This is a genomic window from Paenacidovorax caeni (assembly GCF_001298675.1).
GTDB classification, from domain to species: domain Bacteria; phylum Pseudomonadota; class Gammaproteobacteria; order Burkholderiales; family Burkholderiaceae_C; genus Paenacidovorax; species Paenacidovorax caeni.
In genome coordinates this window covers 1-42,734 of record NZ_CYIG01000032.1, presented here as the reverse complement: position 1 = coordinate 42,734, position 42,734 = coordinate 1, and the positions used below count along the sequence as shown (strand labels likewise).

Annotated in this window: 38 protein-coding genes and 1 pseudogene; 29 read left to right on the top strand and 10 right to left on the bottom strand. The window is 68.6% G+C overall.

Annotated elements, in window-relative coordinates; genetic code table 11:
* Nucleotides 1–130 (top strand): annotated as a pseudogene (locus tag BN2503_RS20100) (IS110 family transposase); the annotation flags it as partial.
* A 16-nt stretch (nt 131–146) separates the two neighbouring features.
* Here BN2503_RS20100 and BN2503_RS13510 read toward each other — a convergent pair.
* Nucleotides 147–1,118 (bottom strand): tyrosine-type recombinase/integrase, encoded by a 972-nt coding sequence (locus BN2503_RS13510; RefSeq protein ID WP_054257187.1) that lies wholly within the window; start codon nt 1,116–1,118, stop codon nt 147–149.
* 188 nt (nt 1,119–1,306) lie between these two features.
* On the opposite strand from BN2503_RS13510, the gene BN2503_RS13505 reads away from it, so the two are divergent.
* From BN2503_RS13505 to BN2503_RS13480, 6 genes are all read left to right on the top strand, one after another.
* Nucleotides 1,307–2,431: a flagellar basal body P-ring protein FlgI gene (locus BN2503_RS13505; protein WP_054257186.1), complete on the top strand. Its 1,125-nt coding sequence runs from the start codon at nt 1,307–1,309 to the stop codon at nt 2,429–2,431.
* A gap of 2 nt (nt 2,432–2,433) precedes the next feature.
* Nucleotides 2,434–3,333, top strand: coding sequence for a flagellar assembly peptidoglycan hydrolase FlgJ (gene flgJ, locus BN2503_RS13500; RefSeq protein WP_054257185.1), 900 nt, complete (start codon nt 2,434–2,436; stop codon nt 3,331–3,333).
* Nucleotides 3,334–3,352: 19 nt separating this feature from the next.
* Nucleotides 3,353–5,329 carry a flagellar hook-associated protein FlgK gene (flgK, locus tag BN2503_RS13495; RefSeq protein ID WP_054257184.1) on the top strand — a complete coding sequence of 659 codons (1,977 nt, stop codon included), beginning with the start codon at nt 3,353–3,355 and terminating at the stop codon, nt 5,327–5,329.
* Nucleotides 5,330–5,349: 20 nt separating this feature from the next.
* Nucleotides 5,350–6,693 carry a flagellar hook-associated protein FlgL gene (gene flgL / locus BN2503_RS13490; protein WP_054257183.1) on the top strand — a complete coding sequence of 448 codons (1,344 nt, stop codon included), beginning with the start codon at nt 5,350–5,352 and terminating at the stop codon, nt 6,691–6,693.
* A 21-nt stretch (nt 6,694–6,714) separates the two neighbouring features.
* A complete protein-coding gene (locus BN2503_RS13485) occupies nt 6,715–7,971 on the top strand; it encodes a YuxH family protein (RefSeq protein WP_054257182.1) in 1,257 nt (418 codons plus the stop codon).
* A 100-nt stretch (nt 7,972–8,071) separates the two neighbouring features.
* On the top strand, nt 8,072–9,034 hold the full coding sequence (locus tag BN2503_RS13480; protein ID WP_054257181.1) for an IS1595 family transposase: 963 nt from the start codon (nt 8,072–8,074) through the stop codon (nt 9,032–9,034).
* A gap of 45 nt (nt 9,035–9,079) precedes the next feature.
* Here the strand turns inward: BN2503_RS13480 and BN2503_RS13475 are convergent, their stop codons facing one another.
* Entirely contained in the window at nt 9,080–10,549 is a 1,470-nt protein-coding gene (locus BN2503_RS13475) for an aminotransferase-like domain-containing protein (RefSeq protein ID WP_054257180.1), read from the bottom strand.
* Between the two features lie 125 nt (nt 10,550–10,674).
* Between BN2503_RS13475 and BN2503_RS13470 the strand changes: the two genes are divergently transcribed.
* The 5 genes from BN2503_RS13470 (at nt 10,675) to BN2503_RS13450 (ending at nt 15,474) form a co-directional block, all read left to right on the top strand.
* Nucleotides 10,675–11,274 carry a LysE family translocator gene (locus BN2503_RS13470; RefSeq protein WP_054257179.1) on the top strand — a complete coding sequence of 200 codons (600 nt, stop codon included), beginning with the start codon at nt 10,675–10,677 and terminating at the stop codon, nt 11,272–11,274.
* On the top strand, nt 11,271–12,185 hold the full coding sequence (locus BN2503_RS13465; RefSeq protein ID WP_054257178.1) for a DMT family transporter: 915 nt from the start codon (nt 11,271–11,273) through the stop codon (nt 12,183–12,185). Before BN2503_RS13470 ends, BN2503_RS13465 begins: the two co-directional genes overlap by 4 nt.
* 119 nt (nt 12,186–12,304) lie before the next feature.
* On the top strand, nt 12,305–13,492 hold the full coding sequence (locus BN2503_RS13460; protein ID WP_054257177.1) for an aminotransferase-like domain-containing protein: 1,188 nt from the start codon (nt 12,305–12,307) through the stop codon (nt 13,490–13,492).
* Between the two features lie 87 nt (nt 13,493–13,579).
* Nucleotides 13,580–14,428, top strand: a complete 849-nt coding sequence (locus BN2503_RS13455) for a PhzF family phenazine biosynthesis protein (RefSeq protein ID WP_054257190.1) — start codon at nt 13,580–13,582, stop codon at nt 14,426–14,428.
* Nucleotides 14,429–14,490: 62 nt separating this feature from the next.
* Nucleotides 14,491–15,474 carry a threonine dehydratase gene (locus BN2503_RS13450; protein ID WP_054257176.1) on the top strand — a complete coding sequence of 328 codons (984 nt, stop codon included), beginning with the start codon at nt 14,491–14,493 and terminating at the stop codon, nt 15,472–15,474.
* A gap of 2 nt (nt 15,475–15,476) precedes the next feature.
* Here BN2503_RS13450 and BN2503_RS13445 read toward each other — a convergent pair whose 3' ends face one another.
* Nucleotides 15,477–15,794 carry an RcnB family protein gene (locus BN2503_RS13445; protein ID WP_411914288.1) on the bottom strand — a complete coding sequence of 106 codons (318 nt, stop codon included), beginning with the start codon at nt 15,792–15,794 and terminating at the stop codon, nt 15,477–15,479.
* Nucleotides 15,795–16,075: 281 nt separating this feature from the next.
* On the opposite strand from BN2503_RS13445, the gene BN2503_RS13440 reads away from it, so the two are divergent.
* Both BN2503_RS13440 and BN2503_RS13435 read left to right on the top strand, forming a co-directional pair.
* A complete protein-coding gene (locus tag BN2503_RS13440) occupies nt 16,076–16,747 on the top strand; it encodes a histidine phosphatase family protein (protein WP_054257175.1) in 672 nt (223 codons plus the stop codon).
* Nucleotides 16,748–16,795: 48 nt separating this feature from the next.
* A complete protein-coding gene (locus BN2503_RS13435; protein WP_054257174.1) occupies nt 16,796–17,275 on the top strand; it encodes a hypothetical protein in 480 nt (159 codons plus the stop codon).
* A 1-nt stretch (nt 17,276) separates the two neighbouring features.
* Here BN2503_RS13435 and BN2503_RS13430 read toward each other — a convergent pair whose 3' ends face one another.
* Complete coding sequence (locus BN2503_RS13430; RefSeq protein WP_054257173.1) at nt 17,277–18,128, bottom strand: creatininase family protein; 852 nt, start codon at nt 18,126–18,128, stop codon at nt 17,277–17,279.
* Between the two features lie 107 nt (nt 18,129–18,235).
* On the opposite strand from BN2503_RS13430, the gene BN2503_RS13425 reads away from it, so the two are divergent.
* The 5 genes from BN2503_RS13425 (at nt 18,236) to BN2503_RS13405 (ending at nt 24,419) form a co-directional block, all read left to right on the top strand.
* Nucleotides 18,236–19,228 carry a hypothetical protein gene (locus BN2503_RS13425; protein WP_054257172.1) on the top strand — a complete coding sequence of 331 codons (993 nt, stop codon included), beginning with the start codon at nt 18,236–18,238 and terminating at the stop codon, nt 19,226–19,228.
* Between the two features lie 94 nt (nt 19,229–19,322).
* Nucleotides 19,323–21,536, top strand: a complete 2,214-nt coding sequence (locus BN2503_RS13420; RefSeq protein ID WP_082366597.1) for a protein-disulfide reductase DsbD family protein — start codon at nt 19,323–19,325, stop codon at nt 21,534–21,536.
* Nucleotides 21,537–21,823: 287 nt separating this feature from the next.
* A complete protein-coding gene (locus BN2503_RS13415; RefSeq protein WP_054257171.1) occupies nt 21,824–22,447 on the top strand; it encodes a thioredoxin family protein in 624 nt (207 codons plus the stop codon).
* A gap of 46 nt (nt 22,448–22,493) precedes the next feature.
* Nucleotides 22,494–23,009, top strand: a complete 516-nt coding sequence (locus BN2503_RS13410; protein WP_054257170.1) for a CoA-binding protein — start codon at nt 22,494–22,496, stop codon at nt 23,007–23,009.
* Nucleotides 23,010–23,093: 84 nt separating this feature from the next.
* Nucleotides 23,094–24,419, top strand: a complete 1,326-nt coding sequence (locus BN2503_RS13405) for an O-acetylhomoserine aminocarboxypropyltransferase/cysteine synthase family protein (protein WP_054257169.1) — start codon at nt 23,094–23,096, stop codon at nt 24,417–24,419.
* Between the two features lie 77 nt (nt 24,420–24,496).
* Here the strand turns inward: BN2503_RS13405 and BN2503_RS13400 are convergent, their stop codons facing one another.
* Nucleotides 24,497–25,807, bottom strand: coding sequence for an amidase (locus tag BN2503_RS13400; RefSeq protein WP_054257168.1), 1,311 nt, complete (start codon nt 25,805–25,807; stop codon nt 24,497–24,499).
* A 94-nt stretch (nt 25,808–25,901) separates the two neighbouring features.
* On the opposite strand from BN2503_RS13400, the gene hemE reads away from it, so the two are divergent.
* The 5 genes from hemE (at nt 25,902) to BN2503_RS13375 (ending at nt 32,931) form a co-directional block, all read left to right on the top strand.
* The gene (gene hemE / locus BN2503_RS13395) at nt 25,902–27,014 is read left to right on the top strand and encodes a uroporphyrinogen decarboxylase (RefSeq protein WP_054257167.1); all 1,113 of its coding nucleotides are present in this window, start codon (nt 25,902–25,904) and stop codon (nt 27,012–27,014) included.
* A gap of 640 nt (nt 27,015–27,654) precedes the next feature.
* Nucleotides 27,655–29,769, top strand: a complete 2,115-nt coding sequence (gene priA / locus BN2503_RS13390; protein ID WP_054257166.1) for a replication restart helicase PriA — start codon at nt 27,655–27,657, stop codon at nt 29,767–29,769.
* Between the two features lie 64 nt (nt 29,770–29,833).
* Nucleotides 29,834–30,013, top strand: coding sequence for a hypothetical protein (locus tag BN2503_RS13385; protein ID WP_054257165.1), 180 nt, complete (start codon nt 29,834–29,836; stop codon nt 30,011–30,013).
* The gene (locus BN2503_RS13380; RefSeq protein WP_054257164.1) at nt 29,992–31,056 is read left to right on the top strand and encodes an asparaginase; all 1,065 of its coding nucleotides are present in this window, start codon (nt 29,992–29,994) and stop codon (nt 31,054–31,056) included. The genes BN2503_RS13385 and BN2503_RS13380 overlap by 22 nt, the downstream gene beginning before the upstream one ends.
* Before the next feature lie 99 nt (nt 31,057–31,155).
* Entirely contained in the window at nt 31,156–32,931 is a 1,776-nt protein-coding gene (locus BN2503_RS13375; protein WP_054257163.1) for an alkaline phosphatase D family protein, read from the top strand.
* Between the two features lie 18 nt (nt 32,932–32,949).
* On the opposite strand, the gene BN2503_RS13370 is transcribed toward BN2503_RS13375, so the two are convergent.
* On the bottom strand, nt 32,950–33,903 hold the full coding sequence (locus BN2503_RS13370; protein ID WP_054257162.1) for an AEC family transporter: 954 nt from the start codon (nt 33,901–33,903) through the stop codon (nt 32,950–32,952).
* Nucleotides 33,904–34,020: 117 nt separating this feature from the next.
* On the opposite strand from BN2503_RS13370, the gene BN2503_RS13365 reads away from it, so the two are divergent.
* From BN2503_RS13365 to BN2503_RS13355, 3 genes are all read left to right on the top strand, one after another.
* Nucleotides 34,021–36,084, top strand: a complete 2,064-nt coding sequence (locus BN2503_RS13365; protein ID WP_054257161.1) for an ATP-dependent helicase — start codon at nt 34,021–34,023, stop codon at nt 36,082–36,084.
* 107 nt (nt 36,085–36,191) lie between these two features.
* Nucleotides 36,192–36,533 (top strand): hypothetical protein, encoded by a 342-nt coding sequence (locus BN2503_RS13360; protein ID WP_233495075.1) that lies wholly within the window; start codon nt 36,192–36,194, stop codon nt 36,531–36,533.
* 391 nt (nt 36,534–36,924) lie between these two features.
* Nucleotides 36,925–37,311, top strand: a complete 387-nt coding sequence (locus tag BN2503_RS13355) for a hypothetical protein (RefSeq protein WP_054257159.1) — start codon at nt 36,925–36,927, stop codon at nt 37,309–37,311.
* Between the two features lie 43 nt (nt 37,312–37,354).
* Here BN2503_RS13355 and BN2503_RS13350 read toward each other — a convergent pair whose 3' ends face one another.
* Nucleotides 37,355–37,816 (bottom strand): universal stress protein, encoded by a 462-nt coding sequence (locus BN2503_RS13350; RefSeq protein WP_054257158.1) that lies wholly within the window; start codon nt 37,814–37,816, stop codon nt 37,355–37,357.
* Nucleotides 37,817–37,881: 65 nt separating this feature from the next.
* Between BN2503_RS13350 and tgt the strand changes: the two genes are divergently transcribed.
* Nucleotides 37,882–39,054, top strand: a complete 1,173-nt coding sequence (gene tgt / locus BN2503_RS13345; protein WP_054257157.1) for a tRNA guanosine(34) transglycosylase Tgt — start codon at nt 37,882–37,884, stop codon at nt 39,052–39,054.
* A 57-nt stretch (nt 39,055–39,111) separates the two neighbouring features.
* On the opposite strand, the gene argB is transcribed toward tgt, so the two are convergent.
* From argB to BN2503_RS13330, 3 genes are all read right to left on the bottom strand, one after another.
* The gene (argB, locus tag BN2503_RS13340; protein WP_054257156.1) at nt 39,112–40,002 is read right to left on the bottom strand and encodes an acetylglutamate kinase; all 891 of its coding nucleotides are present in this window, start codon (nt 40,000–40,002) and stop codon (nt 39,112–39,114) included.
* A gap of 213 nt (nt 40,003–40,215) precedes the next feature.
* Nucleotides 40,216–41,319: an MraY family glycosyltransferase gene (locus BN2503_RS13335; RefSeq protein ID WP_054257155.1), complete on the bottom strand. Its 1,104-nt coding sequence runs from the start codon at nt 41,317–41,319 to the stop codon at nt 40,216–40,218.
* A 14-nt stretch (nt 41,320–41,333) separates the two neighbouring features.
* Nucleotides 41,334–42,134, bottom strand: a complete 801-nt coding sequence (locus tag BN2503_RS13330; protein WP_175537920.1) for a glycosyltransferase family 2 protein — start codon at nt 42,132–42,134, stop codon at nt 41,334–41,336.
* 285 nt (nt 42,135–42,419) lie between these two features.
* On the opposite strand from BN2503_RS13330, the gene BN2503_RS13325 reads away from it, so the two are divergent.
* A partial coding sequence (locus BN2503_RS13325) for a hypothetical protein (RefSeq protein ID WP_148639754.1) occupies nt 42,420–42,734 on the top strand: 315 nt, incomplete at its 3' end.

Genomic DNA, 42,734 nt, shown 5'->3' with positions numbered 1-42,734 from the left:
CGAGCGTTTGAGGGCTGCGGGCAAACTGCCCAAGGTCGCCTTGGTGGCATGCATGCGCAAGCTGCTGACCACGCTCAACGCAATGGTCAGAACCGGCAAACCTTGGGACCCGTCGCTTCATCGTGCTTGACTTTGAAGACGGTTACTCAGAGGGGTGAGGGCTTCTTTTTTGCGCGGGGGTGCGCCTGGTCGTACACGCGGGCCAGGTGCTGAAAGTCGAGCCGCGTATAGGCCTGCGTGGTGGTGATGCTGGCGTGGCCCAGCAGCTCCTGCACGGCGCGCAGATCGCCACTGGACTGCAGCAGGTGGCTGGCAAACGAGTGGCGCAGCATGTGCGGGTGCACGGGCGTGCTCAGCCCCGCCTGCTGGCCGCGCTGGCGCAGGCGCGCCCACACCGACGCGGCTGACAGGCGCGCGCCGCGCCGCCCCACGAACAGCGCGCCGTCGGCCAGCCGCGCGCCGAAGGGCTGTTCGCGCAGCGCCAGCCAGGCACGCAGCGCCGCCAACGCAGCGCGGCCCACGGGCAGGCTGCGGCGCTTGCTGCCCTTGCCGAAGACATGGGCCTCGGCCGCGTCGAGGTCGATCCAGCCGCGCCCCTGCTGGTGCGCGGCGGGGCTGGCGGCCACATCCAGGCCCACCAGCTCGCCCACGCGCAGGCCGCAGCCGTACAGCAGCTCCACCATGGCGGCGTCGCGCGCCTCGACCCAGGGGTCGTCGCCGGGCTGCGCGAAGTCCGCCAGGCGTACGGCGTCGTCCACGGCCAGGGCCTTGGGCAAGGGCTTGGGCGCCTTGGGGGCGCGCAGGCCCTGCGCGGGGTTGTGCGCTGTCAGCCCTTGGCGCGCCGCCCAGCGGTAAAAGCCGCGCCAGCCCGAGAGGATGAGCACGATACCCCGCGCGCTGCGCCCGCCGCCGTGCATCTGCGCGACGAAGCGGCGCAGGTGCCCGCTGGTGAGCAGCAGCAGCGGCAGGCCCACCGCCTGCGCGTACTGGTGCAGGCGCAGCAGGTCCTGCGTGTACAGCGCCAGCGTGCGCGCGGCCAGGCGCTTTTCAACGCGCACGTGCTCCAGGTAGCGCAGGGCTTCGTCGGGCAATTCCGGGGGAGTGTTCGGCGGCGGCATGGTTGAAAAAATGATAGCTGATAGCGCTTGCCTGGTGCGCGCTGGAGGCCAAAAAGGCTTGAAAACCACACCGACATGCCTGGGGCCCGGAGTGAAGCCCGCCGCGCGCCCGATCCCGCCGATAAGCGCCCCCTCGCCCCCTCTTTTCGCCGCTTTGCCAAAGCGCTGCCTGACCACAATCAAACGCCATGAGAGCCTTGCCCTTCCCACGTCTCGCCCCCTGGCTGCTGCTGGTGCTGCTGGCCGGTGCCTGGAGCATTCCCGCGCACGCCCTGCGCATCAAGGAAGTGGCGGCCGTGCAAGGCGTGCGCAGCAACCAGTTGACCGGCTACGGCCTGGTGGTGGGCCTGGACGGCACGGGCGACCAGACCACGCAAATGCCCATCACCACCCAGGCGGTGCAGAACTACCTGCAGCAGATGGGTATCACCCTGCCGCCGGGCACCACGGCGCCGCAGCTGAAGAACGTGGCCACGGTGATCGTCACGGCGCAGTTGCCCGCATTCGCCCAGCCGGGGCAGTTCATCGACATCAACGTCTCCTCCATCGGCAACGCCAAGTCGCTGCGTGGTGGCACGCTGATTGCCACGCCCCTGCGCGGCGCCGACGGCGAGATTTACGCCCTGGCCCAGGGCAATGTGGTGGTCGGCGGCGCCGGTGCATCGGCTGGCGGCAGCAAGGTGCAGATCAACCACCTGAGCGCGGGCCGCGTGCCCGAGGGCGCGCAGGTGGAGCGCGCCGTGCCCACGCCGCTGCACGAGGGCAACACCATCACGCTGGGCCTGAATGCCTCGGACTTCCAGACCGCGCGCAAGGTGGCCCAGGCCATCAACAACCGCGCGGGCGCGGGCACCGCCACGGCGCTGGACGGGCGCACCGTCCAGGTCAACGCCCCGCTGGAGCCGGGCGCGCGCGTCAACTTCATTGCCGAGCTGGAGGAGCTGCAGGTGGCCGACGCCACGCCCGCCGCCAAGGTGGTCATCAACGCGCGCACAGGCTCCATCGTGCTCAACCAGGCCGTGACGCTGGGCCCCTGCGCCATCGCGCACGGCAACCTGGCCATCACCATCAGCAGCACGCCGGTCATCAGCCAGCCCAACCCGCTGTCGCAGGGCCAGACCGTGGTGGCGCAGAAGAGCGACATCCAGATCAAGCAGGAGCCCGGCATCATGATGACGCTGCCGCCCTCGCCGCAATTGGCCGACGTAGTGCGCGCCATCAACACCCTGGGCGCCACACCGCAGGACTTGCTGGCCATTCTGCAGGCCATCAAGGCCGCCGGTGCGCTCAACGCCGAGCTGGAGGTGATCTAGCCATGGCCTACACCAGCACCCTGCCTGCCGGCAACACCATGGCCAACCAGGCCCTGGCCGCCGACGGACGTGCGCTCAACGCGCTCAAGGTGCAGGCGGGCCAGAACAGCCCCGAGGCTGCGCGCGAGGCCGCCAAGCAGTTCGAGTCGCTGTTCATGCGCGAAATGATCAAGAGCATGCGCGAGGCGACGATGAAGTCCGGCCTGCTCGATGGCGCCGAGGGCAACCTTGCCAACGACATGTACGACCAGCAGTTGTCGGTACAGATGTCGGGCCTGCCCGGCGGCCTGACCGAAGCCATCCAGCGCCAGCTCACACGCCAGATGGGTGGCACCGAGGCCGAGCTGTCGATCCCCTCCACCCTGAGCCTGGACACCAGCGCGCTACGCCTCACCGCCAGCACGAAGAACAGCACCACGCCCTCGCCCAAGGGGCTGGACGCCTTCGTGCAACACCACCGTGCCACGGCCGAGCGCGTGGCGCAGGACAGCGGCATCCCCGCCAGCTTCATGCTTGGCCAGGCGGGCCATGAGACTGGCTGGGGCAAGGGCGAGATCCGCCACAAGGACGGCAGCGCTGCCTACAACCTGTTCGGCATCAAGGCAGGCAAGAACTGGACCGGCAAGGTGGCCGAGGTCACCACCACCGAATACATCAACGGCGTGGCGCGCAAGGTCACAGCCAAGTTCCGCGCCTACGACTCCTACGAGGACTCGTTCCGCGACTACGCCCGCCTCATCAACGATAACCCGCGCTACGAGAAGGCACGCGAGAAGGTCGGCTCCGCCGTGGCCTATGCCACAGAGCTGCAAAAGGCCGGCTACGCCACCGACCCCGAGTACGCCAGCAAGCTCAGCCGCGCCATCCAAAGCACCCTGCGGGTCGGCCGCGCACAAGCCTGAAACGGCAAGGATCTGAACCATGAGCCTCTTGAACGTCGGCGCCCGCGCCCTGATGGCCAACCAGGTAGCCCTGCAGACCACCGGCCACAACATTGCCAACGTCAGTACCGCCGGCTACTCGCGCCAGTCGGCGCAGATGGTCACTGTGCAGGGCCAGTTCACCGGCAACGGCTATGTGGGCCAGGGTGTGGACGTGCAAACCATCCTGCGCAACCACAACGAACTGCTGACGCGCCAAGCGGCCATGGCAGGCTCTGCGCAGTCGTCCGACGTGGTGCGCGTGCAGCGCCTGGAGCAGATGCAGGACGTCTTTTCGGGCGGCAAGGACGGCTTGGGCACAGCCATTTCCGACATGCTGGGTTCGCTGTCGGACGTTCTCAACTCCCCCACCGACATGACTGCGCGCACCGTGACGCTCACGCGCATGAGCGAGACCGCAGCACGCTTTCGTTCGGCAGCGGATCGTCTCTACGACATCGAAAACACAGTCAACGAGCAGCTCAAGAACAACGTCACCAAGATCAACAGCCTGGCCAAGAACATCGCCGATGTGAACGAGCAGATCGCCTCGGCCACCGGCAACGGCCAGGTGCCCAACGACCTGCTGGACAAGCGCGACCAGCTCATCCGCGAGCTCAACCAGTACATCCAGACCACGCAGATTCCCGCCGACGACGGCTCCGTGGGCCTGTTCATCGCCGGCAGCCAGCCACTGGTGCTGGGCAACACAGCCACGCCGATGTCGGTGAGCGAGGCCAGCGAGTTCCCCGGCAGCGGCAAGATCGCCGTGTACTTCAACCGCCCCGGCGCCTCGCCGCTGGAGCTGAACGAGAGCATGCTCGGCGGCGGCGAGGTGACAGGCCTGCTGCGCTTCGCCAACAACGACCTGGCCGAGGGCCGTAACCTGCTCGGGCGCATGGCGCAGGCCATCGGCATGAGCATGAATGCGCAGAACAAGCTCGGCCTCACGCTCGACGGCCAGCTTGGCAAGGACCTGTTCTCCGTGCCCACCAGCGCACCCGGCTACAGCAGCGGCGTGGGCGTGGGCAGCGTGGCCTTCAGCAACCCGACCCAGTTCGCCGCCTCGGACTACGAAGTGCGCTTCACCACCCCGCCCGCGGGCCAGGTGGTGCGCCTGTCGGACGGCAAGGCCACCGCCTTCACCGACCTGACCAACCTGGCCAGCCAGCAGATCGACGGCCTCACTTTCAACGTCACCACCGCCGGCAACGCGGGTGAGCGCATCCTGTTCAAGCCGTTCGCCAACACCGCGGCCAACATCCAGGGGCTGGTCAACGCCCCCAGCGAGCTAGCCGCGGCCAACCAGATCAACGCCGCCATGGGCACGTCCAACGCAGGTTCGCTGCAGTTGAGCGGGCTCAAGGCGACGGGTATTCCGGCGCTGACGCTACCGGCCTTCGGCACGAACGTGACGCTCAGCTTCAACGGCACGGGCGGCTTCAGCATCGCTGGCGCGGCGGGCACGCCCATGGATATTTCCACCACCCCGCCGACGCCGCTGACCCCCACGAACCCCGGGCCGCCGCCGGTCTACAGCTACACCTCGGGCCAGGCGATCAACGTCGACGGCTGGCAGATCACGCTGCAGGGCACGCCCAAGGCCGGCGACACGGTGCGCATCGGCAACGCGCTGGATCCGCAGTACGGCGACGCCTACAAGCGCAATGCCGGCAACGCCGGCGCGCTGATGAACCTGCGGGACGCGCAGATGTTCGACAACGCCACCCTGCAGGACGGCTGGGCCAGCGCCATGTCGCAGGTCGGCACGCGCACGCAGAGCGCGCAGTACGCGGCCAACATGTCCACCAGCATCGCCGACAGCCTGGAAAGCCAGCGCGTGGCGGTATCCGGCGTCAACCTCGACGAGGAAGCCGCCAAGCTGATCCAGTACCAGCAGGCCTACCAGGCTTCGGCCAAAATGCTGCAAATTGCCCAGAGCATCTTCGACAGCCTGCTGCAGACCGTCAGCCGCTGATCCGCCCCCAGGAGACCACCATGAGCAACAGCCTCACCATCTACCGCATGGGCACGGCCAACACGTACGACAACGCGCGCCAGAACCTGAACGTACGCCAGAACATCCTGTCGGGCCTGCAGGAAAACCTCACCTCCGGCAAGCGCGTGGTGCGCCCCAGCGACGACCCCGTGGCCGCCGCGCAGGCCGAGCGCGCGCTCACGCGCATCAACCGCATCCAGACCGAGCAGCGCGCGCTCGAAGTGCAGCGCAACGCCGTGGCCCAGGCCGAGTCGACGCTGGGCGACGCCGTGAAGCTGGTGCAGAACATGCGCGAGATCATGGTGGCCGCGGGCGGCGGCACGCTCAAGCCCGAGGACCGCAAGACCTACGCCAACCAGTTGCAGAGCCTGCGCGAGCAGCTCACCGAGGTGGTCAACCGCAAGGACACCAACGGCATTCCGCTGCTCGGCGCGCTCGGCAGCGCACTCACGCCCTTCCTCGGGCCGCTCACGGGCAACCCCGACTACCAGTTCGACGGCCTGCCCGGCCAGAACGCCAGCAGCGGCGTGACCGTGCCGCTCACGCTCGACGGCCACTCGGCCTTCATGTTCGACCCGCAGCGCGACGGCGTGTACAACGCCAGCATCTCCAACGCCAACCCGGCCTACCCGCAGGACGGACGCCGCTTCGGCACCGACGCCGTGCAGGTCACCAACGCGCATCTGCTGCAGCAGCCCGCGCCGCCGGCCAACCCGTACACCTACTCCGTCACCTTCACCGGCATGACGATGAACCCCGACGGCACCTACGACGCCACCTACGACATCAGCAGCAACAACCCCGGCTACACCTCGCCCGGCCCGCAGACCGTGACCGGGCTGAAGGCCGACCAGCTCACCTCCATCCCCGTCAGCATCGCCGACCCCGGCGGCGCCACGCTCAAGTTCAACATCAGCGCCACGCCCACCAAGGACCCCAGCGGCAACCTGGTGCCCTCGCCCGCCCCGGGCGACACCGTGACGCTCACCGCCAGCCCCAGCATCGCCAGCGTCATCGACACGGCCATCCGCGACATCGGTGGCGCCGCCAACAACAACGCCGCCAGCCAGGCCGTGGGCCAGGCGCTGGCCAACATCGACAAGGGCCTGGAGCGCCTGCACAACATGCGCGGCTACGCAGGCGAGCTGCTCAACCGCGCCGACCGCATCACCGGCGACCAGGAAAATCGCTCAATCCAGCTCGAAGCCGACCGCTCGCGCGCCGAGGATCTGGATATGATCAAAGGCATATCCGAATTCCAGAACGCCCAGGTCGGATACCAGGCCGCCCTCCAGTCCTACGCCCAGGTACAGAAGCTGAGCCTGTTCAACTACATCAGCTAAAGCGCCCCGCGCAACCCCTCCATGGTGCAATCCGTCCTCGGCAGCCTCACGCTTGGCTACCGCTCGTTGTGGAACGCCAGCCGCCGCCTCGCTGGCGTGCAGCTTTATATCCAGGACGACCCTGCCATCACCGTGGATGCGCCGCACCTGCTGCGCACGCTGCAGGAGCTGTGGTCGGCCAGCTCTCCCCCGCTGCTGCTCTCGCCCCAGTCGCGCCAGCTGCTGCTGCAGCTGCTGCAGCAGGCGCCCCGCGGCAGCCCGTGGATCGAGGTGCGCGGCGACTGGCTCGCCGACTCCACACTGTTCGCGGCCGTGCAGACCGGCCACCAGCGCGGCCTCAAGCTCGTGTGGCGTGGCGAGCTGGCGCAGCTGCCGCCCGCCGACATCGCCAGCTGCTTCGACAACAGCCTGCTGAGCCTGTCTCCCCAAGATGCGGTGACCGCGCTGCAATCGGTGGCCGCGCGCGCCCCAGGCAGCGGCGTGCAGCGCCCGCCCCCCCCGCCGCGCCCCAGCCCGCTGATCGACGGGCAGATGTACGAGAACCTGCCCAACCTGGCCCTGGCCTCGCTGTGCCTGGACCGGCACCGCGCCGTGGCCGTGGCTGGCTGGCCCACCGAAGACGTGCTTTACGGCCTGCGCCACCAGCCCCTGCAGCCCGCGCGCGAGAGCGTGCTGCGCCTGATGAAGGCCATCGACGCCGAGCAATCGCTCGAAGCCTTCGAGCACATCCTGGGCGAGGAGCCGCTGCTGGCCTACCGCTTCATGGTCTACACCAACTCAGCGGCGCTGGGCCTGCGCACGGGCGTCGACTCGCTGCGCCGCGGCCTCGTCATGATGGGCTACGGCACGCTGCAGCGCTGGCTGGCCAACCAACTGCCCCACGCCAACCAGGACCCGAACCTGCAGCCCATCCGCGAAGCCATGGTGCTGCGCGCCCGGCTCACCGAACGCCTGGTGGAAGCCGGCATCGAACACAACCTGCGCCGCGAGGTCTACCTCACGGGCCTGTTCTCGCAGCTCGACGAACTGCTGAGCGAGCCCATGGGCACCATCCTGCGGCGCCTGCCGCTGTCGGACCGCATTGCGGACGCCATCGTGCTGCAAACCGGCCCTTACGCGCCCGCGCTGCAAATGGCCAGCGCCCTCGAACGCGACGACGCCAAGGTCGTGCGCACCCTGTGCGAAACGCACGAGATGGACCAGGAGAGCGTCAACCGCGCGCTGCTGCGCGTGCTGTGTGACCTGCAGGTGGAACGGCCCGGCGCGCACAAAGACTGAAGCAAAAATGCCTGATTAGCGACATACCTCAGACTGCGCCGAACGAACACGGGATAACTGGCTCCAACACACATGCCGAGCCATCGGCCAAGGAGCAGCAATGTCCATCAATGCCATCCAGTTCCAACGCGGCCTGTCACTGCCCCAGTTTCAAGCCCTGTACGGCAGCGAGCAGCAGTGCGAGCGCGCTCTTGTCGCTGCCCGTTGGCCCCATGGCTGGCAGTGCGCGCACTGCGGCTGCAAGCGCTTTTTCCACACTCGCAATGGCACGGGCCGACTGCTGTGGGAGTGCTTCCTTTGTGGCTACCAAAGCTCATCCATCGTGGGCACCGTGATGGAGCACACCCACCTGCCCCTGAGGCTGTGGTTCCTGGCCATGTACCTGCTGACACAAAACAAGAACGCCATCAGCGCCCTGGCGCTCAAGCGCCAATTGGGCGTGTCCTACAAAACGGCATGGCTCATGAAGCACAAGCTGATGCAGACCATGGCGCAGCGCGATGAGCGCTACCGTCTGCAAGGGCGTGTGGAGATCGACGATGCCTACCTCGGCGGTGAGCGTGCGGGCCATATCAACGGCGGGCGCCGCGCGGCCAACAAGACGGCCTTCGTCGCTGCGGTGCAGACCAGCGACGATGGCCGGCCCCTGTATATGCGCCTGACGCCTGTGGCGGACTTCACCAACGAGCACATGCGGCACTGGGCCAGTCGCCACCTGAGTGCGGGCTGCCACGTGGTCAGCGATGGCACGCGTGCCTTTGCCCAGGTGCAGCATGCCCAGGCCACGCACGAGCGTTACGTGACTGGCGGTGGGCGCAAGGGGGCGCAGACACCCCAGCTGCGTTGGGTCAACACCTTGCTGGGCAACCTCAAGACCAGCATGGCGGGGACCTATCACTCGTTTGATCACACCAAGTACGCACAGCGCTACTTGGCTGAGTTCTGCTGGCGGTTCAACCGCCGCTTTGATATGCCTGCCATGCTGCCCAGACTGTTGAGGGCCTTGGTGACTACTCCTGCACTGCCTTTGAAGCTGCTGCGGACATCTGAGGTAAGTGGCTAATCAGGCAAAAATGGGCCAAAGCCCTTACCTGCCAAGCGCCAGCAGCTATTTTTTTTGCACCTTTTCCAGCGTTTGCGCGCGCACGCGCTGGAATACGCGCCAGAACTGCGCGTCCTGCGTGGTGGAGAAGTTGATGCGCATCAGCGTGCTGGGCTGGCGGCTGGCGTGGAACAGCGCGCCGGGCGCGAGCAGGTAGCCCTCGTCCAGCATGCGCTGGGCCAGCACGTCGGTGTCCACCCCGGTTTCGACCCAGCCGAACATGCCGCCCGGCTCGGCGGCGAAGGTGCAGCCGGCCTCCAGCGCCAGTTGCACGCTGCGCGCGCGCGCCTGGGCCAGGCGCTGGCGCATGCGCTCGCCATGGCGGCGCAGCTGGCCCTGCTCGATGCACAGGGCCAGCGCCTTTTCCAGCAGCGAGGGCGTGGTGAGCGTGGACAGCAGCTTGGTGTCGAGCAGGCGCTCCATCAGCGCCGCGGGCGCGGCCAGGTAGCCCACGCGCCAGGCCGGCGCCAGGATCTTGGCAAAACCGCCCACGTAGATGCTGCGCGACAGGCCGTCGAGCACAGTCAGGCGCGTGGCGTGCCCGGGGGCGATGTGGCTGTAGGTGTCGTCTTCCACCACATAAAAGCCGTGGCGCTGCGCCAGCTGCAGCACCTGGTGCGCGCGCCAGGGCGCGAGGCTGTAGCCGGTGGGGTTGTGCAGCACGCTCACGCTGACGAACAGCTTGGGCGCGTGCAGCTCGCAGTAGCGCGCCATGACCTCCAGGTCGGGGCCCTCGGCGCGGCGCGGCACGGGCAGCACGCGCATGCCCAGCGCGTCGAGCCGGGCGAACTCGACCGACCAGCCCGGCTCCTCCACCATCACCGGGTCGCCCGCCTTGAGCAGGGTGCGGCTCACGATGTCCAGCGCCTGCGTGGCGCCCACCGTGGTCATCACCTGCGCGGGCGAGGCGGGCACGCCCAGGTCCTGCAGGCGGTGCGACAGCGCGGCGCGCAGCGCGGGCGTGCCCAGCGGGTCGCCGTAGCCCAGCAGGCTGTCTTGTAGCGCGCCTTCGGCCATGACCTTGCGCACGGCGGCGGGCAGGAAGCTGGTTTGCAGCCAGTCCATGGGCAGCACGCCCGAGCCAGGCTGCGGCGTGTTCGAGCCCTGGTGGAACATGCCCCGGATCAGCGCGGTGGCGTTGAAGCGCGAGCCCGAGGCCGCCTGCTGCGCCGTTCCCTCGGCCTCGCGCACTATGCTTTTGAGAGCTGCTGGCGCTTTATCCACGGGCGCTGCAGGCGTTTTTTGTGCCGCATCACGCACGAAGAAGCCACGCTGCGGCCGCGCCTCCACCAGCCCTTGCGCCAGCAGCTGGTCGTAGGCCGCCACCACGGTGTACGGGCTCACGCCCTGCTGGCGCGCACATTCGCGCACCGAGGGCAGGCGCGCACCGGCGGGTAGCAGGCGGTTGCGAATGCGCTCGGCAAAGCGCTCGGCGAGCTGCTCGGTCAACGACGACTGGGCGGATCGTTTCAACATGCTGGCAAGAGCCCTGGTCTGTAGTGACGCATGGGCCAATACAGTGAATTGATTTGTCAGGAAAACTGTATTGGCACTGTAATGGTGAAAGCCCTACATTGGGTATCCACATTGCAAAAAATCCCATGCCCCTCGCTGAATTCACCGCCCTGCTGGCGCTGGCCACCGCCATGAGCTTCACGCCCGGCCCCAACACCACGCTGTCCACCGCGCTGGCCGCCAACCGCGGCCTGCGCCCGGCGCTGCGCTTCGTTTGCGCCGTGCCGGTGGGCTGGACGGCGCTGCTGCTGCTGTGCGCGGGCGGCGTGGGTGCCGTGGTGGTGGCGGCGCCCGCGTTGCGCTGGGGCATCAAGGCCGTGGGCATTGGCTACCTGCTGTGGCTGGCCTGGAAGCTCAGCGGCAGCAGCCGCCTGAGCGAGGCCGACGCACGGCGCCTGAACGTGGGCTTCTGGCAGGGCGCAGCGCTGCAGTTCGTCAACATCAAGGCCTGGCTGCTGGCGCTGACCATCGTCGCCGGCTGGGTTGCCGGGCACGGCGACAGCCTGCAGCGCCTGGCCGTGGTGCTGCCGGTGATGGTGTTCTTCGCGTTCTCCAGCAACCTGACCTACGCTGCCGTGGGCGCGCTCCTGCGCCAGTGGCTGGCGCAAGGGCGGCGCCTGCTGTGGTTCAACCGCGCCATGGCGCTGGTGCTGGTGGCCACGGCGGCCTGGATGGTGGCGGCATGAGCGCCCATCCATCCCATCACCCCTCGCGCCAGGACCAGACCCTGGGCCTGTGGCTGGGCGTGCTGGGGGTGGCGATCTTCGCCGTCACCCTGCCCGCCACGCGGCTGGCCACGGGCACGCACGAGCAGCCCCAGCTCTCGCCCTGGTTCGTCACGCTGGGCCGTGCGGCGCTGGCGGGGCTGCTGTCGGCCGTCTTTTTGCTGGCCACGCGCTCGCCGCGCCCGCAGCCGCACCAGTTCAAGCACCTGGGCTGGGCCGTGCTGGGCAATGCCCTGGGCTACCCGCTGCTGCTGGCGTATGCGCTGCGCAGCGTCACGGCCAGCCATGCGGCCGTGGTCACGGCGCTGCTGCCACTGGTGACGGCGGGCGTGGCGGCGCTGGTGTTGCACCAGCGCGCGCGCCTGGGCTTTTGGGTGTGCGCGGTGCTAGGCAGCGTGCTGGTGGTGGCGTTCTCGCTGCTGCGCGGCGGGCAGCAGGGCCACGGCTTCGGCCTGGAGCCGGCCGACGCGCTGCTGGTGGGCGCCGTGGTGGCGGCCTCGGTCGGCTACATCCACGGCGCGCGCATCACGCCCGCGCTGGGGGCCGAGCGCGTGATCTGCTGGGTGTGCCTGCTGGCGCTGCCCGCCACCCTGCCGGCCACGCTGTGGCTGTGGCCGACGCAGCCCATCGCGCCGTCGGCCTGGGGCGGATTCCTGTACGTGGGGGTGTTTTCGATGTGGGCGGGCTTCTTCGCCTGGTACCGCGGGCTGGCCCTGGGCGGTGCGCTGCGCGTGAGCCAAACGCAGCTGCTGCAGCCGTTCTTTTCCATCCTGGCCGCCATCCCGCTGCTGGGCGAGCCGCTGGACGTGGTGACGCTCGGCTTCGCCCTGGCGGTGGTGGCCACCGTGGTGGCGGGCAAGCGGCTGTCATGAGCCACGCGCACGCCCGATACCATTGCACCCGCCGCCCCACCCGCAGGGCGGCAGCCCGCCGCACAACGGCATTTTCTGAACGATTCGGCGCACCCAGCGTGCGCCCCTGGAGATACTGAATGACGAACTGGACCCTGGCCGCACGCGCCGCCAAGATGAACCCCTCGGTGATCCGCGAGATCCTCAAGGTCACCGAAAAGCCCGGCATCATCAGCCTGGCCGGCGGCCTGCCCTCGCCCAAGACCTTCCCGGTCGATGCGTTCGCGCGTGCTGCCGCCACCGTGCTGGCCGAGGACGGCCCCGCGGCCCTGCAATACGCCGCGAGCGAGGGCTTTCCCGCGCTGCGCGAGGCCGTGGCCCAGTGGCTGCCGTGGGACGTGGACCCGGCCCAGGTGCTGATCACCACGGGCTCGCAGCAAGGCCTGGACCTGGTGGCCAAGGTACTGGTCGATGAGGGCAGCCGCGTGCTGGTCGAGACACCCACCTACCTGGGCGCGCTGCAGGCCTTCTCGCCCATGGAGCCGACCATCGTGAGCGTGGCCAGCGACGACGAAGGCCCGCTGGTGGACGACTTCGCCGCAACGGCCGGACACGACAGCGGGCGCGCGCGCTTCATGTACCTGCTGCCCAACTTCCAGAACCCCACGGGCCGCACCATGAGCGAGGCGCGCCGCGCCGCACTGGTGGCCAAGGCGGACGAACTGGGCGTGCCCCTGGTCGAGGACAACCCCTACGGCGACCTGTGGTTCGACCAGCCGCCGCCCGCGCCGCTGACGGCACGCAACCCCGAGGGCTGCATTTACCTGGGCAGCTTCTCCAAGGTGCTGGCCCCCGGCCTGCGCCTGGGCTACGTGGTGGCGCCCAAGGCCATCTACCCCAAGCTGCTGCAGGCCAAGCAGGCAGCCGACCTGCACAGCCCCAGCTTCAACCAGCGCCTGGTCGCCGAGGTGCTGAAGGACGGCTTCCTGGAGCGCCACGTCCCCACCATCCGCGCGCTGTACAAGCGCCAGCGCGATGCCATGCACGCCGCGCTGGAGCGCGAGCTGGCCAGCCTGGGCGTGACCTGGAGCCGCCCCGACGGCGGCATGTTCCTGTGGGCACGCCTGCCCGAGGGCATGAACGCCATCGAACTGCTGCCCGAGGCCGTGGAGCGCAACGTGGCCTTCGTGCCCGGCGCGGCCTTCTATGCCGAGGCACCGGACGCGCGCACGCTGCGCCTGTCATTCGTGACGGCCAGCCCGGCGCAGATCGACACCGGCATCAAGGCGCTGGCAGACACCGTGCGCGCGCGCCTGGCACGCGCCTAACCCCCTCCCCCTTCCCCTCCCGCAGCACCCCGCCCCTGGCCCGCGCCAGGGGCGTGGCCTGCCACACCCTGGAAAAACGCCATGCCCCTGCGCCAACGCCCTTTCAAGCAAGTCGATGTCTTCACTGCCGATGCCTACCGCGGCAACCCGCTGGCCGTGGTGCTGGACGGCACAGGCCTCACCACCGAGGCCATGCAGCACTTCACGCACTGGACCAATCTGTCCGAAGCCACCTTCGTGCTGCCGCCCACGGCCGAAGGCCGCGCGGCCGGGGCCGACTACCGCGTGCGCATCCTCTGCCCCGGGCGTGAGCTGCCCTTTGCCGGGCACCCCACGCTGGGCACCTGCCACGCCTGGCTTGAAGCGGGCGGCCAGCCGCACCAAGACGGCGTGGTGGTGCAGGAATGTGGCGTGGGCCTGGTCACGCTGCGCCGCGAGGGCGCCCGGCTGGCCTTTGCCGCACCGCCGCTGTGCCGCAGCGGCCCGCTGGACGAGACGGACGTGCAACGCATCGCCCAGGGCCTGGGCGTAGCGCGCAGCGACATCGCCGCGCACGCCTGGTGCGACAACGGCCCGCAGTGGCGCGGTGTGATGCTGCGCGACACCCAGCAGGTGCTGGCGCTGCGCCCCGACGCTGCCCTGCTCGCCGGCCTGGACGTGGGCGTGGTGGCGCCCCTCGGCGCCGAGGGCATCGCCTTCGAGGTGCGCGCCTTCTTCCCGGGCAACAACGGCCTGACCGAAGACCCCGTGACCGGCAGCCTCAACGCCGCGCTGGCGCAATGGCTCATCGGCGCCGGGCTGGCCCCGGCACGCTACGTGGCGCGCCAGGGTACGGCGCTGCAGCGCGCCGGGCTCGTCCATGTGGCGCAGGAAGACGGCCACATCTGGGTTGGCGGCAGCAGCGTGACGTGCATCGACGGCACGGTGCTGCTCTGACCGGACTACAAATTTAATAGCTGCTAGCGCTTTATCAGTAAGCCCCAGAGGCCAATTTGACCATGAAAAACCCCGCTTCCTCCTTGCCCACCCTGGCCGACATCGAGGCCGCCGCCCAGCTCATCTACCAGGACTTCCCCGCCACGCCGCAATACCGCTGGGCGCTGCTGGGCGAGCGCCTGGGCACCGAGTGCTGGCTCAAGCACGAGAACCACACGCCCGTGGGCGCGTTCAAAATCCGTGGCGGCCTGACCTACTTCGACCAGCTGGCGCAGCGCGGCGCGCTGCCGCGCGAAGTCATCAGCGCCACACGCGGCAACCACGGCCAGAGCATGGGCTGGGCCGCGCGCCGCCACGGCGTGGCCTGCACCATCGTCGTGCCGCGCGGCAACTCACACGAGAAGAACGCCGCCATGCGCGCGCTGGGGGTCACGCTGGTCGAGCACGGCAACGACTTTCAGGAGGCCCGCGAGCACGCCATGCACCTGGCCGCCGAGCGCGGCGCGCACATGGTGCCCAGCTTTCACACCGACCTGCTGCGCGGCGTGGCCACGTACTGGTGGGAGTTTCTGCGCGCCGTGCCGCACATGGCCGTGGCCTACGTGCCCATCGGCCAGGGCTCGGGCGCATGCGCGGCCATTGCCGCCAAACAGGCACTGGGGCATGGCGTGCGCATCGTCGGCGTGGTCAGCAGCCATGCCACCACCTACGCCGACTCGATCGCCGCCGGCCGCGTGGTGGAAAGCGCCGTGACCACGCAGCTGGCCGATGGCATGGCCTGCCGCGTGGCCGACCAGGCCGCGCTCGACATCCTGGCGCCGCACCTCGACCACCTGGTCCAGGTGAGCGACGCCGAGGTGGCCGCCGCCATGCACGCCCTCTACACCGACACGCACAACGCGGCCGAGGGCGCCGGCGCCGCCGCACTGGCCGCCGCGCTGCAGGAGAAAGAACGCCTCGCCGGCCAGGCCGTGGGCGTAGCCCTCACCGGCGGCAATGTGGACGCAGCAGTCTTTGCGCGCGTGCTCGGCGGCGCGTCCTGCTGAAGTCAGTTACTGAAAATGATTTGCGCGATCACGCCGGTGGCGATGGCCACGAGCAGGTAGTCGGGCCCGTACTGCACCCAGTGGTAGCCCCGGGGCGGCGGCGCCAGCCGGTGCATGCGCCAGTCGTTCACGACGTAGTGGCCGCCGCGGTACGGTGGCGGAATGCGCGCGCCGCGGTACCAGTTGTGCTGCGGCCCGGCACCGCGCTGGCCGTGAAAATGCGGCCCCTGCGCATGCGGCGGCTTGTGCGGCCGGTGGCCCGGCCGGGCCTGCGGCGGCATAGGGTGCGGCGGCGCGGCGTAGCGGTGGGCGCCGGTCATGGCCGGGCGGCGGGCGATGGGGCTGCGCCATGGCCAGCGATGAAGTCGCCAGCAGCGCAGCCGCTACCAAGGCAGCACCGGTGCGGCGGTATGCGTGTTGCATGGTGTCTCGTCCTTTCGCTTGGGGGTGAAACGATGGTGCATTCTGTAGCCAGCGCGCAGGCCCGCGCATGTCGTAAACATGCACGGCTGGTGAAGCTTGTGACCCAATGCAACACTGCCCCCCGCAGCCGTCGCTGCGGAGACAGGCCATGGCGCAGCGCCTCCGGACAATCGCCGCCATGGGAACCCTCTACCTTGTGCGCCACGGCCAGGCCTCGTTTGGCGCCGCCAATTACGACCAACTCAGCCCGCGCGGCCTGGAGCAGGCGCAACGTCTGGGGGCGTACTGGCGCGCGCGCGGCCTGCGCTTCGACGCCGTGCTCACCGGCACGCTGCAGCGCCACGCACAAACTCTGGCCGGCATCGGCGAGGCGCTGGGGCCGCTGCCCCCCGCCCAGGCCCTGCCTGGCCTGGACGAATACGACAGCCTGGCCCTGATCCGCGCCATCCACACCGCGCCCCTGGCCAAGCCGGACACGCCCGAGTTGTTCCGCCAGCATTTCCGCATCCTGTGCGACGCGCTGGCGCAGTGGATGGGCGGCACCATCAGCCCCCAGGGCATGCCCAGCTGGGAGGATTTCTCGAGCGGCGTGCACGCCGCGCTGGATCTCGTGCGCCGCGCACACGCCGGGCAGAACGTGCTGCTGGTCAGCAGCGGCGGCCCCATCTCCACCGCCGTCGGCCAGGTGCTGGGCACGTCGCCCGAAGTGACCATCGCACTGAACATGCGCATCCGCAACAGCGCGGTGACGGAGTTCTCCATCTCGCCCAAGCGGCTGATGCTGCAGACCTTCAACACCCTGCCGCACCTGGACGCGCCGGAGCACGCCGCACTGGTCACCCACGCCTGACGCGCCGCACGCACAGCGCGCCTGTCCGCGCTGGAGTACAACCGGGGCATGCCCCACACCACCGCACACACCGCCGTCTTCGACCTGCAGCTCGCGTCCGACCACCTGCGGCTCGTGCCGCCGCCGCCCGCGCCGCCCTATGCCGCGCCCCTGGGCTGGGGCACGGTGGTGCAGGCCTTTGGCCCCCGCATGCCCACGGCGCTGGCCCTGGAGCACGCCATCGCCATCGTCGAAGACGCGGTGATGCCCGCCACGCGGGTGCTGCCGGGCACGGCCTACGTGCTGCGCACGGCCAGCCCGCTGCTGCGCGAGGTGGCGCTGACCGCCGGGGCGGATCTGGCCGCGCGCCCTGCCCGCCTGTCACGCGCGGCGGTGGAAAACCTGTTCAGCCGCCTGGACAGCCAGGCGCACCGCCCTGGCCATGCCGACCCGGCCCTGCCCCAGCGCCCGGACTTCGCGGCGGCACTGCTGATCCTGCGCGAAGCGCTGCACCATTGGGGCAGCGAATGGATCGACGTCGGCGGTTGAATTAGCGCGGCTGCGCGGGCGTGCCCAGCGTCGACAAGGGCAGCGCGTGCAGCTCCGACAGCAGGTGCGCCAGCGCCTGGCCTGCCGCCTGCACCATCGCCTGCCCGTTAGCGGCCGTGGCCGCTGCCGCGTTGCCCACGGCGCCCTCCGGGTGGTAATCCTCGATGGCCCAGCCCATCTTGGCGCTGCGGCCGTTACCCAGAATGGCATGCGCCGCGGCGCGGTCCTGCGAGGTGGAGCGCCAGTCGCGCGCCTCCTCCATGCGCACCGTCTGCGGCGCCAGGTGCAGCATCATCGACGTCTCGATCTCGCCGCCATGGATGCCGAAGCGGTGCTCCTGCGCGCTGAACAGGCCCTGCACCGCGTCGGGCAGCGGCAGGCTGAACCAGCTCGCGCTGTAGGTGAGTAGCCCGTGGCGCTGGCGCAGCTCGCGCGCCACGATGTCCATGGCCGCCACGTTGCCGCCGTGGCCGTTGAGCAGCAGCAGCTTCTTCACCCCGGCGCGCGCCACGCAGGCGCCCAGTTCGCTCCACAGCGCGATCAGCGTCGCCGGCGAGAGCGTGAGCGTGCCGGGGTAGGACAGGTGCTCGGTGCTCAGCCCGATGGCTTGCGGCGGCAGAAAAAGCACAGGCAGGTCGGCCGGCAGCTGCGGCAACGCGGCGGCGACCACGCCCTGCAGCAGCGTGGCATCGACCGACAGCGGTAGGTGCGGCCCATGCTGCTCGACCGCCGCCACGGGCAGCACCGCCACGGTGCGCGCCGCCAGGCCCGAGGCCTGCGCGGCGGCGAAGTCGCGGGTGGAAACATCGGCCCAATGGCGCGCGGGCCAAGAATTCAGCGAAGGTGCAGGCATGGCGGCATGGTAGCGGCTGAATTGCGCCCGCTTGCGCCGCTTTCTCGGCCCTTGGCCGCACGGGGGACGGCGGCACAATCGAAAGCACACTGCGCCTTGATCCGCCCATGACGACGCCCCTTCCCCTGCTTTTGCGCCACCTGCAACGCTGCTGCCTGGCCGCCGTGCTGCTGGTGCTGCCTGGCCTCGCGGTGGCGGACTTCCGCGACCCCGAAGGGCAGCAGTTCGTCGTCTGGCCCAACATTCCCGTGGTGCGCGCCACCGACTTCGCCGAGTACGCCGCCGACCGCAAGATTTTTGACGAGCTGCACGCCGCCAAGGGCGACCCGGCCACCACCATCGCCGCGCTGCAGGCGGTGGACCAGTTGCAGGCCCACCATGAGCGCGCCGCGCTGGCCGAGCTGGGGCGCAGCCTGAACGTGCTGTTCATCAGCGAGCTGGACCGGCTCACGCGCGCCACCTCCATCCGCACGCCCAAGCTGCGCTTCGACTTCGCTGGCATCACCCCGGCCGAGCTGCAGCGCCCGGCGCTGCTCGACGCCACCGCACTGGCCGCGCTCAAGGCCAAGGCCGGGCAGGTGACGCTGCTGGTGTACATGACCTATGCGCGCACCGAGGGCAGCTCGATCCAGGTCACGGCCACGCTGCTCAAGCCGGCCGACGGCAGCTCGCAGAGCTTCACCGTCACGGCGCTGGCCTCGCAGGCCGCTGCAGCGCTGGCGCAGGACGTGTTCCACTACTTCTACAGCACGCGCTTTGCGCCGTACCGCAACCCGCTGGCCGACCGCGAATGGCTGCAGCCCGCGCCCGGCCACCGCGACCAGATGGTGTCGCTCGAAGCCGCCAGCCGCTACTGCCAGACCCAGGGCGCCGAGCTGCCCACCGAAAACGAGATGGAGGTGGGCGAGTCGTCCGGCATCTACCACGGCGGCATCGAGGCCAAGAACGACCGGCTGTACCACATGCGCACCGGCCAGCTCTACGTGGCCCGGCAGTCGGCCGACGAGCGCGTGGTGCCCAACCGCAACCCCAAAGGCAGCAACGCCTACTACTACTGCATCCGCAAGAAGGCCGGTGCGGCTGTGGCACGCAAGCGCTGAGCCGCGGCGCGGCACTTGATCGGCGGGCGGCTGGCCGCGCGCACAATCGCAGGCACGGAACCAAGGCGCCGCCGGCGCGCTCCTACCCTGCGTCATGTCCACCCATCTGCTGCAGCGCTGGCTGTTCACTCTTATTTTCATAGCTACCAGCGCTTTCTCCATAAGCGCTGGCGCGCAAATTTCCCTCAAGACATCGGCCACCGCCGGCAGCAGCGTGGTGACCACACCGTACGTGCGGGCCGAGCTGGTGGCCCATGCGCCCGAGGGCGTGGGGCCGGGCCAGCCGCTGTGGCTGGGCCTCTCCATCACGCACCAGCCGGAGTGGCACACCTACTGGAAGAACCCCGGTGACTCGGGCCTGCCCACGCAACTGCAATGGCAACTGCCCGAGGGCATGGATGCGGGCGAGATCGCCTGGCCCGTGCCGCACAAGATCCGCATCGGCAACCTGGCCAACTATGGCTACGAGGGGCAGGTGCTGCTGCCCGTGCCGGTCACGGTGTCGGGGGCCTTCGCGCCCGGGCCGCTGGCCAAGGAGGTGACGGTGCAATTGCAGGCCTCGTGGCTGGTGTGCCGCAAGGAGTGCATTCCGGAAGAAGGCCACTTCACGCTGCAACTGCCGCTGCGCAGCACCACCGCGGTGGACGCCGCGGCCTTTGCCGCCGCGCACCAGGCCGCACCGCAGGCGCTGCCTGTGGGCAGCGACGGCAGCAGCAGCGCCCGCGTGCAGGACGGCGCGCTGGTGCTGCGCGTGGCCGGGCTGCCCGCCGCGCTGCAGGGGCAGACGCTGGAGTTTTTCGCCGAAACCGCCAGCGTGATCGAAACCGCCGCACCGTACACCCAGGCGTGGGAAGGCGCGGTGTGGACGGCGCGCATCCCCCTGTCGCCCCAGCGCAGCGCCAGCCCCGAGCCCCTGCCCGTGGTGCTGGCGCACGGCGGCCAGGGCTGGCGCGCCGAGCTTCCGGTGGCGGGCGGCTGGCCCGCGCTGGCCGCTGCCGCCACCGTGTCACCCGCGCTGGAGGCGGCGCTGCGCGCCAATGCGCAGCTGGGCAACAGCCCGGCGCCCGGCGCGGCAGCCGCCCCCGCCCCCGCCGCCGCGCCCCTGGGCACCTGGCTGCTGGCCCTGCTCGGCGCGCTGCTGGGCGGGCTGGTGCTGAACCTGATGCCCTGCGTGTTCCCGGTGCTAGCCATCAAGGTGGTGGGCTTTGCGCGCCACGCGCAAGACACGCGCGCGCACCGCATCAGCGGGCTGGCCTATACCGCGGGCGTGCTGCTGTCCTTCCTTGGCCTGGGCGCGCTCATGCTCGGGCTGCGCGCCGCGGGCGAGGCCGTGGGCTGGGGCTTTCAGCTGCAGTCGCCGGCCGTGGTGGCCACGCTGGCGGTGCTGTTCACGCTGATCGCGCTGAACCTGGCCGGGGTGTACGAATTCGGGCGCATGCTGCCGTCATCGCTGGCCGGCCTGCAGGCGCGCCACCCGGTGGCAGACGCCTTCCTCACCGGCGTGCTGGCCGTGGCCGTGGCTTCGCCGTGCACGGCGCCGTTCATGGGCGCGTCGCTCGGCCTCACGGCCACGCTGCCGGCTGCGCAGGCGCTGGGCATCTTCGCCGCGCTGGGCCTGGGCCTGGCGCTGCCCTATCTGCTGGCGAGCTGGCTGCCCGCCTTCGCGCGCGCGCTGCCGCGCCCTGGCGCCTGGATGCAGACGCTGCGCCGCTTCCTGGCCTTCCCCATGCTGGCCACGGTGGTGTGGCTGGTGTGGGTGCTGGGGCAGCAGACCGGCATCGACGGCGCAGCGGCGCTGCTGGCGCTGCTGGTGGCACTGTCCATGGCCGTGTGGGCGCTGACGCTGCGCGGCACGGCGCGTCGGCTGATTGCTCCGCTTTCCATAGCTGCTTGCGCTTGGCTGGCCTGGAATTGGATGCCAAACATCGTTGAAATCAGGGAGCAGCAAGCGCAAACAGCTCCTGTTTCAGGAGCATGGCAGCCCTGGCGCCCCGGCCTGGCCGACGAGATCGTGGCCACCGGCCGCCCCGTGTTCGTCGACTACACCGCCGCCTGGTGCGTGACCTGCCAGTACAACAAGAAAACCACGCTGGCCGATGCCGAGGTGCTGGCCGACCTGGCCGCCCGGAACGTGGCCCTGCTGCGCGCGGACTGGACGCGGCGCGACCCCGCCATCACCGCCGCCCTCACGCAACTGGGGCGCAGCGGCGTGCCGGTGTACGTGCTGCACGCGCCGGGCAAGGCGCCCGTGGTGTTCAGCGAAATCCTCAGCGCCAGCGACCTGCGCGCGGCACTGGCGGCGCTGTAAGAGCGTGTTCACGATCTCCACGCGGGTGTGCAGGTGCGGAATCGGGCGGTCTGCGTTGTTGCAAATCCTCGCAATAGCAAGGCTATTGCTGCGGTTTGCGCCTAGCAGCCCATCCCGATCCGCATCCTGCACCCCTTCACGCGAGATCGTGAACACGCTCTAAGAAAGCGCTTGCAGGGCCATGGTTTGCTTGCAAGTCTTTACCGTTCTTTGCGCGGAGAAGCGAAGCAGGACCTGCGCAAGCAGCTATCTTTTTTGACTTTCCCCCCAAAGAAGGAGAACCCGCCATGCCCACGCTTTGCCGCCGCTCGCTGATTGCCAGCGCCGCCCTGATGGCGTTCAGCGCCCTGCCCTCGCTGGCCCAGGCCAGCGCCACCGTGGGCCAGCGCGCGCCCGACTTCACGCTGCAGGACACCGCCGGCCAGCCCGTGCGCCTGTCGGACTACAAGGGCAAGACCGTGGTGCTGGAGTGGACCAACCCCGGCTGCCCCTTCGTACGCAAGCACTACGACAGCGGCAACATGCCCGCCACGCAGAAGGACGCCATCGACCATGCCGTGGTGTGGCTGTCCATCAACTCCACCGCGAAGGCCAGCGGCGACTACCTGCAGCCCGCCGCGCTGGCCCACTGGCTGCACGAGCGCAAGGGCGTGGCCACGGCCGTGCTCATGGACGAGGAAGGCACCGTGGGCCAGGCCTACGGCGCCCGCACCACGCCGCATATGTTTATCGTCAACCCCGAAGGCACGCTGGTGTACGCGGGCGCCATCGACAGCATTGCCTCGGCCCGCCCGGCCGACATTCCCAAGGCCACCAACTACGTCAAGGCCGCGCTGGCCGACCTGGCGGCCGGCCGGCCCGTGGCCCAGGCGGTGACCCAGGCGTATGGGTGCAGCGTGAAGTACAAGTGACCGCCGGGACGCCGCGCAGCACGCGCGGCTGCTTACACTCCAGCGCATGAGCCGTACCCCCGACACCATCAGCACCCTGCAAGGCATCCTCACGCGCTGCCGCACCCTGGCCGTGGTGGGCCTGTCGCCCCAGTGGCACCGCCCGAGCTACTTTGCCGCCAAGTACATGCAGGCACATGGCTACCGCATCGTGCCGGTGAACCCCCTGGTCGCGCGCGAAGGCGGCCAGATCCTGGGCGAAACCGCCTACGCCAGCGTGACTGAGGCCGCCGCCGCGCTGGCCGCACAGGGCGCGAAAATCGACATGGTGGACTGCTTTCGCAAGAGCGAGGACATTCCGCCGCTGGCCGAAGAAGCCGTGGCCGTGGGCGCCCAATGCCTGTGGCTGCAGCTGGGCGTGTTCAACGAAGCCGCCGCACAGCAGGCCGAAGCGGCCGGGCTGCTCACGGTGCATAACCGCTGCGTGAAGATTGAGCACGCGCGCATCTTCGGCGGCCTGGGCTGGATGGGGGTGAACACCAAGGTGATCTCCTCGAAGCGGCTACAGCAACTGCCGTACTGACCCCGCACGGGCACCCACCACTCCTGAATCAATAGCTGCCAGCGCTTGCCCCATAAGCGCTGGAGGCTTTTTTTGCATAAAACCATGGCAGACCACGCATCTCCCGGCGCTGAGCGCACTTTTGGCTTTGGCACCCGCGCCATCCACGCAGGCGCCCGCCCCGACCCCGTGACCGGCGCGCGCGCCACGCCCATCCACCAGACCACCAGCTTCGTTTTTGACGACGCCGAGCACGCCAGCAGCCTGTTCAACCTGCAGACCTTTGGCAACGTGTACAGCCGCATCAGCAACCCCACGGTGGCGGTGCTGGAAGAGCGCATTGCCAACCTGGAAAACGGCCGCGCCGCGCTGGCCTGCGCCAGCGGCATGGCCGCGCAAATGGCGGCGCTGCTGGCCATTTTGAAAACCGGCGACCACATCGTGGCGGCCAGCACGCTGTACGGCGGCACCGTGGGCCAGCTGGGCGTAGGCTTTAGCCGTCTGGGCATTGAAACCACCTTTGTCGATCCCGCAGACCCAGACAACTTCGCCCGCGCCATGCGCCCGAACACGCGCGCCGTGTATGGCGAAACCATTGGAAACCCGCTGGTGAACGTGCTGGACATTGGGCGAATAGCCGACGTGGCGCACGCGCATGGTGTGCCGCTGGTGATCGACAACACCGTGGCCAGCCCCTACCTGTGCAACCCTTTGGCGCTGGGTGCCGACATCGTGGTGCACAGCGCCACCAAGTACATCGGCGGCCACGGCACCACCATGGGCGGCGTGGTGGTGGAGGGCGGCAAGTTCCCGTGGGACAACGGCAAGTTCCCCGAGATGGTGGAGCCCAGCCGCGCCTACCACGGCGTGAAGTTCTACGAGACCTTTGGCGACTTTGGCTACACCATGAAGGCGCGCATGGAGGTGAACCGCACCTTTGGCGGCGTGCTCTCGCCCATGAACGCCTGGCAGCTGATGCAGGGCGCCGAAACCCTGCACCTGCGTATGCGCGAGCACTGCCGCAACGCGTTGGCCGTCGCTCAATTCCTGCAAAACCACCCGCAGGTGGCCTGGGTGAACTACCCCGGCCTGCCCGATTCGCCCTACCACGCGCTGGCGCAAAAGCAGTTCCGCGCGGTGGACGGCGCGCCCGGCGCCTCGGGCATCCTGACGTTTGGCGTCAAGGGCGGGGCCGCAGCGGGCGAGAAGTTCATCGACGCCTGCGAGTTCGCCAGCCACCTGGCCAACATCGGCGACGCCAAGACGCTGGTGATCCACCCCGCCTCGACCACGCACCGCCAGCTCAGCGAGGAAGAACTGCAGCGCGCGGGCGTCTCGCCCGACATGGTGCGCCTGTCGGTGGGCATTGAAGACCTGGATGACATCCTGTGGGACATCGACCAGGCGCTGGCGCGCAGCGCCCGGGGATAAAGCGCCTCGATCAAACGCTGCCAGCGCTGATCCAACAAGCGCTGGAGGCCAAAAAAGGCCCAAGGCAAGGCGCGGGGTCAGCGCAGTGGCCCAAGCTGGGTTTGCAGGCTGTGGCCAATGGCCAGCAGCGCGCGGTCGGCGCTGCGCTGGCCGACCACCATCAGGCCGACCGGCAACACGCCCGCGGGCTGCGTGATCGGCAGCGACAGCGCCGGCAGGTCATAGAAGTTGAACACCGTGGTGTTGCGCAGCAGCAGCACGTTGGTGCGGTGGTAGGCGTCGGCGTCATGGTCAAGCGCGTCGATGCGCGGCGCCTGCATAGGCACCGTGGGCAGCAGCAGCACGTCGTAGTCGGCGATCTGCGCATCGAGCTCGGCCATCAGGCGCTGGCGCGCGCGCAGCAGGCCGACGTAGTGCGCCGCCATGATCGACTGGCCCGGACGCAGACGCGCCAGCACCGCGGAGTCGATGGCGTCGGGCTGGTGGGCCAGCACGTCGGCGTGAATGTGCGCGGCTTCCGCGGCGGTGATGCTGCCGTTTTGCTGCAGCCGGGCGGGTGCACCCAGCCAGTCGTCCAGCGCCACGTCGTCCACGCGGGCGCCGGCCTGCGCCAGCGCCTGCAGCACCTGTTCAAAGGCCTGCGCCACGGCGTCTTCGGTCTGCGTGAACAGCAGACCGCGCGGCACGCCCACGCGCAGGCCGCGCAGCTGGCGGCGCGGCAGCGGCTGCCACGGCTGGCCGGCCATGACGGCATCGGCCTGGGCGCATTCGAGCACGCTGCGCGCCAGCGGGCCAACCGCGTCCAGCGTGAACGACAGCGGGAAGGCGCCGTCGCGCGGCACGCGCTGCTGCGTAGGCTTGAAGCCGGTAATGCCATTGAGCGCCGCGGGAATGCGCACCGAACCGCCGGTGTCCGAGCCAATCGAGATGTCGGAAAAACCGCGCGCCACCGCCACCCCGGCGCCGGCCGACGAACCGCCCGGAATGCGCGTGGCATCGAGCGCGTTGCCGGGCGTGCCGAAGTGCGGGTTGATGCCCACGCCCGAGAACGCGAACTCGGTCATGTTGGTTTTACCGACGATCACCGCGCCCGCAGCGCGCAGGCGCTGCACGATGGCCGCGTCTTGCGTCGCTGGCGCGGCGCTGCGCAGCACGGCCGAGCCGGCCGTGGTGGGCTCGCCCGCCACGTCGAACAGGTCTTTCACCGACACCACGCGGCCGTCGAGCGGGCCCAGCGGCGTGCCGCTGGCGGCGCGCGCATCGGCCGCGCGCGCCGCGGCCAGCGCGGCCTCGGCGTACACGCGGGTGAAGATGCGCCGCCCTTCTTCGCCCGCCGCCGCAATGGCGGCCAGGGCGTTCTCGGTGCGCTGCAGGGAGGTAGGTTGCATGGTGTGGTTCTCCGGTCAACTGGCCTGCGAAGCTACCACGCTGCGCCGGGGCCCTCCGCCAGGGTCTTCCTCGCGGTGCGAGACAATCGGGGCCATGCAATTCCCCCCCCTCCTCAACGACACCTTCCTGCGCGCCTGCCGTCGCCAGGCCACCGACTACACCCCCTTGTGGCTGATGCGCCAGGCGGGCCGCTACCTGCCCGAGTACAAGGCCACGCGCGCCAAGGCAGGCAGCTTCATGGGCCTGGCCATGAACGTGGACTACGCCACCGAAGTCACGCTGCAGCCGCTGGAGCGCTTTCCGCTGGATGCGGCCATTTTGTTCAGCGACATCCTCACCGTGCCCGACGCCATGGGCCTGGGCCTGTCATTCGCCGAGGGCGAGGGCCCGCGCTTTGCCAAAGCCATCCGCAACGAAGCCGATGTGGCCCAGCTCGCCGCGCCCGACCTGGACAAGCTGCGCTACGTGTTCGATGCTGTCACCAGCATCCGCAAGGCGCTGAATGGCCGCGTGCCGCTGATCGGCTTCTCGGGCAGCCCCTGGACGCTGGCCTGCTACATGGTCGAAGGCAAGGGCAGCGACGACTACCGACTGGTCAAGAGCCTGATGTACAGCCGCCCCGACCTGATGCACCGCATCCTGGCCGTGAACGCCGACGCCGTGGCCGCCTACCTGAATGCGCAGATCGACGCAGGCGCCCAGGCGGTGATGATTTTTGACAGCTGGGGCGGCGTGCTGGCCGATGGTGCTTTTCAGCAGTTCAGCCTGGAATACACGCGCCGCGTGCTGGCGCAGCTCAAGCGCACCGGAGTGGACGGGCAAGACGTGCCACGCATCGTCTTCACCAAGGGCGGCGGCATCTGGCTGGAAGACATGAAAGACATCGACTGCGAGGTGCTGGGCCTGGACTGGACGGCCAACCTGGGCAAGGCGCGCGCCATCGTCGGCGGCCAAGTGGGCGGCCCCGGCAAGGCGCTGCAGGGCAACATCGACCCCAACGTGCTGTTTGCCCCGCCCGACATGGTGGCCGCACAGGCACGCGCGGTGCTCGACAGCTTTGGCACGCCCCACACCGACAAGACCACCACCGGCCCGACGCACATCTTCAACCTGGGCCACGGCATCAGCCAGTTCACCCCGCCCGAGCACGTGGCTGCGCTGGTCGAGGCGGTGCACAGCCATTCGCGCGCCCTGCGCCAGGGCTGATGCGCCGAGAGAGGTGAGCGGGCACTTATGCACTGCGCGGCCCGGGCGTTACAAGTCCTGGGCCACGCTGACAGCGCCCCGAGCGCCGGCCAGATAACTCACGTAAGTGCTTGATTTTCAATGGATTGCCGGTTTTGCCCATTTTCCGTGCAATCCAGCGAAAGCCCCATTTTTCAAGGCTTTGGGCGCGCTTCCCCAGGGATGTCAACAAAGTTATCCACAGTTTTTTGGGATACCCCGTGAAACCTCCGAAAAATCAAGCACTTGCGCCTGAAACCGAAGACAGAATGGCCACTTCTAGGTGAAAACCCTAGCACAAAACCACCCTCTCTTTGGCCATTTGGTGCCACGCAGTGCTACTTATGCACAAAAACGATAGCAAGCCACGCCTCCCCACAGCCCATGGCGTTCGCCCCCATCCCCCTGCTGGCAGAGGCCAAGAGCGTTGATTCATAAGGTTTTTTCTTTTTTGCCCAATTTGCGTGCAATCCGTCCGGGCCCAGTATTCATGCGGCCTGGGCCGGGGTGGCTACAGGATGCCCACAAAGTTATCCACAGAAACCGTGGATGACCCGGCAAACCCAGGCACATCAAGCACTTAGCCCCGCATCTGCCAAACCGTGTGAACAAGTTCCGCTAAATGACCTGCATCCTGCACGTGGCCGTCCAGACCCCCGCTCACAGCGGCGTGGGCGACCTGCTCAGCTACCAGCACACCGAAGCCCTGGCGCCCGGCACGCTGGTGCGCGTGCCCCTGGGCCAGCGCGAGGTGCTCGGCGTGGTGTGGGATGCCTTGCCCGGCGAGCCGCTCCCCGCGATGGCGCAGTTGCGCCCCGTGGCCGGCGTGCTCGCAGGCCTGGCGCCACTGGATGCCGCCTGGCGCCGCCTGGTGGCCTTCGCCGCGCGCTACTACCAGCGCGGCCTGGGCGAGGTAGCGCTGGCCGCGCTGCCGCCGCAATTGCGCGAACTCGGCCCCGAGCAGCTCGCACGCCGCCTGCGCCGCCCGGCCGCGCCCGCGCAGGACGCGCCGGACGCCCCAGAAACTACCGAAACCATAGCACTCAGCGCCGAGCAGCAAAGCGTGTGCAGCCAAATCGCGTCGCAACCCGGCCCCTTTCTGCTGTATGGCAGCACCGGCAGTGGCAAGACCGAGGTGTACCTGCACAGCGTGCAGGCCGCACTGGCACGCGACCCGGCAGCCCAGGCGCTGGTGATGGTGCCCGAGATCAACCTCACGCCGCAGCTTGAAGCGCGCTTTCGCGCCCGCTTCGCGCCGCTGTATGGCGCAGGCAGCGTGGTCAGCCTGCACAGTGGCATGACAAATCCGCAACGCCTGGCCAGCTGGCTGGCCGCGCACAGCGGGCGCGCGCGCATCGTGCTGGGTACGCGCATGGCGGTGTTCGCCAGCCTGCCGGGGCTGGCGCTGATCGTGGTCGACGAAGAGCACGACGCCAGCTACAAGCAACAGGAAGGGGCGCGCTACTCGGCGCGCGATCTGGCGCTGTGGCGCGGGCGCGAGCAGGGCGCCAAGGTCATCCTGGGCAGCGCCACACCCTCGCTGGAAAGCTGGCACGCCAGCCGCCCGCCCACGCCCGAGGACCCGCAAGGCGGGCGCTACCTGCGGCTGCACATGCCCAGCCGCATTGGCGCGGGCGCGCTACCGCGCCTGCGCCTGGTGGACATGGCGCAGCAACCACGCGGCGCGGTCTTCTCGCCGCCGCTGCTGGCCGCCATGACCGAGCGCGTGGAGCGTGGCGAGCAGTGCCTGGTGCTACTGAACCGGCGCGGCTTCGCCCCGGTGCTGCACTGCCACGCCTGCGGCTGGAAGAGCGACTGCCCGCACTGCAGCGCACACCAGGTGTTCCACAAAACCGACCGCAGCCTGCGCTGCCACCACTGCGGTTTCGCGCAGCGCGTGCCACGCGCCTGCCCGGGCTGTGGCAACCTCGACATCGCCCCCGTGGGGCGCGGCACTGAGCAGTTGGAGGAACAGCTGGCCGCGCTGCTGCGCAACGTCATCACCCCCGCACGGCGCGCCGCGCGTGTGGCGCGCATCGACGCCGACACCACGCGCGCCAAAGGTGCGCTGGAAGAACAGCTCGCCCAGGTTCACGCCGGCGAGGTGGACGTGCTGGTGGGCACGCAGATGGTGGCCAAGGGCCACGACTTTCGCCGGATCACCCTGGTGGCTGCGGTGCAGCCCGACGGGGCACTGTTCTCCAGCGACTTCCGCGCGCCCGAACGCCTGTTCGCACTGCTCATGCAGGCAGCAGGCCGCGCCGGGCGCGACGCGCGCTACATGGAGGCCCAGGCCAGCCAGCCTGAGATGTGGGTGCAGACCTGGCACCCCGATCACGCGCTGTTCGCTGCGCTGCGCCGCCATGACTACCCGGCTTTCGCGGCCCAGCAGCTCGGCGAACGCGCCCAGGCCGGCATGCCGCCCTTCGCCTTCCAGGCCCTGGTGCGCGCCGACGCGCGTACACAGGAAACGGCCCAGGCCTTCCTGCAGGCCGCCGGCGATGCAGCGCGGGCCACCCCGCTGCCGGGGCTGGAGCAGGTGTTCATCTTTCCGCCAGTCCCGCTGGCGGTGCAGCGCGTGGCCAATGTGGAGCGCGCGCAAATGCTGCTGGAAAGCACCAGCCGCACCGCGTTGCAGCGCTTCCTGGCCGCCTGGCAGCCGCTGCTGCACGCCGAGCGTGCACGGCATAAAGGCCTGGTGCGCTGGCTGGTGGACGTGGACCCACAAGCCATCTGACCCACTTTGAAGGCCCGGACACCGCGCCACGGGCATGATTCCTGCGTGACTCCCAGGGCATGAAATGCATGCGCTGCCGGTGTTTTCACCAATGCCAAGCGCATTCTTTTCGGGCATCGTGCCTGCCCACGGTTCGCAAGGCCGTTTTTTTGATGGGAATCCACACATGACCTTCCAGCCCTTGCGCAAATCCCTGGTGGCCGCGGCATCGTCCTCGCCGGTATCGCCGGCAACCCTGCACTGAGCCTGGCGCAAGACGCCAGCCCCGCCGCTGCGAGTGCGGCCGCCCAGGCCGCCGCCAAGCCCCACGTCGTGGTGCTGGCCACTGGTGGCACCATCGCCGGCGCCGGAGCGTCGGCCATGAACAGTGCCACCTACTCGGCCGCCAAGGTGCCGGTGGACAAGTTGCTGGCCGGCCTGCCTGAGCTGGGCAACATCGCCAAGGTGTCGGGCGAGCAGGTGTTCCAGATCGCCTCCGAGAGCTTCACCAACGAGCACCTGCTCAAGCTGGCGCAGCGTGTGTCGCAACTGGCCAAGCAAAGCGACGTGGACGGCATCGTCATCACCCACGGCACCGACACCCTGGCCGAGACCGCCTACTTCCTGAGCCTGACGGTGCACACCGACAAGCCCATCGCCGCGGTCGGCTCCATGCGCCCGGGCACCGCCCTGTCGGCCGATGGCGCGCTGAACCTGGTCAACGCCGTGAGCGTGGCCGCCTCCAAGGACGCCAAGGGCAAGGGCGTGTTCGTCACCATGAACGACGAGATCAACACCGCCCGCGACGTGAACAAGGACATCAACGTCCAGACCAGCGCCTTCAAGAGCCAGTGGGGTCCGCTGGGCATGGTGGTGGAGGGCAAGAACTACTGGTTCCGCGCCCCGGTCAAGCGCCACACCAACCAGTCCGAGTTCAACATCGACACCATCACGGCCCTGCCGCAGGTGAACATCGTCTACGCCTATGGCAACGTACAACCCACGGCCGTGAACGCCCTGGTGTCGAGCGGCGCCAAGGCCATCATCCACGCCGGCACGGGCAATGGTTCGGTGGCCGACCGCATGGTCAAGCCGCTGCAGGACGCACGTGCCAAGGGCACCGTCATCGTTCGCGCCTCGCGCGTGCCCTATGGCTTCGTGTTGCGCAACGCCGAGCAGCCTGACGACAAGTACGACTGGGTGGTGGCCCATGATCTGCGCCCGGAAAAGGCACGCATCCTGACCATGCTGGCCGTGGCCAAGGGCGCCAGCACGCAAGCACTGCAGCGCATGTTCTGGGAGTATTGAAGCCTCTGAGCGGCGGTGCGGCTTTCACAGCACCGTCATACCGGGGGCCTACGCTGGGGCGCTTCTCCAACCGCCCCCGCGCGCACTATGACTCCCTCAATGGACCGCCGCCGCTTCCTCGCCCGCACCAGCTTCTTCGTCGTCGCCGCCTCTGCGCTCAGCGCCTGCGGCGGCGGAGATGACGAACCCACGGGCCGCTACCAATTCCCGCAGGGCGTGGCCAGCGGAGACCCGCGCGAGTCGAGCCTGGTGTTCTGGAGCCGTTGCGTGCGCGCAGACGGTTCCGCCGGCGATGTGCCGGTGCGGTTGCAGGTGTCCAAGAGCACGCGGTTTGACACACTGCTGGCCGACGTAGCGCTCACCGCCAGCGCCACCTACGACTTCACCGTGCGCGCCAAAGTCACAGGACTGCCCTCGGCCACGCCGCTGTACTACCGCTTCGTGGCCGGCAACGACTTCAGCGCAGTCGGTACCGGCAAGACCGCGCCTGCTGCGGGCGCGACCGTGCCGCAACTGCGCTTCGCCTGGTTCACCTGCCAGGACTGGAGCGTGAACCACTGGGCCGCGATGAACCTGCTGGCTGCCGAGTCCGACCTGGACTTCATCGTGCACCTGGGCGACTACATCTACGAAACCGTGGGTGCGGCCTTCCAGTCCGGCGCGGCCGAGCCGGCGCACCCGCGCATCAGCCTGCCCAACGGCACCAAGCTGGCCGACGGCACCGTCTACGCCACCACGCTGGCCGACTATCGCACGCTCTACCGCACCTACCGCGGCGATGCCCGGCTGCAGGCGTTGCATGCCAAGTTCGCCCTGATCGCCACCTGGGACGACCATGAGTTCAGCGACGACTGCTGGCAGGACCACCAGACCTACACCAACGAAAACAAGCAGGAAACCGCGCGCCGCCGCGCGGCCAGCCAGGCCTGGCTGGAATACATGCCGGTCGATTTTGGCGACATGTCGTTCGACAGCGCCAACGCGGCCTACACCAACCTGCGCATCTACCGCGACTTCAAGTTCGGCAACCTCGCCCACCTGGTGATGACCGACCAGCGCCTGTACCGCGACGACCACCTCGTGTCCGAGGCGGTCATCGCCCAGGCCCAGGGGCACGACCCGATCAACGGCGGTGATTCCATCGGCTCGCGCTACTTCGTGCAGCAGCCCGTGCTGGCACAGTTCGAGGCCCTCAAGACCCAGGCCCTGGGGCGCACGCCGTCCATGTTGGGCACAACCCAGACCGACTGGTGGAAGCAGACGCTCAAAAACAGCACCTCCACCTGGAAGATCTGGGGCAACGAGGTCATGCTCAGCCGCCTGTGGCTGGACTTGCGGGCCCTGGCGCCCGCGCCCTACAACGCCCAGTACGTGGTCAACTGCGATGCCTGGGACGGCTTCCCCAGCCACCGCGCCGACCTGCTGCGGCACATCACCAGCAACGGCATTCAGAACGTGGTGGCGATCACAGGCGACCTGCACGCCTTCCAATGCGGCGTGGTGCGCGACGACCCAGCCAACCCCGCAACCGGTGCGCCCGCCGTGGTGGACTTCGTGTCCGCGGGCATCAGCAGCTCCAGCTTCTACACGTACATCAAGGCCGGCGCCGGCAGCACGCCGCTGGCCGCACTGGTGGCCACGCCCGAGGGCTTTGACGGCCTGTTGCGCGCCCACAACCCCGACTTCGCCTACGTTGACCACAACGCGCAGGGCTACGCCAGCGCAACGCTCACGGCGGCAGCGCTGACCGTGGTCTACAACAAGGTCAAGCCGCTCAACGCGGACGGCACGGCGCCCGCCAGCCCGCTGCTCAAGCGCACCCGCATCACGCTGGCCGCAGGCAGCCGCCAGCCCGTGGTGCAGGACAACGCCTGAGCCCCCGCTCCCCGGCCGTCACGCAAGCAGCGCCACGGCCGCGGAAAAGCTCAGGAAAGCGAGCACCGTCGACACCAGGATGATGCGTGCCACGCGCCCGCCGTGGGCGCCAAAGCGCTCCACCAGCAGCACCACGTTGCTGGCGCTGGGCAGCGCCGCCACCAGCACCAGCGCTGTCAGGGTGAAGTCCGACAAAGGCGCCCCCAGGGCGATGGCAGCCCGGCCCACACCCCACACCAGCAGCGGGTGCAGTACCAGCTTGGCCAGCGCCAGCGGCACGTACTGGCGCCAGGGCACTTGTTCATGCAGGCTGGTTTGCGAGCGCGCCAGCACCGCGCCGAGGGTGAACAACGCCACCGGCGAGGCTGCGCCAGCCAGCATGGCCAGGGTCTGGTCCACCGGCGTGGGCAAGCGCCACTGCAGCGCCGAAGCCAGCGCGCCCAGGAAGATGGCCCAGGGCATGGGGTTCACGGCCATGCCGCGCAGGGCGTTGCGCAGCGCCACCGCCGCGCCGTGCGCACCCGCGCCATCCAGGCGCGACAGCGCGATGCACAGCGAGCTGGTAACGCACATGTCCAGCGCCATGGTGACGATGACCGGCCCCGCGCTGGCCTGGCCCAGCAGCGCCACCAGCAGCGGCACGCCCATGAAACCCGAGTTGGGAAACGCCGTGACCAGCGCGCCGAAGGCCGCATCGTTCCAGCCAATGCGCCCGCGCCGCGTGGCGGCGATGGTCACGCCCACCAAGAGCAGCGCGCACAGCAGGTACACGCCGCCCACCACCGGGTCGAGCAGCTGCGCAATGGGCGTGCCCGCGCCGAAGCGGTACAGCATGCACGGCAGCGCGAAGTACAGCACGAAGGTGTTCAGCCCGCCGATGGCCGGCACCGGCAGCACGCCGGTGCGCGTTGCCAGGTAGCCGCACAGCACCAGGGCGAAGAACGGAAAGGTGATTTGTAGGACGGAGAGCACCGGCGCATTCTCGCCCTGCGCGCAGGGCGGCCCAGGACTCGGGCCCGTGAAATTTTTTCCGCCGCTATCATGCGCGCTCCACGCTTGCGCCCGCCCGATCTGCCCCTCCTTCCTCCCATGTCCGCCGGTCTCAACCTCGCCCAGCTCCAGGCAGTGCATTACACCGAAGGCCCATGCCTGGTGCTCGCGGGCGCGGGCTCGGGCAAGACGCGCGTCATCACGCACAAGATCGCGCGGCTGATCGAAACCGGGCTGCAGCCCCGGCGCATCGCCGCCATCACCTTCACCAACAAGGCCGCCGCCGAGATGCGCGAGCGCGCCAGCGGCCTCATCGGCCGCCAGGCCAAGGACGTGCTGGTGTGCACCTTCCACGCTCTGGGAGTGCGCATGGTGCGCGAGGACGGCCACGTGCTCGGCCTCAAGCCCTCGTTCAGCATTCTCGACGCGGACGATGTGAGCGGCATCCTCAAGGACTGCGCGGGCGGCACCACCGACCTGGCCACCGCGCGCCAATGGCAATGGACCATCAGCGCCTGGAAGAACCAGGGCTGGGACGCACGCAAGGCCCTGGCCATGGCGCAGGACGACCACGAGCGCAGCATCGCCCTCATCATGCAGCGCTACGAGGAGCGCCTTGCCGCCTACCAGAGCGTGGATTTCGACGACCTGATCGGCATGCCCATGCGCCTGCTGCGCCACCACCCCGAGGTGCGCGAAAAGTGGCAGCGCATCCTGGGCCATGTGCTGGTCGATGAATACCAGGACACCAATGCCACGCAGTACGAACTGCTGAAGTTCCTGGTGGGCGAACGCGCGCGTTTCACCGCCGTGGGCGACGATGACCAGAGCATCTACGGCTGGCGCGGCGCCACGCTGGACAACTTGAAGAAACTACCGCAGGACTTCCCGCAGCTCAAGGTGATCAAGCTGGAGCAGAACTACCGCTCCACCAGCGCCATCCTGCGCGCGGCCAACAACGTCATCCAGCCCAACCCCAAGCTGTATCCCAAGACACTGTTTTCCGAGCTGGGCGAGGGCGAGCCGGTGCGCGTGCAAGACTGCGACAACGAGGAGCACGAAGCCGAGCGCGCCGTGGCGCGCATCCAGAGCCTGCGCGCCGCCGCCAACCCGCCACCGGCGTGGAAGGACTTCGCCGTGCTCTACCGTGCCAACCACCAGGCCAAGCCCTTCGAGAAGGCCCTGCGCAAGGCCAACATACCCTACAAGGTATCGGGCGGCACGAGCTTCTTCGACCGCGCCGAGATCAAGGACCTGTGCGCCTGGTTCCGCCTGTGGATCAACAACGACGACGATCCGGCCTTCCTGCGCGCCATCACCAGCCCACGCCGCGGCGTCGGCCACACCACGCTCGGTGCGCTCGGCGAGTTCGCCACGCAGCACAAGCAAAGCATGTTCGGCGCGCTGTTCAACGCCATGCTGCCCGCCGTCATTCCCCGGCGCGGGCTAGAGGGGCTGATGGAGTTCGGCCGCACCGTCAACGAGCTGGAGTACCGCGCGCGCCACACCTACGGCGCCGAGGCGGCGCGCGCCTTCCTGACGGACTGGCTGAAGGAGCTGGGCTACGAGCAGCACCTGTACGACAGTGAAGACAGCGAAAAAGTGGCTGCCGCGCGCTGGAGCAACGTGCTGGAGTTCTGCGACTGGATGGCCCAGCGCGCCGGCGGCCAGGTGGAGGATGGCACCGGCACGCACAGCGAAACCAAGAGTCTGCTGGAAGTGGCGCAGACCATCGCCCTGCTGTCCACCATCTCGGAGCGCGAGCAGGAGCAGGACATGGTGGTGCTCTCCACCCTACACGCCAGCAAGGGGCTGGAGTGGCCGCACGTCGTCCTGGTGGGGGTAACCGAGGGCATGCTGCCCTTCAAGCTCGACGACGACGAAGGCCGCCAGGAAGAGGTCAGCCACGACACGGCGGCCCGCCTGCAGGAAGAGCGCCGCCTGATGTACGTGGGCATTACCCGCGCCCAGCGCACCCTGGTGGTGAGCTGGACGAAGAAACGCAAGAAGGGCCGCGAGATGGTGGCCTGCCAGCCCAGCCGCTTCATCGCTGAAATGAAGCTCGACGCCCGCACCGCGCGCGAAGACCCGCGCGAGAAACTCAAGGCCCTGCGCGCCGAATTCGCCGCGCGCAAGGCCCAGGCCGACAACCGCACGCCATGACCCGCATTGCCACTCTTTTTTTGATAGCTGCCAGCGCTTTCTCCGCAAGCGTTTGGGCGCAAAAATCCTCACAAACCGAACACGTACCCTGCACCGCCGCCGCAGACATGCAGCAGCGCCATCTGCTGGGCCAATGGCAGGCCGAGCTCGGCGGCCAGAGCGAGGCACTGCGCCTGGGGCCGCACCCGGAGCTGCGCGACAGCGTGCGCGGCACCCTGCAGCGCGGTGGACGGACGGTGCAGGTCGTGGGCGACGTGGACGACGGCCAGCTCACGCTGGAGGAGTCGGAGGATGGCAAGCGCATCAGCGCCACCTGGCTGGGCGAAGTCACCGAGGGCCGCTGCGGCAAGGAAATCCGCGGCACCTGGAGCCCCGAGGCCACCCCGGGCGCCAGCGGCCCGGCGCCCGCGCCCGTGCCATTCGTGCTGCGCAAGCAAAGCGGCTGGTGATGCGGCTGACAATGCCTTGAGCCAGGTCACAACCGGTTACGGTTGCGCGCCCCTCCTTGCTTGAATCCCACCAGGGCTGCGGCCACAATGCACGCACTCCTGCAAGCGGGGATATACGAAGGGAGGAGATGCGACGACAAGCGGCCATTTGCAGCCACTTGCCGCCGTTTCACACTAAGGCAACGTTGAACAAGTCCCCGCGATGGCGCGCGCCCTGGTTTGGAATGGGATGCAAGGCGCAAACCGCAGCCATAGCCGTAGCTATGGCGAGGATTTGCAACACAGCAGACCGTTCCAAAGCGGGGATGCGCGACGCGCGGGGACTTGTTCAGCGTTGCCCTAAAGCCCCGCGGCGTCCCGTCCCCAGACCACAGCGCCCGAAGGAAAATCCATGGATTTGCAATACCAGCTCAAGGCCGGCAACTACTACCTGTACGACATGCGCGATGCGCCCAGTGCCGTCACGGGTGAGCGCCGCTTCAAGCTCAAAACGGATACCGTGGCCATCGCCTTCGACCTGTTCACCGGCCAGGTGCACCAGCACGGCAACCCGACGCGCATCCAGTCCTGGGCCGCCCACCACCGCCGCCGCCTGCGTGCCGCAGGCGCCCTGGCCGAGGCCAATGACCTGGTGGTCGTCTCCGGCCCGCTGCCGGTGGACGAGCTGAACAAATGCCTGTGGATCGCGGGCTACTGCCGCCGCATGTTCAAGCGCCTGGCCAGCCTGCCGCACGGCAAGCTGCAGCGCCACGAATCTTCCTATAAAAAAGCAGCCTAGCGCTTATCTAGCAAGCGCTGACAGCTCTTCTTTAAGTAGCACATCAAGCGTCGGCGTCAATCACTTCCTGCGGCTCAGGGTGTTTGACCACCGTCACCGGCACCGTGCACTGGTGCACCAGCGCCTGCGACACCGACCCCAACCAAGCGCCACGCAGCCCGCCCAGTCCGCGCGCGCCGATGATGAGCGCATCGCAGCCGCAACGCTCCGCCATGTCCGCCAGCGTGGCCGCCACCGGGCCGAGGGCAATTTCCGTCTCGTAGGGCACGCCCGCAGCCTCCACCAGTGCCACCGCTGAGGCCAACAGGTGCTGGCCCGCCTCGACGCTGGCCGTGGCCACGGCATCCGCGCCCTGCGTGGCCAGCTCGATCAGCGAAGCCTCTTCCTGCACATGGCCCAGCACCAACGTGGCCTGCAGGCCGCCGCGGCGCACCAGCATCAACGCGTGGCGCACGGCGTCCAGGGCCAGTTCGGAACCGTCGGCAGCGACCAGAATTCTCAGCATTGTTTTCTCTCCTTGGTTAGAGGGAACCAGTGTAGGCCAACGCAGTCTGGGAAAATCGCCCTCCTATGCTGCAATTCGACCTGCTCAAGACCGACCCCGGCAGCCACGCGCGCCGGGGCCGCCTCACGCTCAACCATGGCCCGGTAGAGACCCCCATCTTCATGCCCGTGGGCACGTACGGCACCGTCAAGGGCGTAATGCCACAAAGCCTGCACGACATGGGGGCCCAGATCATCCTGGGCAACACCTTCCACCTGTGGATGCGCCCGGGCCTGGACGTGATGCGCAGCTTCGGTGGGCTGCACGGCTTCGAGCAGTGGCACAAGCCCATCCTGACCGACTCAGGCGGCTTCCAGGTGTGGAGCCTGGGCCCCATGCGCAAGATCACCGAAGAAGGCGTGCACTTCGCCTCGCCCGTGAATGGCGACAAGCTGTTCATGTCGCCCGAGGTGAGCATGCAGATCCAGACCGTGCTGAACTCCGACATCGTGATGCAGCTCGACGAGTGCACCCCCTACGAAACCAAGGGCCACCTGACGACCGAGCGCGAAGCGCGCCAGTCGATGGAAATGAGCCGGCGCTGGGCGCTGCGCTCCAAGGCCGAGTTCGAGCGCCTGGAGAACCCCAACGCGCTCTTCGGCATCGTGCAAGGCGGCATGTTCGAAAACCTGCGCCAGGAGTCCCTTGAAGCCCTGGTGGAGATGGACTTTCCCGGCTACGCCGTGGGGGGCGTGAGCGTGGGCGAGCCCAAGGACGAGATGCTGCGCATCATGGCGCACACGCCGCACCGCCTGCCAGCGCACAAGCCGCGCTACCTGATGGGTGTGGGCACACCGGAAGACCTGGTGGAGGGCGTGGCCCAGGGCGTAGACATGTTCGACTGCGTAATGCCCACGCGCAACGCACGCAATGGCACCATCTTCACGCGCCATGGCGACCTGAAGATCCGCAACGCACGCCACCGCGAAGACCACCAGCCGCTCGACCCCACCTGCACCTGCCATGCCTGCGCCGGCAAGGATGGCGTGGCCTGGGCCGATGGCGGGCGCGGTGGCTTCTCGCGCGCTTACCTGCACCACCTGGACCGCTGCGGCGAGATGCTGGGGCCCATGCTCACCACCATCCACAACCTGCACTATTACCTGAACCTGATGCGCGAAATCCGCGAAGCGCTGGACGCGGGCACCTTCGCACAGTTCCGCGCGCGCTTCAAAACCGACCGGGCGCGCGGCGTATAGGCCAAAGAAAAGCCCCATGGCCACGGCCATGGGGCTTTGGCTGCGGCAGCGGCGTGCTTATTCGCTGCGGATCATCGTGCCGTAGGCTTGGTCGGTCAGGATTTCCAGCAGCATCGCATGGGGCACGCGGCCATCGACGATGTGCACCGCCTTCACGCCCGCCTTGGCCGCATCGATGGCACCCGCCAGCTTGGGCAACATGCCGCCGGAAATCGTGCCATCGTCAATCAGCGCATCGATCTGTGCCGAGGTCAACTCCGGCAGCAACTGCCCCTGCTTGTCAAGTACGCCGGGGATGTTGGTCAGGAGCAGCAGCTTTTCCGCCTGCAGCACGGTGGCCAGCTTGCTGGCGACCACATCGGCGTTGATGTTGTAGCTCTCGTTGGCATCGCCAAAGCCGATCGGGCTGACGACCGGGATGAACGCATCGTCCTGCAGCGCCTTGACGACGCTGGGGTCGATCGCCACGATATCGCCCACCTGGCCCACGTCGTGCTCGATGCTGGGGTCTTTATGGTCGCGCAGCTTCAGCTTCTGGGCGCGGATCAGCCCGCCGTCGCGCCCCGTCAGGCCGACGGCCTTGCCGCCGGCTTGGTTGATGAGGCCCACGATGTCCTGCTGAACCTCGCCGGCCAGCACCCACTCCACCACCTCCATGGTCTCCGCGTCGGTCACGCGCATGCCCTGGATGAAGTGCCCTTGCTTGCCCAGGCGCTTGAGCGCCGTCTCGATCTGCGGCCCGCCGCCATGCACCACCACCGGGTTGATGCCCACCAGCTTGAGCAGAACCACGTCCTCGGCGAAGTCCTGCTGCAGCTCTGGGTCGGTCATGGCGTTGCCGCCGTACTTGATGACCATGGTCTTGCCGTGGAACTTGCGGATATAGGGCAGCGCCTGGGCGAGGATTTCGGCCTTGTCGCGCGGTGCGATGGTGAGCGGGTCGGTCATGTGCGGTGCGGTCGGAAGGTTCAGTAACTCTCGGATTGTGCAGCAGCTCGCGTGCGGCCCCGCCCATGACGGAACAAAATGGAGCCAATGCATCCGGCCCAGGGCTCAACGGAAACCACCGTGACAGGGGCAGCGATCGCGATGATTTGCAACGAGGCCCTGGGCGCAAAAACGCCATTCATGTGCAGTCTGCAGCGACGCAGCGCACCGGCGTCAGCGACGCACCCACTCGGGCACCTTGAAGCGCACGATCGCCAGGTACGCCGTGACATAGCACACGCAGAACAGCACGCACAGCGCCATCAGAACCGGCGTGTTGCTCCAGAACAGCAGCGCGGGCACCACCGTGAGCATGGTGAAGGCCCAGAGATAGGGCGAAGTGCGGTTGTTACGCTTGAGCATGCGGCGCGACATGTCCTCATGGAACACACTGCGCACAATGCGGCGGTAGATCAGTTGATGGAAGTGCAGTGCATCGGCCACCCCGGGCGACACACCCCGGGCCAACTTGCGGTAGATAGAGAACACCGTTTCCCAGAGCGGATAAATCAGCAGCAGCACCGGGAACCAGGGCGATACGTCAGGATTGCGCTGCACCAGGGTCAGGCTCGCCAGCGCAATCACCACGCCCCAGATGTAAGCACCGCCGTCGCCTGCGAACAGCAGGCCGCGCGGGTAATTCCACACCAGAAACCCCCCTGTAGCTGCCGCCGTGGCCACCAGCAGCGCCGCCAGGCCGCGGTCCCCCACCTGCAGCGCCACATGCGCCAACGCCAGGCACACGATGAGCGCCACCATACCCGCCAGGCCGTTGTAGCCGTCAATGATGTTGAACGCATGGGGCAGGCCTGTCACGGCCAACAGGGCAATGGCCCAGCCCAGCCACGGCGCCACCAACAGCAGTGCGTCAAGCCACGGCATGCCCAGGCGCGGCACGTGCAAGTCGAGTACGACGACGGCGAGCGCGCCGCTCAGGCCGGTCAGCAGCAGGCGGTAGCGCACGGTCAGGCGCTGGGTCGCGTCCTCGGCCATGCCGCCGAATGCAGCGGGCAGCAGCGCCACCAGCCACCAACCCGCCCACGCGCCAATGCGCAGCGAAGCCGGATCCCCCCAGAACGCCGACACAAGCCCCCCAAGCCCCCAGCTGGCGACGATGCCCGCCAGCATGGCCAGTCCCCCCAGGCGCGGCACGTTGCCGAGGTGAAAACGCTGGGGCATCTCGTGCCCATAGGCGGCCGTGTGGCCGTGCGCCCAGCGCACCACGCCCCCCGCAGCAAACGCGGCTGTCAGGAATGCAATCACGGAAAGCCAAATCATATGGGGGGGTGATCCTACTCTGGCCGCACTGCGCCCTGTAACGAAGGCAACCCCCGGGCACGCCAGAAGACCGGAGACGCCCACAGCCGCAGCAGGCTGCGCACATGCCACCACAGGGGCCGCCAGGCGCGACGGCTGGCGCGGTCGCCTGCATGCACCACCACGGCGGCAGCGCCCACCAGGGCCCAGCCCGCCAAACGCAGGCGCAGGCACAGATCGACGTCCTCGCAATACATGTGGTAGCCCTCATCGAAGCCCCCCAGCGCTACCCAGACCGGAGACGGCAACACCAGGCAGGCGCCGTTGACCCAGTCGAGCCGCTGCTCGCCGCGCCGGCGTACACGGCGCTGCCACAGCGCCACCAAGGTGGGCAGTGCGCGCTCGCTGTCCTGCACGCGCCCCTGGACATCGACCTGCAGCGGATAGGCGCAGCCCACCCCGCGCATGCCGGCAGCCTGGACCAGGGCAGCGAACGGATCTGCGCCATCGGGGAGCAGGGCCACGTCGGGGTTGAGCACGCACACAAAGGCCTCAGGCGCCCCCGCCAAGGCCCGGTTGTGGTTGGTGCCAAAGCCTGCGGGCTGGGCATTGCAGCGCAGCTCCAGCACGAACGGCCAGCCCGCGGCAGGCGCACACGGGGGTGCCTCGGGCAGATTCAGCGTGAGCACCACCCGCGCTACTGACGCCGCGCAGCGCTGCGCCAGCGCCTGCAACAGCACCTGCACCTGCGCACCATGGCCATGGCTGACGATGGACACCACCAGGTTCGCGGCGGATGCGTGCGCAGGAGCGGAGAAGGCGGGCAGTGGGGGCATGGGTGTGCGATTGTCCGGCAAGTACCAGGCCCGCCAGGTTACAGAAGGAACGCCACGCCACCCAAACCGCTCCTCCTTTGATAGCTTATGGCGCTTTCTGGATATACCCTGAAGGCCAAAAACAGGGCGAATCCTGACAACGCACGCACCGTGGTAGATGCAAGCCCGCAGGCTCGTGCTGAAAAATGGCAAAAATCACGTCTTCCCTTGTGCAGCAAGCGCAAGTAGCTATCAAAAAAAGAGTGACGCAGGCGTTGACAGCCACCGATCCAGGATAATTTCGCCATGACCCCCCCCCGCGATAGGCCCCCTTCCGAGCCGCTGAGTGCCGCCGATCTTCTGTCGCTCGTGCAGACGCAAAGCGCGCAGCTGGCACACGCCGAACAAAAACTCAGCGAGCTGCAGTACGCCCACCGCCAGGCGCTGTCGGCGCTACAGACGGCCCAGGCACAGCTGGCAGAGCACCAGACGGCAGCCCAGGCACTGGAGCAGCTGCGCCAGCAGCACCAGGCTCTGGCCGCACACCTGCATGAGATACGGCACTCCACCGTCATCCGTGCCACCCGCCCGTTGGTGAACGCCAAGCTTCGCCTCGACCAG

Bases quoted from the DNA above. Each gene is read 5' to 3' on its own strand.
- BN2503_RS13435 (WP_054257174.1), top strand. From the start codon at position 16,796: ATGCCCCACACCACCGCACACACCGCCGTCTTCGACCTGCAGCTCGCG.
- BN2503_RS13505 (WP_054257186.1), top strand. From the start codon at position 1,307: ATGAGAGCCTTGCCCTTCCCACGTCTCGCCCCCTGGCTGCTGCTGGTG.
- BN2503_RS13480 (WP_054257181.1), top strand. From the start codon at position 8,072: ATGTCCATCAATGCCATCCAGTTCCAACGCGGCCTGTCACTGCCCCAG.
- BN2503_RS13430 (WP_054257173.1), bottom strand. From the start codon at position 18,128: ATGCCTGCACCTTCGCTGAATTCTTGGCCCGCGCGCCATTGGGCCGAT.
- priA (WP_054257166.1), top strand. From the start codon at position 27,655: ATGACCTGCATCCTGCACGTGGCCGTCCAGACCCCCGCTCACAGCGGC.
- BN2503_RS13360 (WP_233495075.1), top strand. From the start codon at position 36,192: ATGCAGCAGCGCCATCTGCTGGGCCAATGGCAGGCCGAGCTCGGCGGC.
- BN2503_RS13415 (WP_054257171.1), top strand. From the start codon at position 21,824: ATGCCCACGCTTTGCCGCCGCTCGCTGATTGCCAGCGCCGCCCTGATG.
- BN2503_RS13445 (WP_411914288.1), bottom strand. From the start codon at position 15,794: ATGACCGGCGCCCACCGCTACGCCGCGCCGCCGCACCCTATGCCGCCG.
- BN2503_RS13425 (WP_054257172.1), top strand. From the start codon at position 18,236: ATGACGACGCCCCTTCCCCTGCTTTTGCGCCACCTGCAACGCTGCTGC.
- BN2503_RS13335 (WP_054257155.1), bottom strand. From the start codon at position 41,319: ATGATTTGGCTTTCCGTGATTGCATTCCTGACAGCCGCGTTTGCTGCG.
- BN2503_RS13510 (WP_054257187.1), bottom strand. From the start codon at position 1,118: ATGCCGCCGCCGAACACTCCCCCGGAATTGCCCGACGAAGCCCTGCGC.
- BN2503_RS13405 (WP_054257169.1), top strand. From the start codon at position 23,094: ATGGCAGACCACGCATCTCCCGGCGCTGAGCGCACTTTTGGCTTTGGC.
- hemE (WP_054257167.1), top strand. From the start codon at position 25,902: ATGCAATTCCCCCCCCTCCTCAACGACACCTTCCTGCGCGCCTGCCGT.
- BN2503_RS13385 (WP_054257165.1), top strand. From the start codon at position 29,834: ATGCATGCGCTGCCGGTGTTTTCACCAATGCCAAGCGCATTCTTTTCG.
- tgt (WP_054257157.1), top strand. From the start codon at position 37,882: ATGCTGCAATTCGACCTGCTCAAGACCGACCCCGGCAGCCACGCGCGC.
- BN2503_RS13470 (WP_054257179.1), top strand. From the start codon at position 10,675: ATGCCCCTCGCTGAATTCACCGCCCTGCTGGCGCTGGCCACCGCCATG.
- BN2503_RS13465 (WP_054257178.1), top strand. From the start codon at position 11,271: ATGAGCGCCCATCCATCCCATCACCCCTCGCGCCAGGACCAGACCCTG.
- flgL (WP_054257183.1), top strand. From the start codon at position 5,350: ATGAGCAACAGCCTCACCATCTACCGCATGGGCACGGCCAACACGTAC.
- BN2503_RS13460 (WP_054257177.1), top strand. From the start codon at position 12,305: ATGACGAACTGGACCCTGGCCGCACGCGCCGCCAAGATGAACCCCTCG.
- flgK (WP_054257184.1), top strand. From the start codon at position 3,353: ATGAGCCTCTTGAACGTCGGCGCCCGCGCCCTGATGGCCAACCAGGTA.
- BN2503_RS13375 (WP_054257163.1), top strand. From the start codon at position 31,156: ATGGACCGCCGCCGCTTCCTCGCCCGCACCAGCTTCTTCGTCGTCGCC.
- BN2503_RS13485 (WP_054257182.1), top strand. From the start codon at position 6,715: ATGGTGCAATCCGTCCTCGGCAGCCTCACGCTTGGCTACCGCTCGTTG.
- BN2503_RS13350 (WP_054257158.1), bottom strand. From the start codon at position 37,816: ATGCTGAGAATTCTGGTCGCTGCCGACGGTTCCGAACTGGCCCTGGAC.
- argB (WP_054257156.1), bottom strand. From the start codon at position 40,002: ATGACCGACCCGCTCACCATCGCACCGCGCGACAAGGCCGAAATCCTC.
- BN2503_RS13440 (WP_054257175.1), top strand. From the start codon at position 16,076: ATGGGAACCCTCTACCTTGTGCGCCACGGCCAGGCCTCGTTTGGCGCC.
- BN2503_RS13420 (WP_082366597.1), top strand. From the start codon at position 19,323: ATGTCCACCCATCTGCTGCAGCGCTGGCTGTTCACTCTTATTTTCATA.
- BN2503_RS13450 (WP_054257176.1), top strand. From the start codon at position 14,491: ATGAAAAACCCCGCTTCCTCCTTGCCCACCCTGGCCGACATCGAGGCC.
- BN2503_RS13355 (WP_054257159.1), top strand. From the start codon at position 36,925: ATGGATTTGCAATACCAGCTCAAGGCCGGCAACTACTACCTGTACGAC.
- flgJ (WP_054257185.1), top strand. From the start codon at position 2,434: ATGGCCTACACCAGCACCCTGCCTGCCGGCAACACCATGGCCAACCAG.
- BN2503_RS13330 (WP_175537920.1), bottom strand. From the start codon at position 42,134: ATGCCCCCACTGCCCGCCTTCTCCGCTCCTGCGCACGCATCCGCCGCG.
- BN2503_RS13410 (WP_054257170.1), top strand. From the start codon at position 22,494: ATGAGCCGTACCCCCGACACCATCAGCACCCTGCAAGGCATCCTCACG.
- BN2503_RS13365 (WP_054257161.1), top strand. From the start codon at position 34,021: ATGTCCGCCGGTCTCAACCTCGCCCAGCTCCAGGCAGTGCATTACACC.
- BN2503_RS13400 (WP_054257168.1), bottom strand. From the start codon at position 25,807: ATGCAACCTACCTCCCTGCAGCGCACCGAGAACGCCCTGGCCGCCATT.
- BN2503_RS13475 (WP_054257180.1), bottom strand. From the start codon at position 10,549: ATGTTGAAACGATCCGCCCAGTCGTCGTTGACCGAGCAGCTCGCCGAG.